Here is a 43,001-nt window from a genome sequence, read left to right as displayed (position 1 = left end):
GGAGTGGTAGTTCAGTTGGTTAGAATACCGGCCTGTCACGCCGGGGGTCGCGGGTTCGAGTCCCGTCCACTCCGCCATTAGATATCTAAGAGTCAACCAGAACTGGCTCTATAAATACCCACCACTGCGGAGTGGTAGTTCAGTTGGTTAGAATACCGGCCTGTCACGCCGGGGGTCGCGGGTTCGAGTCCCGTCCACTCCGCCACTTATATTGATTCTTTACTTCCTGTTAATTCGAGCTTCTACATTTCAATTAAAGCAAAAATAACTTCCCTGTTACCTTTAGGTTAATTTCAATTCACTCAATAGAGTATTATCAGTAGCTCGTATCAGTTATTAGAAATACGACAGTATCGCTTCTGAGTCACCAATATACTTTCCAGAGATAAATGCTTGCGGCACTGTGTCTTGGCCTGAAATCGCTTTTAAACTTGTTAGGCTAGCGTCACGGCCCAATACAATCTCTTCGAATTGAACGCCTTTACTGATCAGGTGTGCCTTAGCTTTCTCACAATAGCCACATCCAGGTTTGGTAAACAAGCTCACTGGCTGAGGTTTTTGGCAATCAGGGTTGATGTAATCAAGCATAGTATCAGCATCAGACACTTCGAAAGGGTCGCCAGGTACATCAGGCTCAATGAACATTTTTTCAATAACACCATCTTTAACTAGCATAGAGTAACGCCAGCTTCGTTTTCCAAAGCCTAAGTCAGCTTTATCGACAAGCATGCCCATACCGTCCGTGAACTCTCCATTACCATCAGGGAGTAGGGTGATGTTGTCAGCTTCTTGATCTTTCGCCCAGGCGTTCATAACGAAGGTATCGTTTACTGATAAACAAATAATGTCATCAACACCATTTTGTTTAAATGCATTTGCTAGCTCGTTATAACGCGGTAAGTGTGTAGATGAACAGGTTGGAGTAAAAGCGCCAGGCAAGGAGAATACAACTACTGTCTTGCCTTCAAAAAGTTGCTCTGTTGTGACGGTGTGCCAATCATTACCAATTCTCACAGGAAATGATACAGAGGGTATTGTTTTTCCTTCACGGTTTTCTAGCATATTATTTTCCTCATAGGTGAATGCCTTTATTATCTATAATGCACATTTAGATTAAAGTAAGTAAAACAAATAAGGGCAATCTAAAAACTAGATTACCTTTATTTTATTGTCTGAATTGTGAGTATATGAACTTATTTTAATGTGAATGACTCTGGCTCTTTAACAACCACCTTAATGACATCATTAAGCTGAATATTACTCAAAGGTCTGTCACTTAAGTTTCTAGCGATAGCACTTTGCGCATTCACTTGTTCAACTACAACTTGTTCAATGGTTTTAATGTGATGTGAAAACTGCATGCCATTTGCTGCAGTCAAATTGCTTCTGTGAAGGATTGAAAGTACTTGCCCCACTTCAAGTCCATGACTTTGCCCTAAGTTAATCACCATTCTGTCAGAGTCGATCATTAATATTTTACCTGTTGTCTTAAGACAACTTACAGCGGTGTTCAAATCTTGACTCACCTTATTGAAGATAGTTTGAATTTTTTGACCATAATCGGTTCGCCAAAACTCCTCACTATTTACATTCACAATCTTAGTTTTTTTATGTGGCCAAATACCTTGAGCGCTGTAATGCTGAGACCAGACTTGATCATTTGTTTGTGAATCAAATAGCGCAAAATCAATTTTAAAGTTGCGCATATAAGCTTCACTTTCCCAAAATGCATAATCGTTGTTCATTTTTCTGCCTTGGGAAATATCTGTTATTTGACTCAGTAACACATACTGACTGTTACTACTGCGACTTAACGTGTCAATTAAGTTGGCGTTATACTCAAACTGCTGTGCAAAGAAAGCCCTGACATCAAGTTTTCGGTCAATGTATGGGATCATTTTCACGCCTAAATTTCGCTCGTCTAAAGTATTAAATAAACGCTGTGAACTGGCTTTGGGTATGTCAAAAATTTGACCTAGCCTAGCTTGATCTGGGTGTGTCAATTGGCTTTGTGTGACAGTAATCTGTTTATTAAATTTTGATTCAATACATTGCGCTTGCTGAGGAATAATATCTAGATGTAGCGTGACAGAATATTGCTCGCCTTGTTGTTGCTCATTGATTAAGTTCACATGTTGTATCTGACCATGGGTTTTTATCTTTAACTCGTCTTGCTCGAGAACACCATCGGCAACCGTTTGAACGCTAGACACTGTAGCGCCTGAGAATATCAAAGCTTGGGTTATGGCATCTTTGACAGCCATTTGTCTCGCTGAAGAGGTGTCACCATCAACTATGCCACCATAACCGACTACCTCAAACCATTCCGCTTTTACATGAGCGCAGAACGCAAGTAGTGCAATTATTAGAATATGTTTCATCATTTCGATTCCAAACTGATTCGCTTAATAGGTCAAAAGCAATAGATGTACCAGCTTTGTTGGCGTGAAAAATGCATTGTATGAGCATACTTTAATTTGGTGTGTTTATTATGAAAGCGAAAAACGTTTTTTATTCATCATTGGTAACATGTTCTATTCTACTTTCAGGTTGTAGCTCAGTATTTGATAAACATATAGAGTATACCTACGAAGAGCCGGATTACTATCCTGTTTTACGAGCTGTGGGGTACGCACCTTTGAGTAGTCAACCAGGTGAAACGGATGTACAAAAGATGCTGATGGCAATTAAAGTGTCTAAACTGGAAGCATACAGAGAGCTTGCCGAGCAAGTACATGGTCAAAAGCTCACATCAACGATGACTGTAAAAGGGGCCATTGCGCAAACGGATGGCTTATCGAGTAAAGTCGGCGGTTTAATCAAAGGCGCTAAAATAGTGAAGACATATTCTGTCGGTGATACTTACGCAACAGAATTAGAGTTAGACATGAAAAAAGTACACGAGCTTTATATTAGTGCTATCAAACCAAGAAAAGTAAAGCGTGTGATTTATTACTAACCACAAAATGTGATTAGTAATTTTTCAAATACTAGGCTTTTAAGTTTTTAACCAACTCAGAGTTCTCACTTATCACACCACCATCTTGTCCATAGGTAACAGAAGTGGGGGCGCCGATTATTATATTTTTAAGCTCTCTAACTGCAAGCTGGGCCTGATGTGCAGCCTGTGCATTAACCTCATTTTGTTTTTTACATTGAATTAATAAAGAATTTATAGATTCTATTAAAGGTTTAATTTGCTCAGTTTTAAAAATATCTTGGTTAAAACCCGAAAGTTCTTTATCTAACTTTTGAATGGTATTAAGAAGAGTAAGTTTTTCACGTGCGATGTCTTTTAAGCCATCGCCTTTTTTGCTAGCAAGGCATGCTAGTTCAGCATCTAAAAGCTGGGTCAAAGCGTTAAGATGCTGTAATTGGTTTTCTAATTTATGATGACAAAGGTTTATTTGATCATCCATACACGTCAAACTCAAACGCAGCAATATTCTTAGCTAACTTTTCAGCATCAACCTGGTATTTACCTTCACTGATTGCTTTCTTTAGCTCCTCAACTTTTTTGCTGTCAAAAGAAGGCGCTTGTTGCGCTTTTTCTTGCAAACTTTTTAGCTGTTGTGCTTGTGGTGTTAAACTTACAGAATCCGTTGCAGCCTTTTGAGGGGCTTTAGCTGTTTCAGCTGCCACATTTGCGTCAGACTTTTGTAAATCTGTTTTTTGTTGCTTAATATTATTAAGCACACTGTTCGGCTGAGATTGCCCTTTTACATTATTAACCATGATAATTGACCCAAAAATTACTCATGCCTATCTATCGACCTGTTAGCTTATAACTTTAGTAAAAAATTAAATATTAACCTCAACAGATTCTACATCTTTTACCCGTGCGGAGATAGTTTTTCCAGACTTTTGATTTCTAACTCTTATTTGTTCACCAACATTTCCATCTTGAAGTGCTACGCCTGTTGTTTTTATCGTTAAAGTTCGAGTTTTAGCATAAATTGTTACATTGTCGCCTTTGCAAACCATACAGATATGATGGAGCCCAATGGCTGTACCAGCTCTAATTACTCGTTTACTTCTACTACCAACCAGATACTGTTCAGTGTCTAAATTACTAGCTCTAACAAAATGCTTAGGTTTGTACTCAATACTGATAGATTCTTTGGTAATTAACTCCCCTTTATTAATTGCTTGGGTCGTCACTATCACAGGGTGAAGCTCTTCAATTCTAACATGCACAAATTGAGTCCAGCTTGATATGTCTTCGCATTTCACTTTTACAGTAACTTGTCTGTTAAAAGGCGGGATAGCATTTGTTGAGTATAACAAAGGATTCTCACAAGCGCGTTCTGATAATCGAGCATCTAGCGGTAATGCTTTAATTGTTGTTTTGATATCAGGGTTTAGCTCAATTTGTCGAGTGATGAACCTTTCAGCTCCTTTTTCTAAGTTGGTATTTGAGTAAATTTTTGCTTGGCACATGTAGCTGGCTAGAAAACAAGCCATTGCACAAAAAATCTCATATGATTTGGTTTTTTTTAACAAACTCATGATGTTTCGACTATGCTTATCTGGAGAAACAAGGTATAAAGATTTTGCGTGAAATACCATATTCCTTCAAGGTGCTTCTATGATTAGTATCCTGAAAAGCGTATGATATTGCCAAGATGACCGATATGTAGGAGATTGAAATGGCAGGTGTTTTAGACTCTGTAAACCAGCGCACTCAGTTGGTTGGGCAAAACCGCCTAGAGTTGCTACTTTTTCGACTGAGAGGTCGTCAAAGATTTGGCATCAATGTATTTAAAGTTAGAGAAGTGCTTCAGTGTCCACCTCTCACCAGTATGCCCAAGTCAAATTCTTACATTCGCGGTGTCGCACATATTCGTGGTCAGACTATCTCAGTTATAGACATGTCTCTAGCAGTGGGTGGTCCACCCATCGAAAACATTAAAGATTGCTTTATTATCATTGCTGAATATAACCGTTCTGTTCAGGGCTTTTTAGTTGGTGCGGTTGAAAGAATCGTTAATATGAACTGGGAGAAAATCATGCCGCCACCAGATGGTGCGGGCAGGTACTCTTACTTAACGGCTGTGACAGAAATTGAGAATGAATTAGTTGAAATACTAGACGTAGAAAAAATTCTTAACGAAATATGCCCTGTTAATACTGAAGTCAGCGAAGAAATAGTGTCTGATGGTGAAATGCAAAAAGACCTGGGTGAGCGAATTGTATTTATTGCAGATGACTCTGCAGTTGCAAGAAATCAGGTGAAACGTGCGCTGGAGCCGTTAGGTGTTCAAACAGAGTTAGCAAAAAATGGCAAAGAAGCTTTAATTAGGCTAAAAGAGATAGCTGAAGTTGATTGTCAAAATGACATTACTGAGCGTGTAGGTTTACTTATTTCAGACGTAGAAATGCCTGAAATGGATGGCTATACGCTAACAGCGGAAATAAAAGCAGACCCTAAATTAGCCCCTTTGCATGTAATTTTACACACTTCATTAAGTGGGGTGTTTAATCAGGCTATGATTGAAAAAGTTGGCGCTGATGATTTTATTGCAAAGTTTAACCCTGATGAATTAGCAACGGCGGTTAAAAAATGGGTTCATTGTGACTAGATAACGGCGGTAGTATCTTGGAAAATAAAAACCTTCAACAAGGCGAATATGACCAGTTCAGAACTTTCTTAGAGCAGCAGTGCGGGATTGTTCTTGGAGATAACAAACTTTATTTGGTAAAAAGCCGTTTAGCTCCGCTGATGGCTCGCTTTGGTGTGGACTCTCTTTCTGCGCTTGTCGCTAAAACACTGAGTCCTCATGAACGTCAGCTAAGAGCTGCAGTTGTTGATGCCATGACCACAAACGAAACTCTTTGGTTTAGAGACACTTACCCTTTTGAGTTGTTAAAAAGTAAAATTTACCCAGAATTGAAAGATACCCGCAGGGGCTTAAAAATCTGGTCAGCGGCAAGCTCTTCAGGCCAGGAGCCATATTCTATTGCGATGGCGACGCAGGAGTATCAATCTCAAAACCCAGGTGCACTGAAAATGGGTGTGCAGATTGTTGGTACTGACATATCAAACACCATGCTTGATATGTGTAAAAATGCAGAGTACGACTCATTGGCTTTGGCACGAGGGTTGTCAGTTGAACGTCGTCAGAAGTTTTTTCAAGACAGCGGTAACGGCATGGCACGAGTTGTTGACCCTATAAAGAGAATGGTTAATTTTAGGCACCTTAATTTGCTAGATTCATATTCTTTGATGGGGAAGTTTGACGTTATCTTTTGCAGAAATGTACTGATTTACTTCTCGCCAGAAGTCAAAGCTAAGATTATTTCCCAGTTCGCACAAGCTTTGAATCCTAGAGGGTATTTGTTTTTAGGGGCATCTGAATCTATGGCGGGACTCAGTGATGAGTTTGAAATGATCCGATGTAACCCGGGGATTATTTACCGGAAAAAAACATAATAAATACTAAGCGGCAACCTATTTGCCGCTTTTTTTATATCTTAAGAGTGTCACCTTAAACTTTTCCACCTACATTTCTTTCGTTTATTCAACTGAAAAATAAAGATTTTATTTTGGCCCATTTATTGCTTTTACTTCGTAGAGTCAATTTTTTGGAGTCGTGTCATGGCAATTAGTTTTGATAAAGCACTTGGGGTTCATCAGCATACGATGTTGATACGTTCACAACGTGCAGAGATGTTAGCAAGTAATATTGCGAACGCAGACACACCAGGATACAAAGCAAAAGATATCGACTTTGCTCAGGCATTGAAAGCGGCAAAGTCGTCTCAGCAACGTGGCAACATGATGCAAAGAACAGACAGCAAACATTTACATGGTGGCAGTCAGTTAAATAGTAGTGTTGAGCTATTTCGTAATCCAAATCAAGCAGATACAGGTGATGGTAACTCAGTTGATATACAAGTGGAACGAAACTTGTATGTACAAAACGCATTAGAGTATCAGGCAAGTTTGCAATTTTTATCTGGCAAGTTTAAAGGGTTAAAGAAAGCCCTTGGTAGTCAAGGAGCATAATTATGAGCTTATATAATGTTTTTGATATAGCAGGCTCAGGAATGAGTGCTCAAAATATTCGATTGAATACCACTGCGAGTAATATTTCAAATGCCAATAGTATCAGTTCTAGCCAAGATAAAGTTTATCGAGCGCGACACCCTGTATTTGCAGCTGAACTGACCAAAGCGTCTGAGGCACATGATCCAAGCCAGCTAAATGCGTCGGTAGGAGTGAAAGTGCTAGGCATCGTAGAGAGTGATAAGCCATTACAGGTTGAGTACAACCCTAATCACCCTAGTGCTGATAAAGACGGGTACATCTATAAACCAAATGTGAATGTAGTAGAAGAAATGGCAAACATGATCTCTGCTTCACGTTCGTACCAAACCAATGTCCAAGTCGCTGATGCAGCCAAGCAAATGCTCAGCAAAACTTTATTACTTGGTCAGCGCTAGTGGGAGTATAGCCGATGAGTAACGATATTAATGCCGCATCTTCATATATGGATTCGTTACGTTGGTCTGAGCAAAATAAAACAACGCAGAGCGATAAGAAAAACGACGCATTGACGCAAGAGGATTTCTTTTCGTTACTTACTCAACAATTGTCTTATCAAGATCCGAGTAAACCTGCTGACAATGACCAAATGATTTCGCAGATGACGAATTTTACGATGGCCGAAGGTATTTCCGGTTTAAATGAAAAGTTTGATTTGTTGTCAGCCTCAATGACCTCTAACTCGGCATTACAGGCGTCTACGCTAGTCGGCAAAAAAGCGCTATTAGAATCGGATTCAATAGACTTTGGTGATGACCAATTAGCTAAAGGCTCTATTATAGCTCAAAATCCTGTAGAGAAATTAACGGTCAGTATATTTGATGATAAAGGTCAACTGGTTCGTCAAATGGATATGGGGGCACAAAAAGCTGGTGCAATCCGCTTTGAATGGGATGGTAAAAACGGTGACGGAGAAACTATGCCAGCAGGTAATTACAAAATTAAGGCTGAGGGTAGTTTGAATGGTGAATATACCAGTTTACCCATGGCCACATTTAAGAATATAGACAGTGTTAACGTAAACGGTGCTAACGGCATCATAGTTAATACGAGCTCTGGCGCAGTGAAATTATCAGACGTCGCAGAGATAGCATAGATTTTAAGTACTTAAGTAAATTTAAGTGAAAGAGGTGAAAACATGAGTTTCAATATTGCATTAACAGGATTGGCTGCGGCACAAAAAGACTTAGATGTCACAGCAAACAACATTGCTAACGTTAACACGACAGGTTTTAAAGAGTCTCGAGCAGAATTTGCTGATGTATACGCATCATCTGTATTTAGCTCAGGTAAAACAAAAAATGGTGACGGTGCACAAACCACCATGGTAGCTCAGCAGTTTCACCAAGGTTCGCTTAAGTTTACTCAAAACTCGCTAGATTTAGCGATCACGGGTGAAGGTTACTTCGCAATGAGTGAAGATATCGCTTCGCAAGATTATACCTACACACGTGCAGGTGCATTTAAACTTAATAAAGACAATTTTGTAACAGATGCCTCAGGTAATTACCTTCAAGGTTTTCCTGTTGACCCTGGTACAGGTAATACAACGTCACTAAGTTTGAGCACTGCCTCACCTATTCAAATTCCTGACGCATCAGGTTCTCCGCGTCATACATCTAATGTATACAGTTCAATGAACTTAGATTCTAGAGCTGGTGTACCGTCGACAACCACTTTTGATCCAGGTGATAGTACAAGCTACAACTCATCAACATCGACGACAATTTATGATTCGTTAGGTGAGCCACATGTGATCCAGTTCTTCTTTGTAAAACAAGATCCTGCCACAGCAGATAACTCTTGGAATGTGTTTGCAACCATGGATGAGATCCCTATTGATATCAATGGTGAGGAAACCGCAACGGGTGCGCATACACCAATCGATACATTGCAATTTACAGCGGCAGGTCTGCCAGATGTAACAGCGCCAGAGACGACTTTCCCAGATATTAATATTCAGTCGACTGCGACAGATGGTTTGTCAGATCGTTTAACTAACGGTGCTCAGTTCCCAAATAACATTACAGTTAACTGGAGTGACGAAGCAAATACAGCTAATAAATTACCAACCCAGTATGCGAGCCGCTTTGAGGTGAAAGCGTTAGAACAAGATGGGGCAACTGTAGGTCGATTAGCAGGTATCGATATTGGGACTGACGGTAAGGTTGTTGCGTCATACTCCAATGGTGACACGTCTTTCCTTGGTCAAGTTGCCATGGTTCGATTCTCGAATTCTCAAGGTTTATCTCAGGTTGGTGGCACAGCTTGGAAGAAGAGCTTAACTTCAGGTGAGCCAATCGCAGGTGAACCAGGTTCAGGTACATTGGGTACAATTAACTCATCTGCCTTAGAGCAATCGAACGTTAACCTGACAAATGAGTTAGTAGACTTGATTAGTGCTCAACGTAACTTCCAGGCTAACTCTCGTGCCTTAGAAGTTAACTCGACGTTACAGCAGAACATTCTACAGATCCGATAATTACTTAAACCCTCTTTCACAAAGGCCGCAACAGCGGCCTTTCTTTTCTTTTTTATACGTCAAAATTAGATTGGCACTTTTATTGCTTTATTAGGTTTAAGATTAATTTTTAGGCCAATGTAATGGATAAAATGCTGTATATCGCAATGTCAGGCGCCAAACAAAGTTTGCGTGGTGTGGCATTAAAAGCGAATAACCTAGCCAATGCCAATACCACAGGCTTTAAAGCTGACTTTGCTCAAGCGCGTTCTATGCAAGCGTTTGGTGAAGGTTTACCAACGCGGGTGTTTGCGATGCAAGAACGCCCAGGCACCAATATGACTATGGGTGCAGTTGTTGAAACAGGTCGAGATTTAGACATAGCTGTAGACCAAAAATCTTGGATCAGTGTGTTAGATGGTTCTGGAGAAGAAGCGTACACAAAAGTCGGTACTTTAAACATCTCTACTGATGGGGCGTTAAGAACGAGTCACGGCCGTCAAGTAATTGGCGAAGGTGGCCCAATTATTTTACCTGTGCCTGTTGATAAGGTGGTATTTAGTGACGATGGCTCAATTCAAGTTCGTCCTCAAGGAGCTCCGGCTAACTTTTTAGAAGTAGTTGATAGATTGAAAATTATTGAGGCTGATAACAGTAAATTGCAAAAGGGCAATGATGGCCTGTTTCGTCCAAGAGAAGATGCGTTAGAAGATGGCTTTTGTGGTTTTTGTGACATATCTCCAACGGCTCGAGTTATGAGTGGCATGTTAGAGATGTCTAATGTCAATCCAGTGCATGAAATGACCGATATGATCAACCATCAACGTCAATTCGAAATGCAAATGAAATTAATGAAATCGGCAGAAGAAATGGACGAGAAACACGTTCAGCTTCTGCGTATTGTTTAATGAGTGAGGTATAAGTTATGAACCCAGCATTATGGATCAGTAAAACAGGCTTAGATGCCCAGCAAACTGATATTTCGGTTATCTCGAATAACCTCGCCAACGCCAGTACCGTTGGCTACAAAAAAAGCCGCGCGATTTTCGAAGATCTGCTTTATCAAAACATCAATCAGCCAGGTGGTCGCTCTTCACAAGATACCGAGCTACCGTCAGGTTTGATGTTAGGTGCTGGTTCAAAGGTTGTTGCGAACCAAAAGAACTTCTCACAAGGTAATATGCAAAGCACCGAAAATTCACTGGATTGGATGATCCAAGGTCCTGGATTTTTTGAGATTCAAATGCCAGACGGCACGGTTGCTTATTCTCGAAATGGTCAATTCACTACAGACGAAAATGGTCGTGTTGTGACTTCAGGCGCGGGTTTTCCTGTTCAGCCAGAAATGAATGTGCCAGACGATGCAAAGTCAATTAGCATCTCACAAGACGGTGAAGTGTCAGTAACGATAGCTGGGCAAGCAGAAAATGTCGTTATTGGGCAGTTAGTGATCAGTGACTTTATTAACCCATCTGGTTTAGAGCCTATAGGTCAAAACCTTTATACAGAAACCGCAGTGAGTGGTGCGCCTGTTCAGGGCAACCCAAGTGTTGATGGTTTAGGTTCTATTGTGCAAGGTGCGCTTGAAACTTCAAACGTTAACGTGACCGAAGAGTTAGTAAATCTTATCGAAACTCAGCGTGTTTATGAAATGAACTCAAAAGTTATCTCAAAAGTTGATGAGATGCTGAGTTACATTAACCAGCAATTATAGTTCTGGAGGCTACTATGCGTATTGTAAGTTTTATCATTTTAGGCTCATTGTTTTTAACTGGGTGTGTGTCTACACAAAATAAAAACGTCGTTAAAGACGATCCTTACTATGCGCCTATTTATCCAGAGCAACAAGCTGAGCAAATTGTCGCAACAGGCTCCCTTTTTAACCCAAACTTATCAAATGATTTATATGGAGATAAAAAGGCACTCCGTGTTGGCGATATTTTGACAGTGGTACTTCGCGAGACAACATCTGCGACAAAAGCGGCAAATACCACAACTGGTAAAGCGACCTCCGCATCGCTTGACCCTGTTGTTGGGCTTGGCGGTGATAATATTAATATTGGTAGTCAAAGCCTCCAGTTTGGCATGAACTCCAGTAACTCTTTCTCAGGAGACAGCCAAGCAAACCAATCGAATAGTCTATTTGGTAATATCTCGGTGAATGTGATGCGCGTACTGCCGAATGGCAACTTAGTTGTTCGTGGTGAAAAGTGGTTAACACTTAACACGGGTGAAGAGTTTATGCGAATAGAGGGTATTATTCGTGCTGCGGATGTTAAGTCAGACAATACAGTAGAGTCGAATCGTATTGCCAATGCGCGTATTCAATATTCAGGTAAAGGTGATGGCCAAGAAGCGCAGAGCGCAGGTTGGTTAGCTAAATTCTTCTTAAGCACCCTGATGCCATTTTAAGGAACCATGATGAAAATGTTCAAAATAATGACAGTGGCTTTATTATTAGTAATAAGCCAAGCAGCGCAAGCTGAACGAATTAAAGATGTCAGCATGGTCGAAGGTGTTCGTTCTAACCAGTTAGTGGGTTACGGCCTAGTAGTGGGTTTACCTGGTACAGGGGAGCAATCTCGTTTTACAGAGCAAAGCTTTAAGGCCATGTTAAGTGGTTTTGGTATCACATTACCTGCTAACTTAAAGCCAAAAATTAAAAATGTGGCGGCAGTGGCCGTGCATGCTGAGTTACCACCTTTTGTAAAACCAGGCCAGAATATTGACATTACAGTCTCTTCAATAGGTAGCGCAGGTAGCCTGAGAGGAGGCACGTTACTGCAAACATTCCTAAAAGGGGTTGATGGTAATGTGTATGCTATTGCGCAAGGCAGTTTAATTGTGGGTGGTTTAGGCGCAGAAGGGTTAGACGGAAGTAGAGTCGTTATCAATACTCCTACAGTTGGCCGAGTTCCAAACGGCGCGACAGTTGAACGAGCCGTTGCAAGCCCTTTTACACAAGGTGATTTTATTACTTTCAATCTTAACCGTCCTGACTTTACAACAGCTAAACGTTTGGCTGACACCATTAATGATTTGGTCGGACCTAATAGTGCAAAACCAATGGATGCTGCGTCTGTTCGTGTAATAGCACCACGAGACCCTTCACAGCGCGTTGCTTATTTATCAACACTTGAGAATTTAGAGTTTAAACCGGCAGACACCTCAGCCAAAATTATTGTAAATTCACGTACAGGCACGATTGTGATTGGTAAAAATGTCAAACTACAGCCAGCTGCGATTACCCACGGAGGTCTAACAGTGACGATTTCTGAAGAGCAAATGGTGTCTCAGCCACAACCTTTAGCAAATGGCGAGACGGTTGTTACCCGTCAAAGCATCGTCGATGTGAATCAAGACGACTCAAGAGCCTTTGTATTTAATCCGGGTGTAAGCCTTGATGATTTAGTTAGAGCGATAAATGAAGTTGGCGCTGCTCCAGGGGATTTAATGGCGATCCTTGAAGCGTTAAAAGAGGCTGGTGCTATTAATGGTCAATTAGTCGTCATTTAGTGTTTCATTTATAATCAAATAGTTAGCCTCGCATTTGCGGGGCTTTTTTTTGGCTCGATTATTGCTTTGTTAGAGTATGACTAATTTAGTGTAATTGATGAGCATGAATACCAATCCGTTAGAAAAACAAAACTTCTTTGATTTAGGTGATCTTAATGCACTTAGACAAGATGCGTTGAAAAGCGGTGGCGATCAACAAGCATCGAATGAAGCACTAAAAAAAGCAGCAGAACAGTTTGAATCTATTTTTACGCAAATGCTGATGAAAAGTATGCGTAAAGCCAATGAAGCAATGGAAGATAAAAACAGCCCATTTAATTCAAGTGGTGTGAAGTTCTTTCAAGAGATGCATGATCAACAGCTTTCTTTAGAGTTATCAAAAAAAGGTAGCCTTGGTTTAGCCGATCTCATTGTTAAACAGCTTTCACCTAATGTTGATGGCTATAAACCGTCATCCGTACTTCGTAATGATGCGCAGCTTCCTATGCAAAAGCCAACATCTGAGCAACTCCCAGAGTTTATTCGTCGTCAGCCTGAAATAGCGACAGAGGTTGCTAAATCAGAAAAAGCCGATGAACAACCTCGCTTTGACTCTCCAGAGTCATTTATTAGTGAAATGTGGGAGCACGCTAAAACAGCAGCACAGAAGATTGGTTTGAACCCAGCAGTAATGATTGCGCAAGCTGCACTTGAAACAGGCTGGGGTAAGCATGTTATCGCTAAACAAGATGGTGGCAGTAGCTTTAATTTATTCAACATCAAGGCAGATAGATCTTGGCAGGGTGAGCATGCCAAAAAAATGACATTAGAGTTCGAACAAGGCTTGCCAGTGCAAAAGCACGCCAGCTTTAGAGCTTATGAATCAATAAAAGATAGCATAAATGATTATGTCGACTTTCTTCAAAGCAATCCGCGTTATAGCCAAGCATTGAACAACACAGATAAGCCTGAGCAGTATTTAGATGAACTTCAACAAGCTGGCTACGCCACAGATCCGAACTACGCAGAAAAAATAAAAAATGTCTTACAGCGAGGAGAATTTAAACAGATGTTAACGTCGCTAGTACGTCAAGGAGTTAACTAACATGTCTTTTGATTTGATGAATATTGGCTCTTCCGGTATTAGAGCAAGTACTGAGTTGTTGCAAACAACCAGTAAAAATATTGCAAACCTAAATACCGAAGGCTATGTTAGAGAGCGCACAGAGCACGTGACGTTACGCAATGGCCAAATAGGTCGTGGTGAAACCGTTAGGTTACTGAATGAATTCGCGCAAAGACAATTAAATCGAGATATCTCAAATACCACATTTTATGAGCAGTTCGTTAACGAGGCTCAGCGAGTCGATTTACTATTTGCTGAAGAGTCGAATAGTTTAGCCAACAGTATTAACTCGCTATATAACAATCTTCAAGAAAGTATCAATCAGCCATCATCGTCGGTAACGCGTTCATTATTTTTTACTGATGCACAGAGTTACTTAGACCAAGCAGCACGCTTGTCTGACATAGTTTTAGACCAAAAGAATATTGTGAATGAACAGCTAGATATTTTCGCCGAGGATGCAAACACGTATATAGAGAAAATCTCCTCTTTGAATAAAGATATCTCATCTATGAATGCAGTAGATGACAAATCAGCGGCAAATGCGGTCTTTAATGAACGAGATAAAGCAATTAAAGACCTAGCTGAATTGATGGATATTCAAGTGTTAGATGGCAAAAACGGTGAAAAGCTGGTTTTTGCAGGCACGGGTGAAGCACTTGTCATGGAAAATGGCGCATTTAGTGTCTTTGTGACCAATGGTGATCCAGATTTACAGTACAAAAAATTAGAGTTAGATGTTAGAGGTGCTAATGCTGTGCCTATGCAGATGGAATCAACGACCTTGAAAGGAAAGATAGGTGGTTTACTTGCATTCCGAGATGAGATCTTAATTCCAGCACAAAACAAGTTAGGGCAGATGACAGTTTCTTTAGCTGATGCAATGAATCAGCAAAATAGATTAGGTATGGATTTAAATGGTAATTTTGGCGGCGACATTTTTACCATTCCTAGCGTTGATGCGATGGGCTATCAAGCTAATACTGGAACAGCAAGTTTAACTGCCACACTTGAGCCGGGGCAAGGAATGTCTTTACCTGCGACAGATTTTAGAGTGACTTTTACAAGTGCAACAACTGTAGAGATTGCTGCAATCGATAACTATGGCAAAGTCGTTGGTACGCCTTCCACAGCAAACGTGACTGCAGGAAGAATTGACTCTTCAACGATAACCTCTGGTGAGGCTTTTGGGCTGCAACTTGATTTAACCGGAGTGCCTGCAAACCAAGATCAGTTTGAAATTAAATTTAATGCTGATATTGCTACAACTATGACTCTAACAACAGGTCGTTCAGAAGATCTTGCTTTGGCTTCTCCAATTCGTATGGAGCGAGATTTAGGTAACCAAAGTACCGCTAACTTGAGTGCGGGTGTAGTAACAGACACCAGTGCAGCAGGTTTTAACGCAGGTCCTCCGCCTAGTTTGGCAAATGGACCTATCTCTATCGTTAAAACGGCGAATGCCGATGAATATGAGATAACTGACACAAGAACGGGTACAGCCGTAACATTTACTGCGCCTGCGCCAAGAGAAAATATTTTAGCGCAAGCAGCGCTGGTGGATCCGGTATTTGCAACTTATGGATTCGATTTTAATATCGAAGGGGTGCCACAAACAGGTGATAGCTTTACCGTCGAATTTAATACGGGTGGTTTTGACGACAATAGAAATGGCATGGCGCTACTCGATATCAAGAATAAAGGTATTGTAAGAGAAAATGTTGTTGCCTCAGCGCTTGATGAGAACCATAAAACAGTGAATGCATCTTATACAGAATTAGTCACTGATATTGGTGTGAAAACAAACCAAGCGAGAACTAATTTGGTGGCCTTTGAAGCGCTATCGCAACAATCAGAGTCCTGGTATGAGTCACTTTCAGGCGTGAACTTGGACGAAGAGGCATCGAACTTGCTTCGTTTTCAACAATCATATTCAGCGGCAGCACAGGTTATATCAGCGGCAAGAAATGTATTTGATACATTACTGAATGCTGCGAGGTAGACGTTATGAGATTATCGAATAATTTAATCTACAAACAAAATATCGGCAATGTACTCGATAAACAGCAAATGGTGATGGACGCTCAGCAAAGAGTGAACACACAAAAAAAATTTTTAGGTGCTTCTGAAGATCCATCTGCATTTACAACGGCGCAGTTACTAACTGACCGTATTCAGATGAATGAGCAACACCAAAAGAATGCAATTTTGCTTAATGCCCGTCTAACAACTGAAGAAAGTGTTTTGAATAATATTAATGACACATTGTTCAGGGTTGAAATGCTAACTATCCAGGCGGGTAATGGCGCGCACAATGAAATCGATAGGCAAAGTATTGCATCTGAGCTGAAAGAAATTCAAAAATCAATGCTAAATCTGATGAACGCTCAGTCAGAAGATGGTCGTTATATTTTCTCTGGCTATCAAGATCAAACACAAACATATTTATACAACCCTGATACAGAAAAGTATGAGTATCAAGGCGATCAGGGCCTACACTCGATACCACTAGCTGAAAATGTAAGGATTGGCTCAAGTGACAACGGCTTTGAAGTGTTTGAGAATGTGAATGCGCGTCTAGATGTAGTGTCGTACAATGGTGCGGCAACTAGCACTGCAACTGGCACAGTATATGTCGAGAATCAAGATGAATTTGATTTATTCCATAAGGAAAACTTTGATCGTAGTCCCTCAGCGCCGGTTGGTGCTAATACATATAATGTTGTCATAACACCACCTGTATCTAACATTACCTCAAGTACATATGAAATCATGCGAAATGGTGTGCCATTGGTGCCACCTGTTACAGGTGATTTAGATGGTGAAACCATCCAATTTAATGGTCTAAAAATAGATATCCCTGAAGATCAGACTGGTCAATTTGACTTTGAGCTAGAGCCATTGGGTAAAGAAAACATTCTAAATACCATAGATCAACTTATTATTGGCCTAGAAGATGAAACACTCGACAACGATCAATACCGCCAGTACCTTGCGGACGCACTCGTGCAGGTGAAAAACTCGAGTGAGCAGATATCTTTTACCCAATCACGATTAGGCGGACGTTTAAACGCACTTGAACGTGTGATGGATTCTAACGAATCATTAGACATCAATAATAAAGCTAGCCGTTCAGATTTAGTTGAAGTTGATATTGCGGAGGCGATAAGCGACTTAACTAAACATGAAACGGCTCTACAAGCATCTCATGCGACATTTGGCCGTTTAGCGAATATGAGCTTACTCGACTATATTTAATCATCAAACATACGATAGGTTTTAAAAATGCCAGCAGATAAATCTGCTGGCATTTTTTTGGCGCTTAAAAAACGGAGTGTGAGATTGCTGTCAAAAAAGAGTTTACTGTAAGCTTTGTAACTTATAATACCTAAAGGTAACCAGGCCCCAATGCTAATTAATAAGATAACAAAATTAGCCACTTTATATTTCTATCTTTCTAGAGTGCTTAATAAAAAACAGCTTTTCGCATAAAAAAGTAAATACTTAACAGGTTTAGTTTTAAATTGTATATAGAAGCTTTTCCCTTTATTTGTTCAACCATGAATAAGTCATGTAATCGATCTTCACTATTTTTATAGCGTAAAGGCCACAAAATAAACTTCACCTAATCTCTCCCATATATCAATAGAAATTAGAACAAGAGGCGGCAATGACGGGCGGCAATTTTTTGTCACGGCTATTTTTTAAGCCTTTTATGAAAATTAAAACTTCAAAGGTTTAATTTAAGCAGTTGAAATATATGGGTTTTATATTTTGTTTTATTTTGTTTTTTTATTGGAACGGTATTTGCTTTTACAGAACGTGTAAATAAAAATTCAGTGGTTTCAGCCATGTGATGTCCTGAACCACAACCTACGAAATACTTAGGAGATGGTATTATGGCTTTAAGTGTAAATACGAACGTTGCCTCTTTAAACGGCCAACGTAATTTATCGAAGTCTAGTATGGCACTAGAGACGTCAATGCAGAGATTGTCATCAGGTTTGCGCATTAACAGCGCTAAAGATGATGCTGCAGGTCTACAGATTGCCAACAGACTTACATCACAAATTAACGGTTTAAGTGTAGCACAGCGAAATGCGAATGATGGTATTTCGATGGCGCAAACGGCTGAAGGTGCGATGCAAGAATCGGCAAACATCTTACAGCGTATGCGTGATTTATCGTTACAAGCAGCAAATGGTTCTAACAGTTCTGACGATCGCGCAGCACTACAAAAAGAAGTGAGCGCATTGCAGCAAGAGCTTACACGTATTGCAGAAACAACAAAGTTCGGTGGTACCAGTCTGCTTGATGGTTCATTTGGTACTAAGCAATTCCAAGTGGGCGCAAATGCGAACGAAACAATCAATGTAAGTCTTGGTAATATGGCTGCTGATGCTATTGGTGCGCATGAGATTAAAGGGCCGGGAGGGGCTGCCAATAGCACGACTGCTTTGGGTGATGTTGAAACCATTGCTCTAGCTGATAACCACACCACTACTGCAGATACATTAAACATAAATGGTTCAAATGTTTCTGTTAGTGCTGGAGATGGTGCGGCTACAATTGCAGACTCAATAAATGCTACAGGTAATGGTGTAGTAGCTGAAGCTAAAATCGATACTACTATTGCTGGTATTACTGCTGCAAGTACTTCTACTATCGAAATTAAAAAAGGTGGTGCTGTTGTCGATGATTACGACTTGTCCACGTATGGTGGTGATATGGAACGCCTTGCTAAAGATATGCAGCAAGATGGTTATGATGCGGTCTATGATAGCGATACAGGTTCAATTGCATTTAAAGCCACAGATGTGGATGGTATTGATACGACAGGGGCGGATGATTCAAGTGGTTTCACTATTGCAGGTCAAGCAGTTGGAACAACTAGTGGTTCACTGAGCCTATCTGCTGAACTAAATCTTTCTTCTGCAGATAAAATCGGCGTTTCAGGAAACACTGCTAATGAGTTGTTTGGTACTGGTTCTGCTGCGATACTGTCGACGGGTGGTTCTAGTGAGTTAACAAGTGTTGAATCAATTGATATTTCAGGAGCAAATTCGGTTGGTGCGCAAGCTGCAATTAAAGCAATAGATGCAGCGCTTGCACAAATTGATGAGCAACGTGCGGATTTGGGTGCGGTACAAAACCGTTTTGGGCATACGATCGCTAACTTAGCTAATGTTGCCGAAAATGTATCTGCCTCAAGAAGCCGTATTCAGGATACAGATTACGCAATGGAAACTGCGCAGTTGACACGAAATCAGATTATGCAGCAAGCAGGTACATCTATCTTGTCACAAGCCAATCAGCTTCCTCAAGCGGCAATCAGTCTATTGGGTGGTTAACCAAGCTTTACCATCTCCATTAAGCCACCATCTCGGTGGCTTTTTTATTTTTCAACTCTAAACATCCAACCTTAATAAGTTGTTATTACTATTTTGAACGAACTTTTAATGATTAAAAAACTTATTAAATTAGCTAAAATAAGGTAATAATTTGCGTTTTAGAGCCGATAAAGATGTTAGAGCTTAAGGCAAAAACAAGGAAAATTAATTATTTACAGAAAAGCGTAAAAAAATTTAATTTTTTCCTAAAGAAGTTTGAAACCCTGCCGTTAAGTTAATCAGTAAGGAGCTTAATTAAGCAAAATTGCACAGCAACCGCGCTTTAGCTCCTGGTTAAGTAACTAACTTTCCATTACGAAATGTAATCAGGAGTATTATCATGGCTTTAACAGTAAATACCAACACAACCTCTTTGAATGCACAAAGAAACTTATCTGGCTCAAGTGAGTCACTTCAAACTTCAATGCAACGCTTATCTTCTGGTATGCGTATCAATAGTGCAAAAGATGATGCAGCAGGTCTTCAGATTGCTAACCGTCTTACCTCTCAGGTAAACGGTCTAAACGTTGCGCAACGAAATGCTAATGATGGTATTTCAATGGCACAGACAGCTGAAGGTGCTATGCAGGAATCATCAAATATTTTACAGCGTATGCGTGACTTATCACTGCAATCAGCTAACGGCTCTAACAGTGCAGATGATAGAGCTGCACTACAGAAAGAAGTAAGTGCATTGCAGCAAGAGTTAACACGTATCGCAGAAACGACAAAGTTTGGTGGTACTAGCCTTCTTGATGGTACTTTTGGCACAAAACAATTCCAAATTGGTTCTAATGCTAACGAAACGATTAATGTAAGTCTTCGAGATATGTCAGCTGACGCAATTGGAGCTAACGAAATATCAGGTCCAGGTTCAACAGCTAACTCTACTACCAATCTTGGTGATGTTGAAACTATTGCACTTGCTGATAATCACACTACTACTGCAGATACATTGAATATTAACGGTTCAAATGTTTCTGTAACTGCTGGTGATGGCGCAGCAACAATTGCTGATAACATTAACGCTGTTGGTAATGGTGTTGTTGCTGAGGCTAAACTTGATACAACTATTGCAGGTATTACAGCTGCCAGTACTTCAACAATTGAGGTTAAGAAAGGCGGTACTGCTGTTGATAGTTATGACTTATCTACCTACGGTGGAGATATGGAGCGTCTTGCTAAAGACATGCAAGAAGATGGCTATGATGCTGTTTATGACAGTTCAGCAAACTCTATATCTTTCAAAGCAACAGATGTGGATGGTATTGATACAACTGGTGCTGATGACGCAAGTGCGTTCACAATTGGCGGTCAAGCTGTTGGTACAACATCGGGTTCTTTAAGTGTATCTTCAGAGCTGAACTTATCTTCTGCTGATAAAATTGGTATTTCAGGTGCTACAGCAAATGAATTGTTCGGAACAGGTTCAGCTGCAATTGCTTCAACTGGTGGTACGAGTGCTTTAACAACGGTAGAGTCGATTGACATTTCAGGGTCAACTTCTGACGGTGCCCAAAATGCGCTTAAAACTATTGATGCAGCACTTGCTCAAATTGATGCACAACGTGCGGATTTAGGTGCGGTTCAAAATCGCTTTGGCAATACAATCAGTAACCTTGCAAACGTTGAAGAAAATGTATCAGCTGCAAGAAGCCGTATCCAAGACACTGATTATGCTTCTGAAACAGCTAAACTGACTAAGAATCAGATAATGCAGCAGGCAGGTACATCTATTTTAGCTCAGTCAAATCAGTTACCACAGGCGGCACTAAGTCTACTAGGATAGTAAAAATTTAGTTTACCAGGATGTTTAATAAGGAAGGGGGAACCCTTCCTTTTTGCTTTTTTAGAAAGTAAATTATTTTCCAATAATCATGACGAGGTGAAGAAATGGAATCTCAAGGTATTTCGCAAAATGCTCAATCATTGTCTGGTAATACTACTTCGGCTCAAGCTGTTGGAGTAAAAGATAAACCTCTTGTTATCGATGAGAGTAATGAGAAAGATAGTGCCATTGAATTGAATTCGACTATAGTTAGCAATATAGACTCAACCAAAAGTAAAAAAGATAAACTTTCAGCTGAGGAATTGAAAAAGGTGGCTCAACAATTGCAGGATTTTGTGAGCGAAATGAATAAAGGTCTAGAATTTAGTGTGCATGAAGACTCTGGTCGAGATGTCATTAAAGTAATAGATAAAAGTAGTGGCGATTTAGTCAAGCAATACCCTTCTGAAGAAGTGCTCGATATAGTGTCAAAATTAGCTAAAGCTACCGGCACGTTGGTCGATTATAAAGTATAAGCTTTTATGTTGTTGGAGTCTCGATATGGCAATCTCATTTACAGGTATAGGTTCTGGTTTACAAGTTAACGAAATCGTTAATGCACTAGTTAATGCTGAAAAAGCGCCTTATCAGGCTCGAGTCACTAGGCAACAAGCACAGTATACAACCGACATTTCAGCTGTGGGCTCGATGAAAGGCGCTTTAGAAGATATTGCGAAGTCTCTAGAAGGACTTGGTGATATTGATGAATATCAGAAAAGAAGTATAAGTGGTTCTGATGATTTTGTGTCTGTTTCTTCTGAGAAAACAGCTCAGTTAAATACCTATTCAGTTAAAGTTAATGAGCTTGCTCAAAATCATAAAATATTATCAGACGGTTTTGTTGCCGATTCACCTGTTGGTGAAGGTAAGCTCACGTTGTCGTCGGGTGAAAACTCATTCGAAATAAATGTTTCAGATACTGCTACTCTTGAAGAAGTGAGAGACGCTATAAACGACTCAGAAGATAATACTTCCATAAATGCAACAATAGTAACTGATGATGCAGGCCAGCGTTTGGTGCTATCAAGTAAATCATCAGGTGCAGACAATGAGATAAAAGTTGTAGTTGATGATGTTGATGGTAATGGTACTGACACCACTGGCTTGTCGAAATTAGCTTTCGATTCTGATGCTGCTTCATCGACTTTCGCAACTAACATGACTGAAACGACAGCCGCAACCAATGCTTCGATAACCATTGACGGTACTGTCGTTGTTGAGAGTAATACCAATGAGTTTAAAGATGTCATAGATGGAATTACTATCAACGTGAAGAAAAAGCACGGTACCGATGATGACCTAAGCGAACTTAAAGTTACAGAAAATAATAAAAATGTAGAGGCGGGAATCAATTCCTTCATCGATAAGTTTAATGCTTATATTGATTTAGCTGCGCAATTAGGTCGCTCTGGTGAAGATGGCACAGGAGCAATGGCTGGCGACTCACTTTTAAGAGGGACTGTAAGTCAACTTAGAAACCTAGTTACTAGAGAGTTTAGTACAGGTAATGGTGATACAGAGTTTCTTGCCAATTTAGGTGTTAGAACCGAAAGAGATGGAAAATTAAGTCTCGATAAAGAACAACTTCAAGAAGCTATAGACGCTGACCCTGATGCTATTCAGACTTTCTTTCTTGGTGAAAATGGTGACGATGGTTTTGTAGCAAACCTTACAAGCGTTACAGAAGTCTATACGAAGAGTGAAGGTATTATGCAGACTCGTATTGATGGTCGAGAGTCTCAGTTAGATAGACTTGAGAAAGAGGTTGAAAGTTTTAATTTAAAAATGAAAGCCTATGAAACACGTTTACTAGATCAATATAATTCAATGGATTTACTTGTATCTGGATTAAATTCAACCGGCGCTTACTTACAACAACAATTATCTAACCTTCCTGGTGTAGTTAAAAACTCAAAATAATAAGAGGTTTCACTTTTGAATTCTGAATTTGCCGATTTAAACAGGCTAAAGCTTAAAGCAACATTGTTTTCTAATTTACTTCTTTTAAAAGAAGTCATGCCTAGCCTGTACAAAGAGTTTGATGGCTACTCACCTGAGAGTAACTTCATAAGCGTTAATGAACATTGTGATATTAATTTAACTAATAATGGCGATATAGTTTATCCAAAATCGGCTGAAAGATTTGCAGAAGAGCAAGTTGAACAATTCCTAAGCAGGCCTGAATATTACCGTTATAAAATTAACCATCAAGATGATAAGGATATGGTTTTTAAGCATGCTGCTGTCCTAAAGTCTATATACAATGTTAGGGTGGAAGAAGCCGGTAATGAAGTTGGTAACCCTGCTAATGAAAACAGGCTTGATTTCGTATGTATGCTAGGTGGCGGCTTGGGGTATCAAATTCCTAAGCTTTTTGAGAAAAAGGATATTCTAAACTTTTTCTTATTTGAGCCAAATAAAGATACTTTTTTTGCGCTTCTTCATTGTATTGAGCTACGACCTTTGTTCGAATATTGCATTAAGGTTGGTGGGCAGTTTGTAATTCGAGTTGGCGGTAGCCCTGACGGTGTAGTAAATGAAATTTCAAAACTTTTATTTAAACAGGGTCACTTTAATCTAAGTAGAGTACTATTTTTTACTCATTATGAAAGTGAGTCTATAAAGGCTACTAAAGAAAGAATTAAGGAAATAGGACATCGCTGGTCAAATGGTTGGGGGTTCATGGAAGATGAAATCATCAGTATATCTCATACTCTTTCAAATTTAAAAGCAGGTTCAAAAGTAATAAAAAACAAAAAACATTTTGAAAATCCGTTAGAAAGTAAACCAGTTTTTATCTGCGCAAATGGGCCATCTTTAGATTTGGCAATAGATTTCTTAAGAGAAAATCAGAATGACGTTATTGTTATTTCAGCAGGAACTTCATTAAAGTCATTGTTAGTGAATGGAATTAAGCCAGATTTACATGTTGAAGCTGAAAGAGCTGCCCGTCTGATTGATTGGGTAGAAGTCGTAGAAAGAACGGAAGGTTTAAACATAGGGTTAAAGGATCTAAGAATAGTAGCTCTCAATACAGTTTATGATGAGATATTAGATAAATTCAAGTCCAGCTATTTATTAGGAAAAGTTAATGATGCAGGAGGGCGCCTAATGAGCGCTCTAGATTCAAGTGAGCTGTATACTTTTCCTGAATTTAGTAACCCGACGGTATCGAACACAGCGCTGGCAGTTGCTGGAGAGTTAGGGTTTAAAAATATTTATCTGTGTGGAACTGATTTTGGATTTGTTAGTGAGGAAAAGCATCACTCTAAAGATAGCATATATTATGACAGTGATTTTAAGTTCAAAGAGTCAACTAAAAAAAGTATGCAAGGCGAGTTAGTAGTCAAAGGGAACTTTCGAGAAAGTGTGTTAGCTACTTCGTTCTTCGACTTATCTAAGGGTAATGTAGAGCAGTATCTTCAAGCTAACCCGAAAATTAATGCAAAGAATACTGCCGATGGTGCTTTTATTCGTTTGACTACTCCAGTAAGTATTAATGATATTGTGCTAAGCGATACAATTGTTGATAAAGATATAGCAGTTGATAATTTATTGAATGTCGCAACTTCACTTCAGCAGCTGTCAATAAGTGAGGTTGATAAAAGAGCATCTGAGATTAACAGTGCTTTAAAAGAAGTGCTAGAACAGCTTCTAAGTATTACAAATCAGTACTTCGACACAAGGGAGCAACTAGCCGATGCGTTTACTGCTCAAAACAAAGTTATGCAGCAATTAAAGAGCTCTGTTGACGGGAGAGTTATTTTTTGGACTATCCAAGGAACATTTCGATACCTGCAAGCATATATCATGACAAATAGTTATTATTACAAAAACTTAGAGAAGCGAGCCGAATTTATGAATGCTTGTATTGGGCTTTTCCATCAACATGTTGATGATTTGTATCGTGACTATATTACTTTTTATAATAAGCCGTCACATATCTAAAATTTTAATTAGAATAGAGCGGTTTAAATAATGGCATTTAATTTGCTTATGTTGGATTGTTTTTTTAGAGAGTTTAATTATGCAACATTTATCAATTAATAAGTATAAGCAAGTAACTGTAAGTAGTGTGCAGGAAATGGCTCCTTATGATCAGGTCAAACTTGTTTTTACAAATATATTAGGAAAGCTATCTGCAGCAAAAGGGTTTATTGAAAGAAAAGACTATGAAAAGAAAGGCATATTTATTTCAGATTCAATAACTCTGCTCGGAGCACTTCAGCAAGTTCTAAACTTTGAGCAAGGAGATGAAATATCAGGAAACCTTGATTCTCTGTATGATTTCTGTCAAAGAAAGCTCTTAGATGCCAACTTAAAAAACGACGCTCAGCAGATAGATGAAGTATTGGCTATCATCTCAGAAATAAAAGTTGGTTGGGATAGCATCCCACCAGAGGAGCGGAGTTGACATTGGACTACGCTCAATCAGTAGAAGATTGTTTAAAACGTTTGAAAGATGCTTTAGCTAGATTAGATTTGGAGGGTCAAAATGATGACCCAAATCTAATTCATGAAGAACTAAAAACAGCTATTAAGCAATATATGCACAATACTGACGAGCCAAACCATGAAGCTATTAATGAGTGGCTAAATTTAATCAAAGAACTTGAGCATCAAGCAGTTAAGCACAAACTCGCAACAGCTGAACTTATTTCTTTAAGAAAGCAAGGTAAGGCAGGTGTAAAAAAGTATTTGCTTAATTCCAAATAAATATTTTTAGAGCTAAGTGAGATAAGTTACATAAAAAGTAAGAACGAATTTCCTTCAAATTAATTTGTTTTTACTTTCTTCGTAATCCAATGTCTCTCTCGAGTTAAGAACTGCATAGCGCTAATACAAAATATGTTAAAAGCGCTATTCTACGAGCTCGTCTAGTAATCTAATATACCTCTTTCGTGTAATTCATGCATCATCGCAGCCCTTGTTAAAATATGAGGCGTTAATATATGAATATTTGAACCATACACAGCTTCGATATTATCTAACAAATCAGACAGTTTTGTTTCATAACCATCCAATAGCGCTCTGTAAGTGCTGTTTATTTTTACTGCTTTATAGTCTTTTATACCTTCAAAACCCATCTCTTTAAGCTCACATTTAACCTTATTCACATATGAGTCAGGAGCATTCCAAATGTCAGAGTTAGTTTCAGTTGGTACTTCAACACATATGATTGGTGCTTTGGCATCGTGTGTTTGAGCATAATTTAAAAAGTATGTTACCCGGCTTATTAAGTCCTCTGAATAGTTCATCGTGTAGAAAGGGGCATTAGTTGGAGCAGACAGCTCCATCAAATAAAATACTTGGGAAACAGGTTTTATAAAGCTTTTGATTTCTTCTTTATTAAATAGTATTGATTCCGTACTTTCTATTGTACCTGAGAAGTATATATCACTGGTTGTGAAACTTAATTCTTTACCATTTTGTTCAACTTTGACACAGAAGTTACCTAATTCCTTTTCAACCTTTTTTACAGTCGAATTTAAAGATGTATTGACTTTCAATTTACTCAAAGCATGGATAAACTGTTCTTTGAAGTATCCTAATGTTTTGTTCTTTGGGTATAAGTTGAATGTATTATGATTAATGGTTACTTTTTCTGCAGCAAGAACATTATCAAGAATAGACGATTGTTTAAGGTAAAGGCTGTGTTCATTATCAAAAAGTAGCTTGCGTCCAAAAAAGGTTACTAGCCCTTTGTTTAATGGTGAGAGATCTTTCGCTTCAGTATTTAAAAACTTTTTACACCATTGGTTTACATATTTGAATGTTGTTTGTTCACCTTCTGTATACAGTGCAGCTAAATTGGAAGCATCTTGATTTTGCTCTTTATTAGAAAGAGCTTCATAGAGTAAAGATGCTTTCTCTTGTGTAGGTAAGTGACGATAATCTGGAATAGCAAAGTTACTAGTAGTAATTCCATTCCAGTATGTCGCATAAGAAAAATCAAGCTCGGCAAGTGGTGCACCATCTTGCATGATATCATCTAGTATTTCTTTTTGCTCAGGAGTAATTCCATCTAAAAATTGTGGGCCTCGATCAATTTTATGGCCTTGCCAATAAATAGGCTCCATAAAACCTCCAAGCTCATTAGATTGCTCTATAATTACAACTTTCTTATTTTGCTTTGCTAAGCCATAGGCAGTCATCATACCTTTAAAACCGCCACCTATTACAATTGCGTCAAACATTAAAGCCCCTTCTTTGCAATTATATTCCAAACTTCAAATTGCTCTGAGTTATTTAAACAATCTAATTGTGTTTCAAGTGATAAATTAAGTATTTGATATTTGTCAAATATTTTTAGAATATCAGACTTTTTATAAAAGTTAGCTGATAATAATTTGTGGAAAATACCATCGCTGAAGTTTCTCCAAATTCCTTCATCTGGAAAGTACTCCCCAAAATCCTTATGGCTGTGGCCTTCTGAGAAAAGAACACTAGCAATGCATGCATTATCATTCATTATAGTATGTACTTTATCGAATACTATATTTGCAAATTTGAATGATGTATGGGACACGCTTAGACGGTCTATAACAAAATCAAAGCCTGTATCGTCTATATGAAAGTCTTCAAAATCTACCTGTGATACGGTAATTCTATCACCTAGGCCTCTATCTTTAGCTCTATTTTCCAATTCGTTCAAAGCAGCTATGGAGAAGTCAACAGCATGAACTTCAGCGCCATTCTCAGCACAAAATAGCGCATGATTGCCAGCTCCACAGCCCAAGTCTAATACCTTAATTTTTTTGTTTATATAGTTGGACTTGAAATTGAAAAACTGAGAAACAATAAAATCGTATGGATATCGATTTAGCTGTTCACCACGCTCATATATACTTTGCCAATTAAACTTTGTCATTTTTATTCCTATAATGAAGTTTATGGAACGGACATTACGAATGTACTGATTATGTTAAACTTTATAATTCATTAAAATAAATATGCATAAATTAAGCCAAGGTTTTAGGGTTAATATGGCTAATTGCTGATGCTGTTGAAAGAGTGTAATTAAAACATAGTTTTAATGTTTGACGAATAATATTGAGAACCATAAAATTTCAATTTCTGCGCAGTGCAACTTTTAATAAGTAAAGTTTATCTACTAAGGATAAGTTGTCTTTAGCGTCTAGGGAACATAATTAAAGAGTAGGCAAACTCAATAATACGGAAAAATCGAAGAACCATTGAGTATTTATTTTTAAACTTTGCCGCATACAAATTTAAGCTATCATAGAAGAACTTTAGCAGTAAATGGTATTTCAAATGATTGAAACCACTCGTTTTCAACTTGTAGAGTTAACAAAAAAAAATGCAACACCTCGTTATTTGAGCTGGCTTCAAGGAACAGCAGGTACTTACCTTACCAATATTCAAAGCGATAAAGAAAGCTTAGTAACATATATAGAATCTTATTTGCATAATGAAAGTGCTTACTTGATGGGAATATTTACCCATGACTTTGAAGAGCATATTGGCAATGTGAAGTTTGAGTATTTGAATGAGCAAAAAAGTATAGTAGAGATTGGAATCCTGATAGGAGAGCCTAAATACAGGGGGAGAGGCGTAGCTGGAGAGGTCATTAAGGGAATTGCTGATTATCTGAGGTCAAATTATGCAACAAAACTTATTGTGTTAGGTGTTAGCAAAAATAATAAGCAAGCAATCGCGGCTTACACAAAATTGGGGTTTAAACCAGAATATAGGCCTATATCCGAAGTTAACAGTAAAGATGGCATGTTGATGTCTTGGAGGTTAGGTGGTGAATAACTCGACAGTGAATTTCTCCGAATTAGGCTTAATAATGCATAAATGGGCACAAGATTTGTTCCCTATATGTCGAAGCCTTACAGGAAAAGGTGTAAGAGAAACCCTTGCTTATATAGGTAAGGAATTAAATGAGTTGCAGTTACACTCGGTTAAATCGGGCTCACATGTATTTGACTGGACTATTCCTAATGAATGGAAAATTAATGAAGCTTATATATTAGACCCTCATGGAAAAAAAATAGTCGACTTTAAAAAGAATAACTTACATGTATTGAATTACTCAATCTCAGTAAACAAATATGTATCTTTATCTGAACTGCAAGATAACTTATATTCGTTGCCAGAGCTACCGAAAGCTATACCATATGTAACATCATACTATGCCCCACGTTGGGGGTTTTGTTTATCACATGAACAGAGAGAGTCTTTGATTGAAGGGCAGTATCGAGTTGTTATAGATTCTGAACATTTTGAAGGTGAGTTGAACTATGGGGAATATTACCTTAAAGGAGAAAGTGAAAAAGAAGTATTAATATCGACTTATATTTGCCACCCTTCTATGGCTAATAATGAATTATCAGGCCCAGTAGTTACAATGGCATTGATTAAAAAGTTATTAGAAATACCCAAAAGAAAATTTAGCTATAGGTTTGTATTTGTGCCAGAGACAATTGGTGCGATTACTTTTCTTTCTCGAAGTTTGAGCGATATAAAAAATAAAGTTATTGCCGGTTATGTACTTACCTGTATAGGTGATGATAGAAACCATTCTTACCTTCAGTCTAGAGAAGAGAATACACTCTCAGATCGTGCCGCCATTCATATGTTTAAATACTTTTCACCAGATTTTCAATTATATGATTACTTGTCTCGTGGAAGTGATGAGAGGCAATATTGTGCACCTGGTGTAGATTTACCAATTGGGTCTATTATGCGAACACGTTATGGTGATTACCCTGAATATCACACATCGTTAGATAATCTTGACTTAGTGACTCCGTCAGGTTTAGCTGGAGGGTTAGAATCCGTATATAAAGCTATAACTTTAATTGAAGCAAATGCTTTCTACAAAGTCACAGTCTTATGTGAGCCTCAACTTGGTAAAAGAGGGCTGTACCCAACATTAAGTAGTATGTCCTTGGATTATACTGATGTAAGAACATTAACTAACCTGATATCTTATTGTGATGGTAAGCATGACTTAATAGCTATAGCTGAAAAAATAAAAGTAAATGCTCTTGAATTGTTGCCTACAATAGAACGCTTAGTCAAAGAGGGTCTATTAATAGAAGTTGAAGATAAAGATGTCTGATTTAAAAAAATATCAAGTTGTTGTTACTGAAATAGATGACAATTGGGATAAATTGGTAGAGTCTTCGTCTACTTCTACACCATTTTCATTATCATCATTTATAAAACCCTTAAACGGAAATTTTAAGGCGTTTTTGTGTAAAAAAGGGGACGAGATTGTTGCTGGCTGTCTTGTTGCAGTGGATCCTACCGGGAAAAAGGTAATTGGTCATGACTTACTTGTTCATGATGGAGTTTTTTTCAGGGATTTTAAAAAGTTAAATCGTGCACAGACTTGTTCTGAGCAGTTTAAAGCACTACAAACTATAGCTGAGTTTTTAGTTGAGAACTTCTCACATATTTCCATTACCCTACCTCCAATGATTTCGGATATTCGAGCCTTTCAATGGGTTCATTATCATGAAGACAAGCCTATGTATCAAGAGTCGGTTCAGTATACAGGTATTGTTGATATTAGCTTACTTTTGAATCAAAAAATATTGAAGGAAAATGACCTTTATCTTCAAGCTTCAGTGTCGCGACGACAAGAAATAAGATATGGGATAGAAAAGGGAGTAGTTGTTTCTCAAAGCTATGATGTAGAAACTTTTTTAGCACTCTATCAGCAGACTTTCGACAGACAAGATATTGAATTAAGTAGTGATCTAGTCCCGCAAATGAGGGCTTTAATTTTAAACCTAATTAAAGACGATAGAGCATTGCTTTTTGAGGCTCGCACAAGTGCTGGAGAACTGGGGAGCATGGCAGTTTTTCTTATCATGGGTGATACTGGCTACTATTTATTTGGCGCAAGTGATTATGAATATCGTAATACGCATACGGGAACAGCAGTTTTATGGCAAACTTTTTCTATATTGGCAGAGCGAGGTATCCATAAAGTTGATCTAGAAGGTGTAAATAGCCCTTCCCGAGGGTGGTTTAAATTAAGTTTTGGGGCAGAATTAAAACCATATTTCAAATTGGTTTATCAATCTTAAAGGCTCTCTATTAGGTTGCTAATTGACTCAATAGCGTTACCCTTTGAGTCAATACTAACTTGATAACTTTTTAGGTTATTTCTTAGGATATTTTCAACTAGCCTTTTTAGCTCAAAAGTATAACGCAGTGAGTGTGTAAGCCCTATTTGTTCTAAATAAAATGGGCTGCGTCCATGGTTTCCTATTTGTATACTTATTATTGGTTTATTGATAAAAGCACCTTCTAATAGCATTGTTGATGACATACCGATAATAACATTGTGGCAAGAAATAGATTCATAAACAGTCTTACTTCTACATAATGTTACGAACTTATACCTTGAAAGCAGCTGGTTATAACGATGCTTTGACTCTCTAGGATGAGGTCTAATTGATACTCTGATCTTTCTTTTGTAATCATTTTTCTCAATGCTTTGACATAAAGCATGTATTGTTGAACGTTCAGTGTAGCCATGTATATGCTTTCCCAGTGTATGTCCATAAGTCGAGGTAATAGGCTCTGAAGCGAACAATATTTGTAGGTCTTGCTTTGATTTTTGCTTTTTAACTTTGGAAAAGTTATTTAGCTTTTGATAATAGGGAGAGCCAAGAGGTTGGATCATTTTTTCGGGAATGCCCTCTGTTACCATTTGAGATTTAGCACTTTGATCCATCACAACAATAACCTGTGGTAAGTTGTATTCATCTATCTCGTAGCTCTGTTTATCTTGGTAGGATTTGTGTTCTTGGAGAAAACGAACTGAGTAACTCATCCACTGGTCAAGAATGGCTATACTTGGGATACCTGCTAATTTACAGGCTTGCCAAAGGCTTCTATTAGAGTAATCACGACTGGCCGTATCTGTAATGACTACAGCAGGGTTGAGTTTTTTCAAAAGCTTTAAAAACACACGCACAGAATATTGACAGTATTTGTCTTGAAGATGTGTGACTTTTATTCCTGGGTTGTTTTTTAGCAAATGTTCATAAGCAGCCTCTCTAGCATAAGAATGTACTATATAGTTTTTGTTCAGCTCTTGTGATAAGACACCTATCGAATTAGAACCTCCAGGATCAACTGCAAACAGCATTATAGATTTTTTTTTGTTCATAATTGATTTTACGATTTTTTGCATTTAAACATTCTGCTTTATACGTTTTTAAAAACAAAGCCCTATGGTACTCTTTTTGCTTATTTAAAATTTATCTAAAACCTAGTCGATATAACTACTAGTGGTTAACAATCAGCCCAAAGGAAAATTATGTCATTAAAAAACAATTCTGGTGCACAATTATGGGAAAAAGCAAAAAAAATTATCCCTGGCGGTAATCAACTGTTATCAAAACGCGCTGAAATGTTCTTACCTAAACAGTGGCCAGCTTATTATAAGAAAGCAAAAGGCTGTGAAATTTGGGACTTAGATGATAATCATTACTTAGATTTTTCTATTATGGGCATTGGCACATGCTCTTTAGGTTATGCTCACCCTGATGTTACTAGTTCTGTTGTAGGTGCAGTGCAATCAGGTTCAATGTCTAGCTTAAACTGTTATGAAGAGGTGGAACTTGCCGAAAAATTAATAAGTATGCATAGTTGGGCTGATGGGGTCCGATTTACTCGTACTGGTGGAGAGTCTTGTGCTTTAGCTATACGCATTGCTAGGTCTTATTCAAAAAAAAATAAAGTGGCATTTTGTGGTTATCATGGATGGCATGATTGGTACCTTGCAACAAACTTATCATCGGGTGATAAGTTAAAAGACCAACTTTTGCCAGGGTTAGCACCTAGTGGTGTACCTGCCCAATTACAGGATACTGCATTGCCTTTTAAGGAAGGCAATATTGAAGAGTTTAAACGCATTATTGCTGAACATGGTGATGATCTCGGTGTCGTTATGATGGAGGTTTTCCGTCATGGCATGCCAAATATGGAGTTTATTCATGAAGTGAAAGCACTCTGCGAGTTGAATAATATAGTTTTGATATTCGATGAAATTTCCTCTGGTTTTAGACTAAATGCCGGGGGGGCACATTTATTGTTCGATATTGAGCCTGATATTTGTGTTTTAGGAAAAGCAATGGGGAATGGGCACCCAATAGGCGCGGTTATTGGAAAAAAAGCGGTTATGGATGCTGCGCAGAAGTCTTTTATAAGCAGCTCTTATTGGACTGAACGCGTTGGGTTTGTTGCAGCTTTGGCTACATTAAAAGTGTTTGAAGAGCAAAATGTGTGTGAGCAGCTTCAAAGCATAGGACAAGATCTAAAAACTAAAATGAGTCAGGTTTGTGAAAAACTTGATTTTAACTTAAAGGTAATTGGTGTTGATAGCGTGCCAATTCTTCTTTTCCCTACTGAGCAAGCGTTGACCTTAAAGACTCTTTACACACAAGAGATGCTAAAAAGAGGGGTGCTTGCCAGCAATGTTATTTATGTCTCTTTGGCGCATTCTAAGGAGAAACGTTATATATTCGTAGAAGCATTTACAGATGTTATTTCTCTTTTAAAAAGAGCATTAGATGAAAATAATGTTGAAAGTTTATTAGAGGGGCCAGTTTGCCATAGTGGTTTTGAGAGGTTGAACTGATTATGAGCAGAACCCTTGCTTTTATTCAGGCTAGAATGGCATCAACACGTTTGCCAAATAAAATTTTAAAGAAAATGAACGACATTAGTGTAGTTGAGCATTTAATTTTACGCTTGAAAAAGTCTCTGCTCATTGATGATATTATAGTATTGACGTCTACCAATATCGAAAATCAGCCCCTTTGTGATGTGTTAAATGAAAAAGGGATACAATTTTTCCGTGGTAGTGAAAACGACGTTCTAGGAAGGTTTTATCTCGCCAACCAAGATTATCAGGCTGACAATATTGTCAGGATCACGGCTGATTCTCCGTTCATATGCCCTGAAATTATTGATGAGTTAATTGAAGAGTTTAACCAGAAAGGTGCACAGTATGCATATTTAAGTGAACGATTTGCTGAAGGTGTTGATTGTGAAATCATTAAAGCAACAACTTTGAATGAGATTGCTAAAAAGGCAAAGCTAGCATCCGAGCGAGAGCATGTAACCTTGTATATCTTTAATCACCTTGAAGAGTTTAATGTTGTTGAGTTACAAAATGAAACTGATGATAGTGGGTATCGTTTTACTCTAGATACTATGGATGACTGGCAAGTTATAAACAAGATGACAGAGTATTTTGCTGAGAATAGTACAGGTGTGACTTACCAAGATATAAAATTGTATTTTGATACTCATCCAGAAGTATTTCTTATAAATAAACATGAGATCCGAAATGAAGGGCTCGCGATTTCATTGCTAAAAGAACAGGAAAAATATGACTAAGGTAGCTTCCATAGTAATAAATGAGCGTATTATAGGTGGTGAGTCGCCATGTTATATTATTGCTGAAATGTCGGCTAATCATGGTGGTGATATTCATAAAGCCATTGATCTTATTCACGCAGCTAAAAAAGCCGGTGCTGATGCGATTAAACTGCAAACTTATACAGCGGATACAATTACGCTCAATTGTGAAAAGCCTGATTTTTTACTTCCTTCTGGTAATGCTTGGGAATCTCATAAGTCATTACATGCTCTTTATCAAAAAGCATACACGCCGTGGGAGTGGCATAAGCGACTATTTGAAGAAGCTCAATCATTAGAGTTAGATATTTTTTCGAGTCCTTTTGATTACTCGGCAGTGGATTTATTAGAAGGTTTAGGTGTACCAGCTTACAAAGTTGCTTCACCAGAGATTACTGATATTGGATTGTTAGCTTATATAGCTAAAACGGGCAAACCAGTCATCTTATCAACAGGTGTTGCCAATTATTCAGATATAGAACTTGCCGTAAATACTTTGCGAAGCAATGGTTGTAATGATATCGCAATATTAAAATGTACAACCGCTTACCCTACACCTTTAAACGAATGTAATCTTAAAACTATTCCTGATATTGCTAAGTCATTTAATTGCGTTTCAGGGTTATCAGATCATACAGAAGGTAACATTGCGCCAATGACAGCAGTTGCATTAGGTGCAAGTATCATTGAAAAACATTTTATAAATGATAGTCAAGATGAGTCTGTTGATGCATTTTTCTCGTTAGATTGTGATGAGTTTCAAGTCATGGTGGAAAATGTACGGCAAGTAGAGGCAGCATTAGGGCGAGTTAATTATGATATTACTGAGTCAGCTCAAAAAAACATATTAGCAAAACGGTCACTATATTTCTGTCAAACACTGCCTGAAGGACATGTAATCACTGATGCGGATATTCGTTCAGTGCGTCCAGGGTTTGGCGCGCATCCTAAATACTTACCTCAGTATATAGGGCAGGTACTGAATAAGCCGGTTGAATATGGTGATCGAGTAACACCAGAAATTATCCTCGGTCAAATTGAGGAGTAAAAATATGAGTGATAGTGTTGTAGTCGGTGGAGGGGTTTGTGGCCTATTAGCAGCTTATCTGCTAAAGAAGAAAGGGCAAAATGTTACTTTAATCGAGCATGCACAGAAGTGTGGGGGTTTATTAAACTCTGTTCAGGATAGTAAAAATAATTATTATGATCAGGGGACACACATTCCAAATCCAACAGGCGTAGAGCTGTTGGACAAGTTTTTGTTTGGATCTGCAGAGTCAAGAGTAGCTAACTGGCATCATATCCCAGTTTTGAAAACAGGGAACTATTTTAAGGGCTCTTGGGATTTAGAGACTCAGACAATAGATGCGAGAAAGCTTGACAGAGATAAATATGAGAGGGGCTTGGGTCAGTTAGTTTCTAACACTGCCTTGCCTTCAGATACAAACATTGAGGATTACTGTAAAAATTCAATAGGGGATGTATTCTTTAATGAATTAGTAAAGCCCGTCATTGATAAGTTATATGGTTCACAAGAGGACTATACAAACCTTACTGCAAAAAATAGCATTAACTATTTTGGGGCCACTCGATTGTTAGCCCTAGATCAAGCAATGACAACTGCACTCAAGGAGCTGCCTGTTTATGCTTCCAGACTTGGCTTCCATACTCATAGTGATTATCAAGCTTGGATGAGTAAAGAAGGGGTTGAAGAACCTTTATATTTTTATCCAAAATCAGAAAAAGGGTGTCAATATTGGATTGACGACTTAGTCAAAAAAGTGACTGATAGTGGTGTACATATTGTAAATAACGCAAAAATCACCGGTTTAAAAACAAAAAATAAGCAGATAAGCGAAATTCAAATCAATGGAAAAGATCTTTTTCAATGTGATTGGGTATATTGGAGTGCTCCACCAGCTTTTGCTTTAAAGTTTTTGACTAATGACCTAAATAGCTATCGCCCAAAACTTCGCACAGCAAATATATTCCATTTTACGCTTGATAAACCTTTACTAAATACAGAATCTCATTATTTGTGGAATTGGGATTCGAGTTCTGAAATATTTCGTATAACATTGTATCCAAATTTAAGTGACACAAAGAAGAACTCAATAACTGCTGAAGTATTAAGTGATGCGGAGCAGGCAGATTCGATTTGTGAGAGTAAAATATTTTCGGATCTTATTGCTATGCAATTGATCGATCCGAGTTCAAACATTGTTTCTTCATCAAGGCAAACTATTCACAACACTTTCCCAGTACCGACTCATGAGTTTTCGCAACATGTTACACAGCAGTTTGAGTTATTACATAACATAGCTGAGAATATTATGGTGTCAGGGCGTTTTGGGGGTAAGTTGTGGCTATTAAATGATATTTTGAATGATACCTATAACAGCATTACAAATAAATTTGGTTCCATAAATGATTAGTCGACTTGTTTTTATATGTGACGGTAATAAAAAAGTCGGCTTTGGACATTTGTCTCGATGCTTAACTATAGCTGGAGGATTGGCGGAAAATGCCCTAGAAATTTTTTTTTTCGGGGATTTAAATACTCAAGCATCTGATCGAGTAAAGAAAGCTGGTTTCTCGATTTTAAGAGCTTTAAACTTAGATGACTGTACAGCCGTAATAGTTGATTGTTACCAGCAAACTGAAGCTAGCTTGTTTACGTTAAAAAAGCAGTGTGCAAATCTACTAGTTGTAGATGATTTTGACAGTTATAGATTCGAGTTTATCGACCTAATTATAAATGCCAGGGTGTGTGCGGAAAGGTTTGTAAATTCAAGTAATAAACACATTTTAGGCGCTCAGTTTTTTCCTTTCAGTCCTAACCTCAAACAAATAAGAAAAAATAAACTTCAAAAAGAGCATGAGATATCTAAAGTGACGAATGTTCTGCTTATTATAGGTGCGTCAGACAGATTTTCCATCACTGATACTTTGCTCATGGCGATAGACCAAATACTTGTTGGTGCACAAATTACAGTGTTGGCGGGTAATAAGCCCAATGTGGCTTTAAAGCATAATACCTTGCGTTATAAAAGCTTCGTTAACAATATTGCTGAGTACTATAGCTCACATGATGTGGTCATCAATGGAGGTGGCTCTGTCAAGTATGAATCAGGTTTCTGTCTTCTGCCAAATGCGGCAATCTCACAGACAACAGAACAAAGAGACGATACAATTATTCTAGCAGAACAGAAACTTTGCTTTGATCTTGGTTTAGCTGAAGAGATAAGCGTTGAGGAACTCATGAAAAATTTGAAAGCCTTTTTAAGCGATGAAGAGCTTAAAATGCAACTGAAGCATATGCGCCAGTATTATAATACTGAATCATTAAAGGCTCTGGTCAAGTCGATTGAACAGGTGTTAGATGTCTGATATTGAGAAAAAAAAGCAAGCTTGGCATATTCAGGCGCACGACAGTAATGTTCAGAAGCAGGTTGCACGATTAGCTGAAAATGATATATGGACTTTGCTTGTAGATAATATTAATTCAAACCTAGAGCTTACAGGTGATGAGAGACTTTTGGATGTGGGCTGTGGAAATGCTTATTTATTATCAAGATTGAACGTTAAACCTAAACATATCTATGGAATGGACTTTGCCGAAAAAATGATTTCTGAAGCAAAGAAGCGTTCACCAGAAAGTACATTTTTGCAAGGCGAAGCAAATGAAATTCCCTTTGATGGACCCTTTCAACGCGTTTTAAGTTATAGTATTTTTCATTATTTTCCTGACTTAAATTATGTTAAACAGGTTTTAACAAATCTTATTGCCGTAACAGACTCGAAGGGAATAATTTTAATAGGGGATTTACTTGATAGTCGTTTCGAAGAGTCCATAAAATCTGGTAGTGACCTAACAATTGAAGCATCATTACCTGTAATCCACCGATATTCCCAATGGCTCTTCATTGATATTTCAAGTTTGAAGAAATGGCTTGAGCAGCAGCCAAATGTTGCATTTGTAGATATCATCGAACAACCGAGTGAGTTTTCATTGTCATGGTACCGAAAAGACCTGAAGATCACCTTAAAATAGCTCTTCAAGAACAGTTTAATATGCCAAATAGCTTGATAACGCGTTCAGGTAGTGTGGCGATTATTCTTGCATTGCAAGCTGCTGGTGTTTCACTCGGCAGCCAAGTTATTATACCTGCAAGCTGTTGTCCAATCGTCATGTATGCATTACAAATGGCTGGCTATCAGACTGTTTTAGCAGATGTAAACCCTGATACTCTAAATAGTGACTTATCCCATATTGAAGCAGTAATAAATAAAAATACTGCAGCTATATTGGCCGTCCATGCCTACGGACGAGTTTGCGATATTGAAAATATAATCAGATTTTCGAAACTAAGAGATATCATTGTCATTGAGGATGCATGTTTGGCTTATGGCGGACAAGTGAACGAACGCCCAATTGCAAGTTTTGCAGATATAAGTGTTATTAGCTTTGGATATGATAAGCCGATTGCTCATGGAGTGGGTGGAGCAATATTATTTAAAGATGACTTACATGCACAAAATGGGACCAGAATTTTAGAAAAAAATATCTTTTTTCAATTTCCCAACCAGGCAAATGATTTGAAAGCGATAGCAGATGAAGTGAAGTTATTAGCTGCGGCCACAAAACAACGTATTGAGAATGTACTTGAGGTTGATAAGTTGATTAGTAATCCATTATTTAGAAAGTTATCAATGCCATATAGTATCAATTATTGGCGTTACCCCCTATTGATCGAGCCGGCATTACGCGCAAAATTTATTGAGTTTGCTAAAGAGCGAAATCAGGTTTTTACATGTCATTACCAAAGTTTAGGGGCACTGCTTACGAATAGTCAGGTGCCAAATGCTGATTATATTGGAAAAAGTATTATTAATTTGTTTGTTAAGCCCCAAATCTCAAAGCAAGAAATAAATATTATGGCAAAGATTATAAATGAGTTTAATGATGACGCCTGAGCAATTGAAAGCTTATTATCAGCAACTCTATAAACAGCATGGTGATACCCCAGCTTCGGTTCAGCATGTATCTCGGAGTGCTCAAAATGTACGATTCAAAATTTTCCATGAATTTATTGATAATCAAAGTAGTGTGCTGGATCTCGGGTGCGGCCTAGCTGATTTTTTAGTGTATTTAAGGCAAAACAGTCATCAGGGGCATTATTTGGGATGTGATTTTGTAACTGAGTTTATTTCTAGGAACAATCAAGTGTTTATGGAAGATAAACTCAGCAAGTTTTACGAATTAAACCTTTTAGAAGCAGATTTTCCACAGGGATATGATGTGGTGGCAATGAGTGGCATTTTTAACAATGTGCTTACTTGCAATGAGGTTTTTTTAATGAAAACGCTTGAGAAGGCTTTTGCTGTTGCGAATCATACAGTTATATTCAATGCGCTCTCATCCTATGTTGAGTATCAAGAGGATACGCTTTTCTATGTTGATCCAATTAAACTATTTCATCATGTTAAGAGTCATTTAACGCCATTTGTTCAATTAAAACACGACTATGTGACTAAGCCGGATGGTTTTCCCTATGAGTTTACAATGGTTTTGAAAAAAGAAGGTGACTTACCATGATATTGACCGTCATGCAGCCTACTTATATGCCTTGGATAGGGTACTTTGATTTGATTGATAGTGCTGATAGGTTTGTGTTTCTCGACGATGTAAAATTAGAAAAAAGTGATTGGCATGTGAGGAATCGAATTAAAAGTGCTCAAGGTGAGCTAATGCTCAGCCAGGTAGTATCTACACCAAATGGACGTATGGAGAGCATCATTAGTGAGACAAAGTTTAAAACAGGACACCCTTGGCGAAAAAAGCACCTTAAATCAATAGAGATGAACTACCGGAAAGCCCCATTCTTTGCAGAGTTCTTTTCTGAATTAAAGCATTATTACTTCAATGGCAGTGACAATTTAGCAGATTTTAATATTGGTTTGATTAAGTTATTTTTAAAACGGTTAGAGATAAATACGCCCATAGAGCGTACTTCTCATATATTAGATATTGAAGGGGAGAAAGACGTACGCTTGGCAAACTTATGTGCTCATTATTCTGCAGGTACTTATCTATCCCCGCTTGGGGCAAGGGGTTATATTGAAAAACATAACCCTGGAGGGGCACTTGGTAGAGCCGGAGTTGACGTATACTATCAAAACTATAAACACCCTGAATATTCGCAGCTGTATGAGCCTTTTATTTCTCATCTAGGGGTTTTAGATGCTTTGATGAATCTTGGGAGTGAACAAACTAAGTCAGTTATTAAAAGTGGGCACAGGCCTTCAATACATTACAAGTCGTTTTATTAGTAAAGTGAACCGTATTATTACAGTTTCCAGTGTGCTGGATTTGTCAAAGCTTGGTCTTTAGAACTTAAGACGGGTAGGTCGCAAATGCCAGCATCTGACATTTTGCCATAAGCTTCTAAAATTTGTTCAAGCTGTTGCTCAGAATTTACACCTATTACAATTTTATCTATGAGAGGTTCGTTTAATGTGTACAGTATGGCCAGCTCAAGCTTCGAAATAGAATGTTGTTGAGCAATATGAGTAAATTCTTCTAACTGTTTGTGCCAAGGTGAAAAGTAACTGGGTAAGTCTTTCAACTGCATTAGTAAAAGACCTTGCAAGAAGCATGAGCGAGCATGTATTTCGACGTTGTTTTTTTTAAACCCTTTTAAGTAGCCTGAATCTTTAAAAAAAGTATCAAAACAATTAAACGGGATCTGAACTAGATCGATGAACTCATGCTTTAGCAGTTCGTCAAAGCAGCCATGACTATAAAGTGATACACCTGTTTTTTGAACTATATTATCATTTTTGAGCTTATTCAAAGCTTGGCATAAACTTATTGCACCTTCTTTTTTGATATCTTGTGCTGCATGAAACATGACACCATATAAGCTATCTGTATTTAAATTAGCTAAGCTTTTTTCTAGAAGGGAAAGGTAGCCCTCACAGTCATCTTGACTAAAGGCCTCACCTTTAAAAGGAGGCAGCTTAGTAACAATGCGATAATGCTTCGTGAGCGCATGCAGCTTTCCTAAAACTTGCTCACTGTTACCATAAGCATAAGCTGTATCAATAACGTCAATTTGATTATTAACAGCTAATTTTAAAATCTTTTCCACTTCTTTTAGGTTAGGTTTTCCTTGCTGATTGCTTACGCCATAATTCAAACCAAATTGCACACTTCCTAATGCGAGTCTCATAGTAAGCCTCGGAGCGTATCAATAATAAATAATTGCTCATGCTCAGTTAAGTTAGGGTGAAGAGGTAGAGTGATTGCTTTGGAGTAATAAGCTTCAGCATTCGGAAAATCACCTTTTTCAAAACCAAGTGCTTGATAGTAAGGCTGAAAGTGTATAGGAATATAATGTAGGTGCGCTTGAATACCGCGCTCTCTTAGTGTTGATATAACTTTTTTTTGTGAATTTGAGACTTGCTCATCTAACTTAACTATATAAAGATGGTAAGCGCTTTCAGTGGCTGAATTTTGGGTAAGGTGGAGTAAGTTACCAGGTAAAAGAGTATCGTATTGCTTAGCCAAGTAATTACGTTTTTTCACGAATTTATCTAATCGTTCTAATTGACTTATTCCTAATGCTGCCTGTAACTCAGTCATACGATAATTGTAACCGAGCGATTGTTGTTCATAGTACCATGGGCCATGGCTGACTTCTTGTAGCTCTTCAGTGATGTTAGTAACACCATGTGAGCTAAATTTTTTCATTTTTCGAGCAATATCATAATTGTTGGTTAATGCCATCCCACCTTCTGCAGATGTGATAATTTTTACAGGGTGAAAACTAAAGACTGTAATATCACTGTAAGCACAGCTACCAACTTTGTGGCCTTGATAGCTTCCTCCTATGGCATGTGAGGCATCTTCAATAATATAAAAACCATATTGTTTTGATAGAGCATGAATTCTTGCCATATCGCAGCTTTGGCCGGCTAAATGAACCGGGATAACTATTTTTGGTAACCGACCTTTAGATTTTGCTATTTTTAACTTCTCTTCTAGTGCAGTGACAGACATATTTCCTGTACTTATATCGATGTCAACAAAGTCTACTTCAGCGCCACAGTAGAGAGCACAGTTAGCAGATGCGACAAAAGAAATAGGTGAAGTCCAAACAATATCACCATTTTGCGCACCTAAAGATAAGCATGCTATATGTAATGCTGAGGTAGCGCTGTTAACAGCAACA

At 38.2% G+C, this 43,001-nt stretch carries 44 protein-coding genes and 2 tRNA genes (1 of these 46 cut by a window edge); 35 read left to right on the top strand and 11 right to left on the bottom strand.

Going from position 1 to position 43,001, the window contains the following annotated elements:
• Together AC1HJP_RS09135 and AC1HJP_RS09130 are read left to right on the top strand one after the other, a co-directional pair.
• Nucleotides 1–77 (top strand) — tRNA-Asp (locus AC1HJP_RS09135).
• Nucleotides 78–128: 51 nt separating this feature from the next.
• Nucleotides 129–205 (top strand) — tRNA-Asp (locus AC1HJP_RS09130).
• 131 nt (nt 206–336) lie between these two features.
• On the opposite strand, the gene AC1HJP_RS09125 is transcribed toward AC1HJP_RS09130, so the two are convergent.
• Both AC1HJP_RS09125 and AC1HJP_RS09120 read right to left on the bottom strand, forming a co-directional pair.
• Nucleotides 337–1,062 carry a glutathione peroxidase gene (locus AC1HJP_RS09125; protein WP_480361537.1) on the bottom strand — a complete coding sequence of 242 codons (726 nt, stop codon included), beginning with the start codon at nt 1,060–1,062 and terminating at the stop codon, nt 337–339.
• Between the two features lie 131 nt (nt 1,063–1,193).
• Entirely contained in the window at nt 1,194–2,384 is a 1,191-nt protein-coding gene (locus tag AC1HJP_RS09120) for a flagellar assembly protein T N-terminal domain-containing protein (RefSeq protein ID WP_480361536.1), read from the bottom strand.
• Between the two features lie 107 nt (nt 2,385–2,491).
• On the opposite strand from AC1HJP_RS09120, the gene AC1HJP_RS09115 reads away from it, so the two are divergent.
• Nucleotides 2,492–2,959, top strand: a complete 468-nt coding sequence (locus tag AC1HJP_RS09115) for an LPP20 family lipoprotein (protein ID WP_480361535.1) — start codon at nt 2,492–2,494, stop codon at nt 2,957–2,959.
• A 31-nt stretch (nt 2,960–2,990) separates the two neighbouring features.
• On the opposite strand, the gene flgN is transcribed toward AC1HJP_RS09115, so the two are convergent.
• The 3 genes from flgN to flgA all read right to left on the bottom strand — a co-directional run bounded on the left by flgN (nt 2,991) and on the right by flgA (nt 4,509).
• Entirely contained in the window at nt 2,991–3,419 is a 429-nt protein-coding gene (flgN, locus tag AC1HJP_RS09110; RefSeq protein WP_480361534.1) for a flagellar export chaperone FlgN, read from the bottom strand.
• Nucleotides 3,412–3,735, bottom strand: a complete 324-nt coding sequence (flgM, locus tag AC1HJP_RS09105) for a flagellar biosynthesis anti-sigma factor FlgM (protein ID WP_480361533.1) — start codon at nt 3,733–3,735, stop codon at nt 3,412–3,414. The genes flgN and flgM overlap by 8 nt, the downstream gene beginning before the upstream one ends.
• A gap of 66 nt (nt 3,736–3,801) precedes the next feature.
• The gene (gene flgA / locus AC1HJP_RS09100; RefSeq protein ID WP_480361532.1) at nt 3,802–4,509 is read right to left on the bottom strand and encodes a flagellar basal body P-ring formation chaperone FlgA; all 708 of its coding nucleotides are present in this window, start codon (nt 4,507–4,509) and stop codon (nt 3,802–3,804) included.
• A gap of 140 nt (nt 4,510–4,649) precedes the next feature.
• Here flgA and AC1HJP_RS09095 point away from each other — a divergent pair, with 140 nt between their 5' ends.
• The 13 genes from AC1HJP_RS09095 (at nt 4,650) to flgL (ending at nt 17,388) form a co-directional block, all read left to right on the top strand.
• A complete protein-coding gene (locus AC1HJP_RS09095) occupies nt 4,650–5,582 on the top strand; it encodes a chemotaxis protein CheV (protein WP_138483454.1) in 933 nt (310 codons plus the stop codon).
• Nucleotides 5,583–5,599: 17 nt separating this feature from the next.
• A complete protein-coding gene (locus tag AC1HJP_RS09090; RefSeq protein WP_138483452.1) occupies nt 5,600–6,433 on the top strand; it encodes a CheR family methyltransferase in 834 nt (277 codons plus the stop codon).
• 165 nt (nt 6,434–6,598) lie between these two features.
• Nucleotides 6,599–7,009 (top strand): flagellar basal body rod protein FlgB, encoded by a 411-nt coding sequence (gene flgB / locus AC1HJP_RS09085; RefSeq protein WP_480361531.1) that lies wholly within the window; start codon nt 6,599–6,601, stop codon nt 7,007–7,009.
• Between the two features lie 2 nt (nt 7,010–7,011).
• A complete protein-coding gene (gene flgC / locus AC1HJP_RS09080; protein ID WP_058029153.1) occupies nt 7,012–7,446 on the top strand; it encodes a flagellar basal body rod protein FlgC in 435 nt (144 codons plus the stop codon).
• Nucleotides 7,447–7,460: 14 nt separating this feature from the next.
• Complete coding sequence (locus tag AC1HJP_RS09075; protein ID WP_138483448.1) at nt 7,461–8,144, top strand: flagellar hook assembly protein FlgD; 684 nt, start codon at nt 7,461–7,463, stop codon at nt 8,142–8,144.
• Between the two features lie 42 nt (nt 8,145–8,186).
• On the top strand, nt 8,187–9,530 hold the full coding sequence (gene flgE, locus AC1HJP_RS09070; RefSeq protein ID WP_480361530.1) for a flagellar hook protein FlgE: 1,344 nt from the start codon (nt 8,187–8,189) through the stop codon (nt 9,528–9,530).
• Between the two features lie 122 nt (nt 9,531–9,652).
• Complete coding sequence (locus AC1HJP_RS09065) at nt 9,653–10,417, top strand: flagellar basal body rod protein FlgF (RefSeq protein ID WP_480361529.1); 765 nt, start codon at nt 9,653–9,655, stop codon at nt 10,415–10,417.
• Nucleotides 10,418–10,434: 17 nt separating this feature from the next.
• A complete protein-coding gene (gene flgG / locus AC1HJP_RS09060; RefSeq protein ID WP_138483442.1) occupies nt 10,435–11,223 on the top strand; it encodes a flagellar basal-body rod protein FlgG in 789 nt (262 codons plus the stop codon).
• Between the two features lie 14 nt (nt 11,224–11,237).
• A complete protein-coding gene (gene flgH, locus AC1HJP_RS09055; RefSeq protein WP_138483440.1) occupies nt 11,238–11,921 on the top strand; it encodes a flagellar basal body L-ring protein FlgH in 684 nt (227 codons plus the stop codon).
• A gap of 9 nt (nt 11,922–11,930) precedes the next feature.
• Nucleotides 11,931–13,025: a flagellar basal body P-ring protein FlgI gene (locus tag AC1HJP_RS09050; RefSeq protein ID WP_480361543.1), complete on the top strand. Its 1,095-nt coding sequence runs from the start codon at nt 11,931–11,933 to the stop codon at nt 13,023–13,025.
• Nucleotides 13,026–13,128: 103 nt separating this feature from the next.
• Nucleotides 13,129–14,109, top strand: a complete 981-nt coding sequence (flgJ, locus tag AC1HJP_RS09045) for a flagellar assembly peptidoglycan hydrolase FlgJ (protein ID WP_480361542.1) — start codon at nt 13,129–13,131, stop codon at nt 14,107–14,109.
• A 1-nt stretch (nt 14,110) separates the two neighbouring features.
• A complete protein-coding gene (locus tag AC1HJP_RS09040) occupies nt 14,111–16,132 on the top strand; it encodes a FlgK family flagellar hook-associated protein (RefSeq protein ID WP_480361528.1) in 2,022 nt (673 codons plus the stop codon).
• 5 nt (nt 16,133–16,137) lie between these two features.
• The gene (gene flgL, locus AC1HJP_RS09035; protein ID WP_480361527.1) at nt 16,138–17,388 is read left to right on the top strand and encodes a flagellar hook-associated protein FlgL; all 1,251 of its coding nucleotides are present in this window, start codon (nt 16,138–16,140) and stop codon (nt 17,386–17,388) included.
• On the opposite strand, the gene AC1HJP_RS09030 is transcribed toward flgL, so the two are convergent.
• Nucleotides 17,385–17,570 (bottom strand): hypothetical protein, encoded by a 186-nt coding sequence (locus AC1HJP_RS09030; RefSeq protein WP_480361526.1) that lies wholly within the window; start codon nt 17,568–17,570, stop codon nt 17,385–17,387. The genes flgL and AC1HJP_RS09030 overlap by 4 nt on opposite strands.
• Nucleotides 17,571–18,029: 459 nt before the next feature.
• On the opposite strand from AC1HJP_RS09030, the gene AC1HJP_RS09025 reads away from it, so the two are divergent.
• The 7 genes from AC1HJP_RS09025 to AC1HJP_RS08995 all read left to right on the top strand — a co-directional run bounded on the left by AC1HJP_RS09025 (nt 18,030) and on the right by AC1HJP_RS08995 (nt 26,064).
• Nucleotides 18,030–19,481: a flagellin gene (locus AC1HJP_RS09025; RefSeq protein ID WP_480361525.1), complete on the top strand. Its 1,452-nt coding sequence runs from the start codon at nt 18,030–18,032 to the stop codon at nt 19,479–19,481.
• A gap of 379 nt (nt 19,482–19,860) precedes the next feature.
• The gene (locus AC1HJP_RS09020) at nt 19,861–21,309 is read left to right on the top strand and encodes a flagellin (RefSeq protein WP_480361524.1); all 1,449 of its coding nucleotides are present in this window, start codon (nt 19,861–19,863) and stop codon (nt 21,307–21,309) included.
• A 104-nt stretch (nt 21,310–21,413) separates the two neighbouring features.
• The gene (locus AC1HJP_RS09015; RefSeq protein ID WP_480361523.1) at nt 21,414–21,824 is read left to right on the top strand and encodes a flagellar protein FlaG; all 411 of its coding nucleotides are present in this window, start codon (nt 21,414–21,416) and stop codon (nt 21,822–21,824) included.
• A gap of 25 nt (nt 21,825–21,849) precedes the next feature.
• Complete coding sequence (gene fliD / locus AC1HJP_RS09010; protein WP_480361522.1) at nt 21,850–23,268, top strand: flagellar filament capping protein FliD; 1,419 nt, start codon at nt 21,850–21,852, stop codon at nt 23,266–23,268.
• Nucleotides 23,269–23,283: 15 nt separating this feature from the next.
• A complete protein-coding gene (locus tag AC1HJP_RS09005; RefSeq protein ID WP_480361521.1) occupies nt 23,284–25,296 on the top strand; it encodes a motility associated factor glycosyltransferase family protein in 2,013 nt (670 codons plus the stop codon).
• Nucleotides 25,297–25,375: 79 nt separating this feature from the next.
• Nucleotides 25,376–25,762, top strand: a complete 387-nt coding sequence (fliS, locus tag AC1HJP_RS09000) for a flagellar export chaperone FliS (RefSeq protein ID WP_480361520.1) — start codon at nt 25,376–25,378, stop codon at nt 25,760–25,762.
• Nucleotides 25,759–26,064 (top strand): hypothetical protein, encoded by a 306-nt coding sequence (locus tag AC1HJP_RS08995; RefSeq protein WP_480361519.1) that lies wholly within the window; start codon nt 25,759–25,761, stop codon nt 26,062–26,064. The genes fliS and AC1HJP_RS08995 overlap by 4 nt, the downstream gene beginning before the upstream one ends.
• Before the next feature lie 161 nt (nt 26,065–26,225).
• Here AC1HJP_RS08995 and AC1HJP_RS08990 read toward each other — a convergent pair whose 3' ends face one another.
• A complete protein-coding gene (locus AC1HJP_RS08990) occupies nt 26,226–27,545 on the bottom strand; it encodes an NAD(P)-binding protein (protein WP_480361518.1) in 1,320 nt (439 codons plus the stop codon).
• Nucleotides 27,545–28,219: a class I SAM-dependent methyltransferase gene (locus tag AC1HJP_RS08985; RefSeq protein WP_480361517.1), complete on the bottom strand. Its 675-nt coding sequence runs from the start codon at nt 28,217–28,219 to the stop codon at nt 27,545–27,547. Before AC1HJP_RS08985 ends, AC1HJP_RS08990 begins: the two co-directional genes overlap by 1 nt.
• Before the next feature lie 404 nt (nt 28,220–28,623).
• Here AC1HJP_RS08985 and AC1HJP_RS08980 point away from each other — a divergent pair, with 404 nt between their 5' ends.
• From AC1HJP_RS08980 to AC1HJP_RS08970, 3 genes are read left to right on the top strand one after another with little or no spacing between them, the layout of a single operon-like run.
• Complete coding sequence (locus AC1HJP_RS08980; RefSeq protein WP_480361516.1) at nt 28,624–29,127, top strand: GNAT family N-acetyltransferase; 504 nt, start codon at nt 28,624–28,626, stop codon at nt 29,125–29,127.
• 34 nt (nt 29,128–29,161) lie between these two features.
• Nucleotides 29,162–30,439, top strand: coding sequence for a DUF4910 domain-containing protein (locus tag AC1HJP_RS08975; RefSeq protein WP_480361515.1), 1,278 nt, complete (start codon nt 29,162–29,164; stop codon nt 30,437–30,439).
• On the top strand, nt 30,432–31,415 hold the full coding sequence (locus AC1HJP_RS08970; protein WP_480361514.1) for a GNAT family N-acetyltransferase: 984 nt from the start codon (nt 30,432–30,434) through the stop codon (nt 31,413–31,415). Before AC1HJP_RS08975 ends, AC1HJP_RS08970 begins: the two co-directional genes overlap by 8 nt.
• Here the strand turns inward: AC1HJP_RS08970 and AC1HJP_RS08965 are convergent.
• Nucleotides 31,412–32,530, bottom strand: a complete 1,119-nt coding sequence (locus AC1HJP_RS08965) for a hypothetical protein (RefSeq protein ID WP_480361513.1) — start codon at nt 32,528–32,530, stop codon at nt 31,412–31,414. The genes AC1HJP_RS08970 and AC1HJP_RS08965 overlap by 4 nt on opposite strands.
• A gap of 126 nt (nt 32,531–32,656) precedes the next feature.
• On the opposite strand from AC1HJP_RS08965, the gene AC1HJP_RS08960 reads away from it, so the two are divergent.
• Genes AC1HJP_RS08960 through AC1HJP_RS08920 form a run of 9 tightly spaced genes read left to right on the top strand, consistent with a single transcriptional unit; the run spans nt 32,657 to nt 41,097 of the window.
• Nucleotides 32,657–33,979, top strand: coding sequence for an aminotransferase class III-fold pyridoxal phosphate-dependent enzyme (locus tag AC1HJP_RS08960; RefSeq protein WP_480361512.1), 1,323 nt, complete (start codon nt 32,657–32,659; stop codon nt 33,977–33,979).
• Nucleotides 33,980–33,981: 2 nt separating this feature from the next.
• A complete protein-coding gene (locus AC1HJP_RS08955; protein ID WP_480361511.1) occupies nt 33,982–34,743 on the top strand; it encodes a cytidylyltransferase domain-containing protein in 762 nt (253 codons plus the stop codon).
• Nucleotides 34,736–35,812: a pseudaminic acid synthase gene (pseI, locus tag AC1HJP_RS08950; protein WP_480361510.1), complete on the top strand. Its 1,077-nt coding sequence runs from the start codon at nt 34,736–34,738 to the stop codon at nt 35,810–35,812. Before AC1HJP_RS08955 ends, pseI begins: the two co-directional genes overlap by 8 nt.
• 4 nt (nt 35,813–35,816) lie before the next feature.
• On the top strand, nt 35,817–37,199 hold the full coding sequence (locus tag AC1HJP_RS08945) for an NAD(P)-binding protein (RefSeq protein ID WP_480361509.1): 1,383 nt from the start codon (nt 35,817–35,819) through the stop codon (nt 37,197–37,199).
• The gene (locus AC1HJP_RS08940; RefSeq protein ID WP_480361508.1) at nt 37,192–38,154 is read left to right on the top strand and encodes a hypothetical protein; all 963 of its coding nucleotides are present in this window, start codon (nt 37,192–37,194) and stop codon (nt 38,152–38,154) included. Before AC1HJP_RS08945 ends, AC1HJP_RS08940 begins: the two co-directional genes overlap by 8 nt.
• Entirely contained in the window at nt 38,147–38,818 is a 672-nt protein-coding gene (locus tag AC1HJP_RS08935) for a class I SAM-dependent methyltransferase (protein ID WP_480361507.1), read from the top strand. Before AC1HJP_RS08940 ends, AC1HJP_RS08935 begins: the two co-directional genes overlap by 8 nt.
• Nucleotides 38,782–39,741, top strand: a complete 960-nt coding sequence (locus AC1HJP_RS08930) for a DegT/DnrJ/EryC1/StrS family aminotransferase (protein ID WP_480361506.1) — start codon at nt 38,782–38,784, stop codon at nt 39,739–39,741. Before AC1HJP_RS08935 ends, AC1HJP_RS08930 begins: the two co-directional genes overlap by 37 nt.
• Nucleotides 39,719–40,363, top strand: coding sequence for a class I SAM-dependent methyltransferase (locus AC1HJP_RS08925; protein WP_480361505.1), 645 nt, complete (start codon nt 39,719–39,721; stop codon nt 40,361–40,363). Before AC1HJP_RS08930 ends, AC1HJP_RS08925 begins: the two co-directional genes overlap by 23 nt.
• Nucleotides 40,360–41,097, top strand: a complete 738-nt coding sequence (locus AC1HJP_RS08920; RefSeq protein ID WP_480361504.1) for a WbqC family protein — start codon at nt 40,360–40,362, stop codon at nt 41,095–41,097. The genes AC1HJP_RS08925 and AC1HJP_RS08920 overlap by 4 nt, the downstream gene beginning before the upstream one ends.
• Nucleotides 41,098–41,114: 17 nt before the next feature.
• Here the strand turns inward: AC1HJP_RS08920 and AC1HJP_RS08915 are convergent, their stop codons facing one another.
• Together AC1HJP_RS08915 and pseC are read right to left on the bottom strand one after the other, a co-directional pair.
• The gene (locus tag AC1HJP_RS08915) at nt 41,115–41,999 is read right to left on the bottom strand and encodes an aldo/keto reductase (RefSeq protein ID WP_480361503.1); all 885 of its coding nucleotides are present in this window, start codon (nt 41,997–41,999) and stop codon (nt 41,115–41,117) included.
• Nucleotides 41,996–43,001, bottom strand: the 3' portion of a protein-coding gene (gene pseC, locus AC1HJP_RS08910) for a UDP-4-amino-4,6-dideoxy-N-acetyl-beta-L-altrosamine transaminase (RefSeq protein ID WP_480361502.1). It continues 143 nt past the right edge of the window; the window shows 1,006 of its 1,149 coding nt (coding positions 144–1,149); its start codon lies off the right edge, out of view — the gene reads right to left on this strand; the stop codon is at nt 41,996–41,998. Before pseC ends, AC1HJP_RS08915 begins: the two co-directional genes overlap by 4 nt.

The organism is Pseudoalteromonas sp. NFXS53, assembly GCF_056629255.1.
This window is presented reverse-complemented; position numbering and strand designations above follow the sequence as displayed.

Coding starts and splice junctions, on each gene's coding strand:
- AC1HJP_RS09125 (WP_480361537.1), bottom strand. CDS start 1,062: ATGCTAGAAAACCGTGAAGGAAAAACAATACCCTCTGTATCATTTCCT.
- AC1HJP_RS09120 (WP_480361536.1), bottom strand. CDS start 2,384: ATGATGAAACATATTCTAATAATTGCACTACTTGCGTTCTGCGCTCAT.
- AC1HJP_RS09115 (WP_480361535.1), top strand. CDS start 2,492: ATGAAAGCGAAAAACGTTTTTTATTCATCATTGGTAACATGTTCTATT.
- flgN (WP_480361534.1), bottom strand. CDS start 3,419: ATGGATGATCAAATAAACCTTTGTCATCATAAATTAGAAAACCAATTA.
- flgM (WP_480361533.1), bottom strand. CDS start 3,735: ATGGTTAATAATGTAAAAGGGCAATCTCAGCCGAACAGTGTGCTTAAT.
- flgA (WP_480361532.1), bottom strand. CDS start 4,509: ATGAGTTTGTTAAAAAAAACCAAATCATATGAGATTTTTTGTGCAATG.
- AC1HJP_RS09095 (WP_138483454.1), top strand. CDS start 4,650: ATGGCAGGTGTTTTAGACTCTGTAAACCAGCGCACTCAGTTGGTTGGG.
- flgB (WP_480361531.1), top strand. CDS start 6,599: ATGGCAATTAGTTTTGATAAAGCACTTGGGGTTCATCAGCATACGATG.
- flgC (WP_058029153.1), top strand. CDS start 7,012: ATGAGCTTATATAATGTTTTTGATATAGCAGGCTCAGGAATGAGTGCT.
- AC1HJP_RS09075 (WP_138483448.1), top strand. CDS start 7,461: ATGAGTAACGATATTAATGCCGCATCTTCATATATGGATTCGTTACGT.
- flgE (WP_480361530.1), top strand. CDS start 8,187: ATGAGTTTCAATATTGCATTAACAGGATTGGCTGCGGCACAAAAAGAC.
- AC1HJP_RS09065 (WP_480361529.1), top strand. CDS start 9,653: ATGGATAAAATGCTGTATATCGCAATGTCAGGCGCCAAACAAAGTTTG.
- flgG (WP_138483442.1), top strand. CDS start 10,435: ATGAACCCAGCATTATGGATCAGTAAAACAGGCTTAGATGCCCAGCAA.
- flgH (WP_138483440.1), top strand. CDS start 11,238: ATGCGTATTGTAAGTTTTATCATTTTAGGCTCATTGTTTTTAACTGGG.
- AC1HJP_RS09050 (WP_480361543.1), top strand. CDS start 11,931: ATGAAAATGTTCAAAATAATGACAGTGGCTTTATTATTAGTAATAAGC.
- flgJ (WP_480361542.1), top strand. CDS start 13,129: ATGAATACCAATCCGTTAGAAAAACAAAACTTCTTTGATTTAGGTGAT.
- AC1HJP_RS09040 (WP_480361528.1), top strand. CDS start 14,111: ATGTCTTTTGATTTGATGAATATTGGCTCTTCCGGTATTAGAGCAAGT.
- flgL (WP_480361527.1), top strand. CDS start 16,138: ATGAGATTATCGAATAATTTAATCTACAAACAAAATATCGGCAATGTA.
- AC1HJP_RS09025 (WP_480361525.1), top strand. CDS start 18,030: ATGGCTTTAAGTGTAAATACGAACGTTGCCTCTTTAAACGGCCAACGT.
- AC1HJP_RS09020 (WP_480361524.1), top strand. CDS start 19,861: ATGGCTTTAACAGTAAATACCAACACAACCTCTTTGAATGCACAAAGA.
- AC1HJP_RS09015 (WP_480361523.1), top strand. CDS start 21,414: ATGGAATCTCAAGGTATTTCGCAAAATGCTCAATCATTGTCTGGTAAT.
- fliD (WP_480361522.1), top strand. CDS start 21,850: ATGGCAATCTCATTTACAGGTATAGGTTCTGGTTTACAAGTTAACGAA.
- fliS (WP_480361520.1), top strand. CDS start 25,376: ATGCAACATTTATCAATTAATAAGTATAAGCAAGTAACTGTAAGTAGT.
- AC1HJP_RS08990 (WP_480361518.1), bottom strand. CDS start 27,545: ATGTTTGACGCAATTGTAATAGGTGGCGGTTTTAAAGGTATGATGACT.
- AC1HJP_RS08985 (WP_480361517.1), bottom strand. CDS start 28,219: ATGACAAAGTTTAATTGGCAAAGTATATATGAGCGTGGTGAACAGCTA.
- AC1HJP_RS08980 (WP_480361516.1), top strand. CDS start 28,624: ATGATTGAAACCACTCGTTTTCAACTTGTAGAGTTAACAAAAAAAAAT.
- AC1HJP_RS08975 (WP_480361515.1), top strand. CDS start 29,162: ATGCATAAATGGGCACAAGATTTGTTCCCTATATGTCGAAGCCTTACA.
- AC1HJP_RS08970 (WP_480361514.1), top strand. CDS start 30,432: ATGTCTGATTTAAAAAAATATCAAGTTGTTGTTACTGAAATAGATGAC.
- AC1HJP_RS08965 (WP_480361513.1), bottom strand. CDS start 32,530: ATGCAAAAAATCGTAAAATCAATTATGAACAAAAAAAAATCTATAATG.
- AC1HJP_RS08960 (WP_480361512.1), top strand. CDS start 32,657: ATGTCATTAAAAAACAATTCTGGTGCACAATTATGGGAAAAAGCAAAA.
- AC1HJP_RS08955 (WP_480361511.1), top strand. CDS start 33,982: ATGAGCAGAACCCTTGCTTTTATTCAGGCTAGAATGGCATCAACACGT.
- pseI (WP_480361510.1), top strand. CDS start 34,736: ATGACTAAGGTAGCTTCCATAGTAATAAATGAGCGTATTATAGGTGGT.
- AC1HJP_RS08945 (WP_480361509.1), top strand. CDS start 35,817: ATGAGTGATAGTGTTGTAGTCGGTGGAGGGGTTTGTGGCCTATTAGCA.
- AC1HJP_RS08940 (WP_480361508.1), top strand. CDS start 37,192: ATGATTAGTCGACTTGTTTTTATATGTGACGGTAATAAAAAAGTCGGC.
- AC1HJP_RS08935 (WP_480361507.1), top strand. CDS start 38,147: ATGTCTGATATTGAGAAAAAAAAGCAAGCTTGGCATATTCAGGCGCAC.
- AC1HJP_RS08930 (WP_480361506.1), top strand. CDS start 38,782: ATGGTACCGAAAAGACCTGAAGATCACCTTAAAATAGCTCTTCAAGAA.
- AC1HJP_RS08925 (WP_480361505.1), top strand. CDS start 39,719: ATGAGTTTAATGATGACGCCTGAGCAATTGAAAGCTTATTATCAGCAA.
- AC1HJP_RS08920 (WP_480361504.1), top strand. CDS start 40,360: ATGATATTGACCGTCATGCAGCCTACTTATATGCCTTGGATAGGGTAC.
- AC1HJP_RS08915 (WP_480361503.1), bottom strand. CDS start 41,999: ATGAGACTCGCATTAGGAAGTGTGCAATTTGGTTTGAATTATGGCGTA.